A 57,671-nucleotide genomic window follows, 5' to 3' on the forward strand; every position below is an offset into this window, starting at 1 on the left:
CGGAGGACTGTCACTGGTTCAGCGGTATGCGGGTGCTGCCCCGGCTCGCCCGCGTACAGGGCGACACCGGGGACCCCGGCGAGGAACCGGCGCGGCGCGGCGTGCGCGGGGCGCGGGGCGGCCGGGGGGAGCGCGGGCGGGACGGCGCCGCGCAGCGGGCGCTGAGGATCGAGACGGCGGAGACCCTGCCGCGCGGGCTGGCCCTGATCGACGCCCCGGACGTCGACTCGCTGGTCGCCGAGAACCGGGTGCTGGCGGCCGAGCTGATCTGCGCCGCCGACGTCTGGATCATGGTCACCACCGCGTCCCGGTACGCGGACGCGGTGCCGTGGAACATGCTGCGCGTCGCCAAGCAGTACGACGTCACCCTGGTCACCGTGCTCGACCGGGTGCCGCACCAGGTGGTGAACGAGGTGTCCCGCCAGTACGCGGCCCTGCTCACCAAGGCCGGACTCGGCGAGGTGCCCCGGTTCACCGTGCCGGAGCTGCCCGAGTCGGCCTCCGGGGGCGGACTGCTGCCGGGAACTGCGGTGGCCCCGCTGCGGGAGTGGCTGACCCGGCTCGCCGAGGACCCCGCCGCCCGCGGGTACGCGGTGGCCCGCACCGCGCGGGGCGTGCTGGACTCGCTGCGGACCCGGATGCCGGAGCTGGCCGGCGCGGCCGCCGCGCAGTACGCCGCCGCGCTGCGGCTCACCAACGCCGTCGAGAAGGCGTACGACAGCGAACACGTGCGGGTCCGCGGGCGGATCCAGGCCGGCGCGGCGCTCGCCGGGGACGCGTTGAAGCGGTGGCGGGCCTACCCGCTGGACTGCGAACCCGACGAACTGCTCGACGCGCTCTGCGACAGCCTGACCGAACTGCTGCTGTGCGCCGTGACCGCCGCCGACGAACGCACCGACGAGACCTGGCGCCGCGAACCCGCCGCCGAGGCGTCCGGCCTGCTCGACGACGAGGCGTCCGGCGGCGAGAGCGCCGAGCACCGCATCGGGATGGCCGTGCGGCGCTGGCGGCGGGAGATCGAGGAGTACGCCGAGGACGAGGTCCGCGAGCTGGAACGCTCCGGCGCGCCCGACCCGGAGGCCGTGGCCGCGCTGGCCGCCACCGCGCTGCTGGGCGGCCGACGGGCCCGTTCCTCCGGCGAACGGCTCGCCGAACGGATCGGTCCGCACGGGGCGCTGCGCCTGCGGGACCGGGGATCGCGGCTGCTCACCTCGCTGGTCGACCGGGTGATCGCGGCCGAACGGGAACGCCGGCTCTCCCCGCTGGAGGCGCTGGACGTGCACGCCGAGCCGCAGGCCGAACTGATCGCCGCGCTGTCCGTACTGCAGAAGGAGAGGTGACCGGTGACCGCCGTCACTGACGAGGACCACACGGACCGCCCCGAGCAGCCCGATCCCCGACCGGGGGACGGGCCCGACGAGACGGGCAGCGGCCGGGACGCCCGGGGGAGCGGGCCCGACGGACCGGCCCGGCACACCGCGGACGGCCCCGCCGGCCCCCCTGCCGACGGCACGACCACCGCCCCGCCCGGCCATGGCGCCCCGCCCGGCCACGGCGCCCCGCCCGGCCACGGCGCCACGGCGGACGCTCCGCGCGCGGAGCGGGCCGTCCACGACCGCGACACGGAGCGGCGGTCGGGCGGCACGGAGCGGCGGCCCGGCGATGACGGGTGGCGGCCCGGCGATTCCGAGCGGCGGCCCGGTGACCCCGACCCGGCGGCCGGGGAGGGGGAGGAGGAGTCCGGGGTCGCGGGCGGGGCCCACGTGCGGCGCGTCCGGGTGGACGGTGCGGGCGAGGACCGCGCCCGGGTCCGGTCCGGTGGGAGCACGCGGGCCGACGAACGGATCGGGCTGCGCCGGGGCGCCGCCGCCCCCGGTTTCCCCGGCCCGGGCGGCTCGCTGGTGCGCCGCGCCGGGCTCGCCACCGCGAAGCCCCTCGCCGCGCGCCACGTGTCCGCCCCCTCCGCCTCCACCCCGCAGCCCGCCGCCGAGTCGGTCTACGGGAACCACCTGCGCGCCCGGCTGGAGGCGCTGCGCGAGCTGATCGGGATGAGCAGGGCACGCGTCGACAGCAGGACCCTCGCCGAGGCCGGCCAGGTCCTCGACCGCGCGGCCGAACGCGGCTCGCTCTCCGGCCGGCACACCGTCGTCGCCATCGCCGGAGCCAGCGGCAGCGGCAAGTCGCAGCTCTTCAACGCCCTGGCCGGAGTGGCCATCTCCGAGACCGGGGTGCGCCGGCCCACCACCGCCGCGGCCCTGACCTGCAGTTGGAGCGACGGCGCCGCCCCGCTGATCGACCGCCTCGGGATCCCGGGCCGGCTGCGGCGCCGCCCGCTGCAGAACCCCGAGGACGAGGAGCGGCTGCGCGGCCTGGTCCTGGTCGACCTGCCCGACCACGACTCGGCCGCCGTCCAGCACCGTGAACAGGTGGACCGGCTGCTCGCCCTGGTGGACGCGGTGATCTGGGTCGTCGACCCGGAGAAGTACGCCGACGCGGTGCTGCACGAGCGGTACCTGCGGCCGATGGCCGGGCACGCCGAGGTCACCTTCGTCGTGCTCAACCAGATCGACCGGCTGTCCGGCGACGCCGCCGACCAGGTCCTCGACGACCTGCGCCGGCTGCTCGACGAGGACGGCATCGCGCTCAGCGAGCACGGCGAGCCCGGTGCGACCGTGCTGGCGCTGTCCGCCCTCACCGGGGACGGCGTGGACGACCTGAAGGACGCGCTCGGCCGGTTCGTCCGCGAACGCGGGGCGGCCGCCCGGCGCATCGCGGCCGACGTGGACGCCGCCGCGGCCCGGCTGCGCCCCGCCTACACCACGGGCGCACGGGCCGGCCTCAGCGAGGAGGCGCGCGACGAGTTCGCCGACGGCCTGGCCGCCGCGGTCGGATCCCGGGCCGCCGGGGAGGCCGCCGAACGCGCCTGGATGCGCGGCGCCAACCGGGCCTGCGGCACGCCGTGGCTGCGGCTGTGGCGCTGGTACCAGGGGCGGCGGGCCCCGCTCACCACCCGGCGGCTCGCCGTCGGCCGGCCCGCCGACGACGAGGCCACCGCGCGCCAGCTGGTGGAGCAGGCCGTGCGGAGGGTGACCGAGCGCGCCTGCCAGGGCATGCCCGGGCCCTGGGCGCAGGCGGTGCGTGAGGCCGCGCTGCGCGGCGCCGAGGGGCTGCCGGAGGAACTCGACGAGCTGTCCCGGCGGGCGGCCCTGCCCGGCAGGCCGCCGCGGCCCTTCTGGTGGCCGGCGGCGGTCCTGGTGCAGGCGGCGATGACGCTGGTGCAGGTGATCGGCGGCGTCTGGCTGGCCGGGCAGATCGTCGGGGTGCTGGAGGCCGACCTGGGCCTGCCGGTGCTGCTGATGGTGATCGGCATCGTCGGCGGACCGGCGGTGGAGTGGGCGTGCCGGGCGGCGGCGCGGGCGCCCGCGCGGCGGTACGGCCTGGAGGCCGAACTGCGGCTGCGGGAGGCCGCCGAGGAGTGCGGCCGGATCCGCGTGCTGGAGCCCGTCGTCGAGGAGGTGGCCCGCCACCGCGAGGTGCGCGAGCAGTACGGCATGGTCAGCGGTGCCGTCCCGGTCGGTTCCGGCGGTCTGGGGGGTCCCGGCGGTCTGGGGGGTCCCGGCGGTCTCGGGGGCACCCGTTCACCCGCACGGGCGGGGCAGTTGTCCACAACCCCGCTCTGAGTCCACAGCCCGCCACGGGCCCGCCCGAACGGCCCCACCCTGGGAGCAGGCCGTACGGGACGGGCCCGTCGGCGTACTCACGGATGCCCGTGGTGAAGGGACGAGCGATGAACGAGACGGTGATCTGCGCGGTCGGCAACGTGGCGACGCAGCCGGTGCACAGGGAGGACGAACGGGGCCAGGTCGCCCGGTTCCGGCTGGCCGCCACCCCCCGCTACTGGGACCGCGAGAAGGCCATGTGGGTGGACGGGCACACCAACTTCTTCACGGTGTGGACCCGCCGCTCCCTGGCGGCGAACGTGGCGGCCTCGGTGTCGGTGGGGGACCCGGTGGTGGTCCACGGCAGGCTGAAGGTGCGCGCCGACACACGGGACGGCCAGTCCCGGACCGACGTCGACATCGAGGCGGCCACCGTCGGCCACGACCTGGCGCGCGGCACGTCGGCCTTCCGGCGGACCGTCAGGGGCGAGGCGGGCGGCGTGCCGGGTGACGGCGGGGCGGTCCGGCAGACGTACGAGGCGGCCGTGCGGGCAGGCCAGGGGGCGCCGCCCGGGCCCCCGGCGGATCCGTGGGGCGTGCAAGCGTCTGCGGGTGCTCCCTTGTTGACGTGATGTCACATGAAGTCGTCCGGATCGGCCCCGGTTGGTGGCGTTTCGGGCGGTAACAATTACGAGTCGGAAACCGTCCGGGACCCGGCTCGCCACCGGGCCGGACGGCCGCCTTCCCTAGGATGCCGGAGTGGGTCATGGGTCGATGGCGCCGTGTACGGCTCCCGAGGGCCCGCGTCAGTAGGCCGTGACCGGAGGGGAGTTCCGTGATTCCGTCGTTCCACGCGAGGTCCGCGCGTCGGTCCGGTGCGGTTCGTGCCGCCGTGGTGTCGCTGGTGTCCGGCCTGGTGGCCGCGGCCGGGGCGACCGGCGCGTCCGCCGCCACCGGGGAGGTGGGCGGCCTCGTGGCGCCGCAGTGGAACGCGGGCGGCGCCACCGCCGTCGCCGACGACCTGAGCGCCTTCGGCACCGCGGTGATCCGCGGGGCGGACGGCGAACGGGAGGTGCCGGCCGGGCTCTTCGAGCTCTCCGTGGACGGCGGCGGGACCCTGCAGACCTACGGCGTGGACATCGAACGCACCACCCAGCCCGGGGTCGTCTACCAGGAGAGCGACTGGAGCGGCACCTCGCTGGCCGGCAACCGCGACGCCGGGCGGATCGTCTGGGTGCTGCGCCACTCCTACCCCCAGGTGGACGACCTGACCGAACTGGCCGCGCGGGCCGGGGCCAAGGGACTCACCGAGCAGGACGCGGCCGCCGGCACCCAGGTCGCCGTCTGGCGGCTCTCCGACGGGTCCGACGTCACCGCCACCGACCCGCAGGCCGAGCGGCTGGCCGACTACCTGGTGAAGCACGCCCGGGCCCAGGACGAGCCGCGCGCCTCCCTCAGGCTGGAGCCGCCCGCCGCGGCCGGGCGCCCCGGCACCCGAATAGGCCCGATCACCGTCCGCACCGGCGCCGACGACGTGACGGTGCTGCCGCCCGCCGACACCAGCCCGGCGTGGATCACCGACAAGAACGGCAAGGCCGTCGAGACGGTGGACGACGGCGGCCGGCTGTACGTCGACATCCCGCACGACGCCGACGACGGCGCCGCCACGCTCACGGTGGAGGCCACCACCACCGTCCCCGTCGGGCGGGCGCTCACCTCCGACAGCCGCAGCCAGACCCAGGTGGTCGCCGCCTCCAGCGAGACCACGGTGCGGGCCACCGCCACCACCGTGTGGCGGCAGGACGGCGCCGTGCCGGGGCTGTGGGCGCGGGAGCGCTGCGAGGCGTCCGGCTCCGACCGGACGTCCGGCCTCGACGTGACCCTGCTCAACCGGGGGGACGAGGACTTCACCTACCGGGTGGCCGGCACCGACTACCTGCTCGCCCCGGGGGAGCGGCGCACGGTCTCGCAGCCGCTCGCGGAGGACGAGGCGTACACCGTCGGCGTCGAGGCCGCCTCCGGCTCGAAGGAGAACCGGCCCGTGGTGTTCAGCGGGGTGCTGGACTGCCTCACGGACAGCGCCGCGGCCGCCCTGCGGACGCAGACGGCCCACCAGCCGCCGAGCCCGCTGCCCTCCGTCTCGCCGCCGTCCCCCGGGGGCGAGGACCTCGCCACCACCGGTGGAGGCGGCGGCGCCGAACTCGCCGCCTCGATCGGCGCGGGCCTGGTCGTCGTCGGCGCCGCGGTGCTCAGCGTGGCCAGGCAGCGCCGCCGGGACGCCCACCAGGAGTGAGTCGCCCATCACGTTCCGCTGCGCCCCGGGGACCGGTCGTTTTCGTCCTGGGGTGGCGGTACGGCAAGATGGGGTGTATCTGCCCACCGCGAGTTTCAAGCTGCCGGACGGTTTCTCTTGGCTGAGTTCATTTACACCATGCGCAAGGCGCGCAAGGCGCACGGCGACAAGGTGATCCTCGACGACGTCACCCTTTCCTTCCTCCCCGGGGCGAAGATCGGCGTCGTCGGCCCGAACGGCGCCGGAAAGTCGACCGTCCTGAAGATCATGGCCGGTCTGGAGCAGCCGTCGAACGGTGACGCGTTCCTGACGCCCGGCTACACGGTCGGCATCCTGCTGCAGGAGCCCCCGCTCAGCGAGGACAAGACGGTCCTGGAGAACGTCCAGGAGGGCGTCGCCGAGGTCAAGGGCAAGCTCGACCGGTTCAACGAGATCGCCGAGCTGATGGCGACCGACTACTCCGACGAGCTCATGGAGGAGATGGGCAAGCTCCAGGACGACCTGGACCACGCCAACGCGTGGGACCTGGACGCCCAGCTGGAGCAGGCCATGGACGCGCTGGGCTGCCCGCCCGGCGACTGGCCGGTCAGCAACCTCTCCGGTGGTGAGCGGCGCCGCGTCGCGCTGTGCAAGCTGCTGCTCGAGGCGCCCGACCTGCTGCTCCTCGACGAGCCCACCAACCACCTCGACGCCGAGTCGGTCAACTGGCTGGAGCAGCACCTCGCCCAGTACGCCGGAACCGTCGTCGCCGTGACCCACGACCGGTACTTCCTGGACAACGTCGCGGGCTGGATCTGCGAGGTCGACCGCGGTCGCCTGCACGGCTACGAGGGCAACTACTCCAAGTACCTCGAGACCAAGGCCACGCGTCTGAAGGTCGAGGGGCAGAAGGACGCCAAGCGCGCCAAGCGCCTCAAGGAGGAGCTGGAGTGGGTCCGCTCCAACGCCAAGGGGCGGCAGGCCAAGTCCAAGGCGCGTCTGGCCCGCTACGAGGAGATGGCCGCCGAGGCCGACAAGATGCGGAAGCTGGACTTCGAGGAGATCCAGATCCCGCCGGGCCCGCGTCTGGGCAACGTGGTCGTCGAGGTGCAGAACCTCCGCAAGGCCTTCGGTGAGAAGGTCCTGATCGACGACCTGTCCTTCACGCTGCCGCGCAACGGCATCGTGGGCATCATCGGTCCGAACGGCGCGGGCAAGACCACGCTGTTCAAGATGATCCAGGGCATCGAGGAGCCGGACTCCGGCAACATCAAGGTCGGCGAGACGGTCAAGATCAGCTACGTCGACCAGAGCCGCGCCAACATCGACGCCAAGAAGACGCTGTGGGAGGTCGTCTCCGACGGTCTCGACTACATCAACGTCGGCCAGGTCGAGATGCCCTCCCGCGCCTACGTCTCGGCGTTCGGCTTCAAGGGCCCGGACCAGCAGAAGCCGGCCGGTGTGCTCTCCGGCGGTGAGCGCAACCGCCTGAACCTGGCGCTCACCCTGAAGCAGGGCGGCAACCTGCTGCTCCTCGACGAGCCGACCAACGACCTCGACGTCGAGACCCTGTCCTCGCTGGAGAACGCGCTGCTCGAGTTCCCGGGCTGCGCCGTGGTCGTCTCCCACGACCGGTGGTTCCTGGACCGCGTGGCGACGCACATCCTCGCCTACGAGGGCGAGTCCAAGTGGTTCTGGTTCGAGGGCAACTTCGAGTCCTACGAGAAGAACAAGATCGAGCGGCTCGGCCCGGACGCGGCGCGTCCGCACCGCGCCACCTACAAGAAGCTGACCCGGGACTGATCGACGCGTGCGCCACCTCTACCGCTGCCCCCTGCGCTGGAGCGACATGGACGCGTACGGGCACGTCAACAACGTCGTGTTCCTGCGCTACCTGGAGGAAGCCCGGGTGGACATGCTGTTCCACCCGGAGCAGGACCATGCCTTCGCGCGGGGCACGGTGGTGGCGCGCCACGAGATCGACTACAGGCGTCAGCTGGTCCACCGGCACGCGCCGGTGGACGTCGAGGTGTGGGTGACGAAGGTCCGCGCGGCCTCCTTCACCCTCGCCTACGAGGTCAAGGACACCGGGTCCGGCGACGAGCCGGACCTGGTGTACGCCAGGGCGTCGACGGTGATGGCGCCCTTCGACTTCACGCTCCAGCAACCGCGGCGTCTGACCGAGGGCGAGCGGTACTTCCTGCAGAAGTACCAGGACGACGAGGCCGCCGGCCGATGAGCAAGCTCCGCTTCGCCGACGCGGGCGAGGCCGCGGACCTCTGCGGCTTCCTCACCCGGCTCCTGCACTACGACCGCGCCGCCGCCGTCCGGCTCCAGGGCGCGGGCCGGGCGCTGGCCGTCTACGGCAGCCCCGCCTCCTTCGACGTGCTCGCGGTGCGGGCCGTCCGGCTCGCGGAGCCCGCCGACTCCCTCGACGTCACGGTCTCCGCGGGCGAACTGCTGGAGTCCGTCGACGAGGACGCCGCCGAGGCCGTCGTGCCCTCCGCGGTCACCGGGCCGGCCTGGGCCGGGCTGCTGCCGCCGCGCGGCGGCTGGCAGGCCGAGGGCGCGCTGCCCGGGGAGGCGCTGCGGGGGCTGGTGGCCGCCGCGGTCGCCGAGTTCCGCCGACGGGTCGAGGAGATCCCCCCGGAGGCGCGGACCCGCGCCGCGCTCGACAGCACCGGGCGTCAGATCTGGTCCCGGACCGTCGACGGCACCGGGCTGCCCGTCCGGGCCGTGCACGCCGCGCAGTCCCTGGGCTTCCTGCACCCCGGTCCCGGCCCGCAGATCCTGTCCTGCGGGTCCTGGCTGAGGCTGCGCACCCCCTACGGCTCCGTCGCCGTCCGCCGCGCCGGCCGCCTCGGCGGACTGGGCGTCGGCGTCGCCTGACCGGCGCCGCGGAGCCTCCTCACCCCTCGGCCCCCGTCGCCCTCCGAGGCGCGTCACCCCCCACGCGCGTCACCCCGACGTGCGTCACACCTCGTCGGGGGTGTTCACCATGGAGGCCGCGGCGTACGTCAGGTAGCTCCACAGCGTGTGCTCGTGCTCCTCGGAGAGGCCGAGGTCGTCGACGGCCGCCCGCATGTGCCGCAGCCAGGCGTCGTGCGCCGCGCGGTCGACCTTGAACGGGGCGTGCCGCATGCGCAGCCGCGGGTGGCCGCGCTGCTCGCTGTACGTCGTGGGTCCGCCCCAGTACTGGATCAGGAAGAGCCGCAGACGCTCCTCGGCCGGGCCCAGGTCCTCCTCCGGGTACATGGCCCGGAGCGCCGGGTCCTCGGCGACCCCTTCGTAGAAGCGGCGGACCAGGCGGGTGAACGTCTCCTCGCCCCCGACCTGCTCGTAGAAGGTCTCCGTCTGCAGTGTGCCTCGCCGAATCTCTTTCACGTCTCCATCGTCTCAGACGGCGGCACCCGGTCCTCAAGACCTGTGGACGGGCCAGAGGTCCTGCGGACCGGGTGCCGGTCGGGTCGTGCTCGGTTGCGGCTCGGTCGTTGCCCGGTCGTGGCTCGACCGGCACGGTCCGCTCGGCCGGGGGTCAGCCGCGGCGGACGGTGATCGTCGTCCAGGCGCCGACGTGCACGCGGTCGCCGTCCCGCAGCGGGACCGGGACGAACGGCTGGATCGGTTCCTCGGCGCCGTTCACCGTGGTGCCGTTGGTGGAGTTCTGGTCGATGACCGCCCAGCTTCCGTCCGCCTGCTGCACCAGCATCGCGTGCTGGTGCGAGACGCCCGGGTCCTCCGGCGGCACCGACAGGTCGATGTCCGGGGTGTCGCCGGTGGAGTGGCGGCGGCGGCCGATGGTCACCTGCGGACCGGTGAGGGTCCGCTGCTGCTCCGGGGAGTACGCGGGGAGGTTGAGCCCGGCGGCCTCGGGGCCGGAGCGTTGCATCATCGCCATGAAGTAGGCGCGGTCCGGGCCGATGGTCGCCGTCCAGGTCTCCTGGCGGGGCGCGCCGGGCTGCGGGTAGCCGTAACCGCCGCCGGGGCCCGGGGCGCCGGGAGCGCCGGGTCCGCCGGGTGTGCCCGGGGACGCGGGCCACGGTGCCAGGCCCGGGGGCGTGCCGGGGGCGCCGCCGCGGTCACCGGGGGCGCCGCCGGGGGCACCCGGGCCACCCGGGCCGCCGAAGCCGCCGGGGCCGGCCGGGCCGGGGTAACCGCCGGGGCCGTTCGGGCCGCCGAAGCCCTCGTGCACGCCGGGGCCGCCGGGAGCACCCTGGCCACCGGGGTTGCCGGGTCCGCCGGGGAAGCCGCCGCGCTCGCCGGGGGCACCCGGGCCACCCGGGCCACCCGGGCCGCCGGGGCCACCGGGAGCACCCTGGCCACCCGGGTTGCCCGGGCCGCCGGGGAAGCCGCCTCGCTCGCCCGGGTTGCCGGGGCCGCCCGGGCCACCGAAGCCGCCGTGGTCGTCGGGACGACCGGGGCCGGCAGGGCTGTTGAAGCCGCCGGGGCCACCGGGGCCACCGGGGCCGCCCGGTCCGCCGAAACCGCCTCGGTCGCCCGGTCCGCCAGGTCCACCGGGACCGCCGGGTCCGGGGAAGCCGCCGCCTTCGCCGGGACCGCCCGGGCCACCGAAGCCGCCGCGTTCGCCGGGACCGCCCGGACCGCCGGGACCACCGGGACCGCCGAAGCCGCCTCGGTCACCCTGACCGCCCGGGGCACCAGGGCCGCCCGGACCGCCCTGGCCGCCGGGGAAGCCGCCGCGCTCACCGGGACCGCCGGGCCCGCCCGGGCTGCCGGGGAAGCCGCCGCGCTCACCGGGACCGCCGGGCCCGCCCGGGCTGCCGGGGAAGCCGCCGCGTTCACCGGGACCGTCGGGCCCGCCCGGACCGCCCGGGCCGCCGGGGAAGCCACCGCGCTCGCCCGCACCGCCCGGACCGCCGAAGCCCCCCGGGCCACCGGGGCCCCCGGGCGCACCCGGGCCCGGCGAGGTCGGCGGAGGGAGGGTCCAGTCGTCGCCGGCCGGGGCGCCGGGGCGGCCGCCGCCCTCGAAGAAGGCCGGCGGCGGCCCGCCCGCGTGCCCCTGCTGGAAGGAGGCGGGCGCCCCGCCCTGCCCGCCGCCGAGCGGCTCGGCGGGACGATTCAGCTGCGAGGGCCGGGAGGCCTGGTACTCCGACGGGTCGGGCTGGTACGACCGCCCGCCGGGCGGCGGGGGCACCGGGCCTCCGCCGGGACCGCCCGGACCGCCGAAGGACGGGGGCGGCGGCGTGTAGGAGGTCGCCGAGTTGGTGAGGAAGTTCCACCGGCACTCCTCGCAGAAGGGCGCCAGCCCCTCACGCGGCGTGCGGCACTGCGGGCAGAGCTCCGGGGCCCGGCCGCCCTGGCCGCCGGGGGGCGGGAAGCCGTAGCCCCCGGAGGGCGGCGGGGGAGGCGGCGGGGGCACGGCACCCGCCATGCGGTGACCGCAGACCTCGCACCAGTCGTCGGAACCCGACTGGTGTCCGTTCGGGCAGGTCGGCATGTCGGCGCTTCCCCCTCTCCCTTCCGGCCGTTCGTCGGGCCGGCTCGTTCACTGCTCGTTCGGTCGCCGTGTGACGCGCACGGTCTTGGTGGACCGTGTCTCGAGCGTCATCTCGTCGGCTTCCGCGACCTTCGTCTTCAGTCGCACAGTACCTGCCGCTTCGTCGACCACGTCCACCACCTTCGAAAGGAGTTTCGCCGTATCGGCGTTTCCGGACAGCCCGGCCAGCTGCACGGCACGGCCCAGCTTGGCGGTCGCCGCGTCCATGTCACCCGCCTTGCGGGCCTCCAGGCCCTGCTGGATCGCCTCGGCCAGCTCCGCCTGCCCCGTGTAGTGGGCGACCTGCGGATCGAGGGAGGTGGAGGCGGCCAGGTCGTCGGTCCACACGGCCCGCACCAGGCCCTGGGCGCCCAGGGCGTCGGCGCCGCCGTCGGCGTGGGGCACCACCAGTGAGACCCGGGCGGCGAGCATCTCCCGGCCGATGTCGGCGGGCGGGACTTCCACACAGACGTGGTAGTCCCGCGACTCGTCGCCCCATGACCCGGTCGGGTAGTCACCGGCCCGCGGCCCGGCCTCGGTGCGACGGTCCGTCAGGTCCTCGACCGAGGGCGCGACCTGCTTGACGAAGCGGACGCGCGCGCCCGCCGGGGTCCACAGGCGCAGCGCCACGTCGGCGACGCCCTTGCCCATCGCCGTCTCCATCATCGAGGTGAAGTCGGCGGCCAGGTGCTCCGGGTCGGCCACGATGTCGGCCGTGCCCAGCAGGGCCGAGGCGATCTGGGTGACCTCCTTGACCTCCCAGTCGGTGCCCACGCCGCGCGCGTCGCAGGTGAAGCGGCCGGCGCAGTGCTCCAGGGCGGCCGTCAGCCGTTCGGGCGTCTCGTGCTCGTTGCGGCCGTCGGTGAGCAGGACGCCGTGCCGGATGGTGGCGTCCGCGGAGGACAGCAGGCGGTCCGCGAGCCGGAGCCAGGCGCCGATGGCGGTGCCGCCGCCCGCGGTCAGGCGGCGCAGCGCCTGCTGGGCCTGGGCGCGGGTCTCCGGGCCGGCCGCGGCGAGCCGGCCGTCCCCCGGGTAGACCTCCCGGGCGACGTGGGTGCCGGCGACGACCGCGAACCGGACGCCGTCCCGGAGGGTGTCGATCGCCGCGGCGGTCGCCTCGCGGGCGCCGCGCATCTTGGCCGGCGGGTAGTCCATGGAGCCGGAGCAGTCCACCATGATCACCACGGCGGCGTCCGGCCCCCCGCCGGAACCGCCGGACCCGGCGGGGCCGCTCAGCGTGGCGCCGCCGCTCGCCGTCACGGTGACGACCGCGTTGACCTCGCGCGCCCCCTCCGGCAGGTACGCGTTCTGGTAGACGTCCACGGAGAACCGCGGCACGTCCGGTTTCGAGAGAATCGCCATGCGTCCTTCGCCCCCTCGCGCGCCCGCGGCTCCCTCGGCCTGACGCGCCTCAGCCGGATCCTGCCCCCTGGGCGGGGCCCGGGAACGGCACCACCGCCACTGTTACGTTGTCGTGGCCCCCTCCGTCGAGGGCGTGGCCGACCAGGACGCGGGCGCTGTGCAGCGGGCGGGTGGCGGCGTCGGCCGGGACGACCTCGGCCATCTGCTCCGCGGTCTCCGCGTAGTTCCACAGGCCGTCCGTGCAGACCACCACCACGCCGGGGCGGTCCGGCTTGAACGAGGCGGTGTGCGGATCGAGTTCGTAGGCGTCCGCGCCCAGCCAGCCGGTGATGGCGTGGGCGCGCTCGTCCGCGTAGGCCTGGGCCTCGCTCATCAGCCCGGCGGCGACCATCTGGGCGGCCCAGGAGTCGTCCTCGGTGAGCCGGGCGGGGGCGGAGCGGTCGTCGGGCACCCAGTAGACGCGGCTGTCGCCGACCCAGCCGACGACCAGCAGGCCGTCGGCGACCAGGGCGGCGACCAGGGTGCAGGCCGGCGCGTTCTCCTGCGGCGCGTGTTCGCGGGGCCGGGCGGGGTCGCCGGCCAGCGCGTCGACGGCGCGGGCGGCGGCCTGGATCGCCTCGTGCATGGCGGTCTGCGGGTGGACGCCGCGGGGCAGCGCCTCGGTGAGCGCGTCGGCGGCGGTCCGGGAGGCGGCCGCGGAGGCCTCGTCCGGGCGGGTCGCGGACGACACGCCGTCGCAGACCACGGCCACCGAGACGGGTGTGCCGTCGGGAAGGGCGGCCTGGGCGAGGGCGAAGGCGTCCTCGTTGCGGTGGTGGCGCAGTCCGCGGTCGCTGACCGCGGCGACGGGCCCCGACTCCAGTTCCATGTGGTCCCGTTCGCGCGGCTGGGCGTGGCCGCAGTTCTCGCAGTATCCGTCGCCGTCGACCCGTCCGGCCCGGCAGGCCACGCAGGCCTTCCCGGCGCCCGCCGGGGTGGCGTCGGCGCCGGCCGGGTCCACCGCGGCGGACCGCGGGTCGGCGGCGCGCGGGGAGGGCGGGGCGGGCGGCTGAAGGTGGAAACCGTCCGTCGTGTCCGCGCCCGCGGCCTCGCGGGCGGTGGGCGGGGCGGACGGCGTGTCGTCGCGCGTCTGCAGGGCGACCGTCGGCGTGTCGGACAACGGGGCGGCCGCCGCCGACAGGTGCAGGCCACAGGCGCCGCAGTAGAGGTCGGCCGGCTCCACCGGCTCGGTGCAGCCGGGGCAGGCGGACAGGCGGTGCGTGTCGGCAGTCATCGGCGGCACCACTACACCCACGTCCGGGGACGGTAACGGTTGGCGCGTTCCACCAGGTCGATCCTCTCCTCGCCGCCGTCCGCGAGACGGGCCAGCGTGCGGTACGAACGTTCCAGGCCGAGGCGGAGTCCCCGCTCGTCCAGTACTTCGCCGAGCACCCCGCGTCCGGAGGCCACCGGTACGGAACCCCGGCCTCCGGAGAGTACCCAGTCGAGCGCGCAGCCCAGCACCTCCGCGGACAGCCGCTCGCGCCGCACGGCGTCCAGTCCGTATCCGCCCAGCGCCTCCACCTGCGCGGCGGCGGCGGTCAGATCGTCGAGGAACGGCGTGTCGGCGCCCACCACGGTACGCCCCCGCAGCCGTGCCCGGACGGCGGCGACCCGGGCCGCGGTGTAGTGGATGGACGCCTCCGGCACCGACTCCAGGGCGGCGACCGCGCCCTCCCGGTCGCCGGCGGCGAGCCGCACGCGGGCCAGCCCGAAGGCGGCGCTCACATAGCTCGGGTCGGTCGTCCACACCAGCCGGTAGTACTCGGCGGCGTTGTCCAACTGCCCCAGCACCTCGGCGCACAGACCCAGCGCCAGCTTGGGCGCGGGCTCGCCCGGGAAGGCGTCGTAGAGCGCGTCGAAGGCGAGCGCGGAGGCCACGTACTCGCCGGTGACCAGGGAGGTCACGCCCCGGTACCAGACGACCCGCCAGTCGTCGGGCTCCTCGGCGGCCAGACTCCTCAGCTCCTCGACGGCGGCCCCCGCCTCGCCCGCCTCCAGCCGTGCGCGCACCAGCCGCAGCCGGGACTCCGGCGAGGCGGCGGGGGCCCCGGACAGCGCGACGAGCAGTTCCTGGGGCGCCGCCGTCATCAGCGCGGCCAGGAAACCGGCGTTGGGGTCGTCGGGGTCCACCCGCGGCACCGGCAGGGCCAGCGCGGCGGCCGCGGCGTCCACGGGTTTCACCGTTCCGGGTGACACCGGAGGGGTGTGCGGAGCGCCCGCGGCGGGCATGGGGGAGGACCCGCGCTGGGCGGGGAACACCGGTGGCGCGGTTCCGGGCGGGGCGGCGGGCGGCGACGCGAGGGCCGGCCCGTACGGCGACGCGAGGGCCGGCCCGTGCGGCGACGCGACGACCGGCCCGTGCGGCGGGGCCGCCGGCAGCACGGACGGCACGGACTGCGCGTACGGCGGGGCCACGGACGGCGCGGACCGCGCGAGCGGCGGCACGGCGGGCAGGGTGACGGGCGGCGCGGTGTCCGCGGTGGGGGCGCCGGACGCCGCGGCCCGCCGGGCGAACAGCCGGCCAGGAGGGTTCCGCCGGGCCCCGAGCCGGGACACCTCAGGCTCCGTGTCGTCGAACAACCTCGCGTCCGTGACCCGCAGTTCGGGGCCGAAGAGGGTGGACAGGGCGGGCCGCGGGCGGCCGGTGCCCAGCGCGACCACCTCGCGCAGCACGCCGGTGAGCTGTTCCGCCATCTCCTGCGCCGAGGCGAACCGCCGCGCCGGGTCGGGGTCGGTGGCCCGGACCAGCAGCCGGTAGAAGGACTCGTACCGCCGGAACACCTCGATCTCGTCCGGGTCCGGCAGCGAGTCCGCGTGGACGGTGGTGTAGCCGTGGAAGTCGATGGTGAGCACGGCCAGGGTGCGGGCCACCGTGTACAGGTCGGAGGCGACCGACGGGCCGACCGTGGCGACCTCGGGGGCCTGGTAGCCGACCGTGCCGTAGATGGCCGACTCGTAGTCGTCCATGCGGCGGACCGCGCCCATGTCGATCAGCTTCAGCTGGTCCTCGGTCTGTATCGCGTTGTCGACCTTGAAGTCGCAGTACAGCAGGTTGCGGCTGTGCAGGTGGCCCAGGGCCTCCAGCGCCTCGATGCCGTACGCGCAGGCCTGCTCGACCGGCAGCGGGTCGCGGCGGCCGTCCGGGGTGCGGCGTCCGTTGGCGATGTCCTTCAGCGACTTGCCGCCGACGTACTCCATGACGATGTAGCCGTCGAGGGAGCCGGTCCGCTGGTCCAGGTGCTCGACGAAGTTGTAGATCCGCACGATGTTGGCGTGCTCGATCTCGGCCAGGAACCGACGCTCGGAGATGGCGGCGGCCATCGCGTCCTGGTCGCCGGTGTCCAGCAGGCCCTTGAGGACCACCCACCGGTCGGACACCGCGCGGTCCACCGCCAGGTAGATCCAGCCCAGTCCGCCGTGCGCCAGGCAGCCCGCGACCTCGTACTGGCCGTGCACCACGTCCCCGCCGCGCAGTTTGGGCACGAAGGAGTAGGGGTGGCCGCACTTGGTGCAGAAGCCCTCGGTGCGGCCGGGGCGGTCGCCACGGGCCCGGCCGACCGGCGCGCCGCAGTCGGAACGGGAGCAGAACCGCTTGCGCTCCGGCACCCGCGGGTCGTCCAGCACCATGGCCCGCGGGTCGGGACGGGGCACGGCCGGGACGTCGACCAGCCCGGCGCCCAGCCGTCCCCGGTGGGAGCCGCCGGACTGCGCGCCGGAGCTGCGGACCGACACCGCGCCGACCGTGGCCGCGCCGCTCAGCGTCCCCGACAGCCGGCCGGAGACCGAGCGCCGGGACCGCGACGACGAGCGGGACGACGAGCGCGACGACGCGTGGGACGGACGCGAGGACCCCTCGGAGCCCGCCGGATCCCCCGGGCCGACCGGGCTGCCCGCGCCGGAGGAGCCCGAGCCGCCCGTGCCGCCGAAGCCCGGACCGCCCGCGCCGCCCGCGCCGTCGGAGCCCGCGCCGCCCGCGCCGCCCGCGCCGCCGAAGCCCGGACCGCCCGCGCCGCCGGAGCCCGCGCCGCCCGGGCCGGTGGGCCGGCCGGAGTTGCCCGGCGGGCGTCCCGCGACACCGGTGGGGGTGGCGCCCACCATGCCGTCCGGGGACACCACCGGCGCCAGCCCGCAGTGGTCGCAGTACAGCTCACCCCCGCCGACGTCCTCGTACGCGCCCTCGCAGCCCGGCCGCTGGCACCTCGGCTCCATCACGCCCCGTCCCTCCGCACAGCTCCCCCTCCGTCGGCGCTCACGCCTGGGCCCCCTCCGGCCGTCCCGCCCCGTCCTGCGTGGGCATCACGGGCCGCAACTGCTCCACCGCGGCCTGCTGGTAGCGCAGCACGGCCTGCTCGGCGACGCGCAGGTCGCAGGGCGCGCTCCACAGCATCCGCCGGGCGATGTCGTACCGCTCGACCAGCAGCGGGTCCTCCGCCAGCCCGTGCCGGGACACCTTCGCCCGGTAGGCGTCCAGCCGGCCGCGCAGCTCGGCGCGGATCGCCAGCGGCGCGGTGACCGCCGTCAACGACTCGCGGGCGCGCACCAGTTCGTCCTCCGCCTTGCGCTCCAGCTCGTCCAGCAGCGGCGACAGCCGGTGCCACAGGCCCTGCCGCCGGTACTCCGCCGCCGTCGACACCCGCTCCTGCAGCACCGTCGGCGGGCCGCTCACCGCGGGCACCTCGGTGGCCGCGATCTTCGCCAGCACCTCGCCGCGCGCCAGCCGGGCCTCGGCCAGCGTGCGGTCCGCGCGGCTCAGCACGTCGCGCAGCCGCACGAGCCGGGACTCGGCGTCCTGGCGGACCGTCAGAACCGCCTCGATCTCGCGGCGGGCGTCCTCCAGTTCGCGCGCGTACCGGTCGTAGGCGGTGGTGTCCGGGCGGCCCGCGCCGGGCGCCGAACTCCCCTCGGCGGGCGTCCAGAAGGACAGCGGGTCGGAGATGACCCGCTCGCGCAGCCGGGTCAGGGCGCCGGTGATCCGCTCCAGGTCGTCCCCGGCCGGGTGTTCGCCGGGCCGCACGCCCACCGAGCGGGCGAGGTCCCGGGTGCGGCGCAGCTCGGCGGAGAGCATGTCGATCCGGGCCGGCAGCGCCGACCAGACCGCGTCGGCGGCCACCACCACGTCCAGCGCGGCGGCGTACAGCTCGTTCATCCGGTCGACGAGCGCGGACAGCGTGTAGCGGCGGCTGAGGCGCACCGAGGACGTCCCGGCGAGCCCGCCGCTCTCCGCGGCGGCGGTCCCCGCGACCGTGACGCTGGGGCCCCGCAGCAGTTCGGTGAGGGCCACCAGGTCCTCGCGCCCGGCCCAGCGGCGGCGGGCCCGCAGGTCGCGGGCGGATCGCAGGGTGTCCGTGTAGGCGTCGAAGAAGGTCCACAGCAGGCTGATCGAGGCCTCCGTGGCCCGCCACCGCTGCTGGGTGGCGCCGGTCAGCCCGGCCCCTTCGAGGAGTCTGCGCCCCGCGTGGTCCTGCAGCGCGAGGAGCGAGGACTCGATGGCCTCGTGCTCCGCGCCGAGCCGCGCCAGCGCACGGTCCACCTCGTCCCGGTCCATCACCGGACCCAAGGCGTGTCCCGTGTCGCCCATCGATCACCTCTCAGTGCGCAGTCGGTGCGTGCGGTCGGTCGGCGCGGGCTCACGGCCTCGCCGGTGGGACCCTGCCCAGGGCGGGCCGGGGTCAGTCGCGGTAGACGGCGGGCGGGGGGTCGGCCGGCTTCGGCATGGTCGACGCCAGCCACCGGTCGTAGGCCCGCTTCCAGCCGCCGTCCGCGACGTAGTCGCGCAGCACGGCGTTGACCCGGCGGACCAGGTCGTCGGCGTCCTCGGCCATGGCCACGCCGTAGTACTCCTCGGTGAACTCCTCCCCCTTCAGCGCCACCGACGGGTCCTGCGCGGCCTGGCTGGCGGCCAGGGCGCTGTCGGTGACCACCGCGTCCACCTCGCCGAGCTGGAGCCGCACCAGGCAGTCGAGCTGGTTGGGCACCGTGGTGGCGATGTCCGCCTCGGCGACCGCCGGCACGCCGTTCCTCCGGTCCTCCTCGAGCCGGCTGTGCGCGGTGGATCCCGCCGCGCTGCAGATCCTCAGGCCCGCCAGGCTGCGGTCGTAGCCGGTGACCGACGACCGCGCCGGGGCGAGTACCTGCTGGCCGGTGGTGAAGTAGGGGGCGGAGAACGACACCTCCTCCAGCCGGTCGCAGGTGATGGTCATGGTGCGGACCACCATGTCGACGCGGCCCTCCCGCACGGCCGGGATGCGCTGGTTGGTGGGGATCGCGTGGAAGCGGATGTTGGGGGACTGCCCGTCCGCCCGCGGGCCGAGGATCTCGTCGGCCGTCCGGCGGGCCAGGTCGATGTCGAAGCCGGAGAGCTCCACCTGGTCCTCGGCGCTGTTGGGGTCGCGGTAGCCCCAGCCGTAGCTGTTCTGGTCGACGCCGACCCGCAGGTAGCCGCGTTCCTTGATCGCCCGGATCGTCGGGCCGCTCTCGGCGGTGGACGGGGAGAGGCTCTGCGCCTCGGGGCGCTCGCAGTCGTCGTCGGCCGCGGCGGGACGGGCGGCCGGGGTGGCCGGGGCGGTCCGGGAGGCCGGGACGTGAGGGGCGGCGTGCCGGCCGTCCGCCGTGCCGGACGGTGCGCCCGCCGCGTCCCGGTCGTGGCGCCCGGCGTCGTGCGGCCGGGGCAGCAGCAGGGCGCCGGCCGCGGTGAGCGCGCAGAGACCGGCCAGGGCGCCCACGACGCGCCGGCCGCGGCTCGGCCGCCGCCGGTCCAGGTCCTCGTCGTGCCGTCGTCGCATCGCCGTTCCCCCGTTCACCGGTACTCCGAAAGCCTGCGGCCGATCCCCAGCAGCGCCGCCACGGCGGCCAGGGCCGCCAGCGCGGCCGCCCCGGCGGGCAGGCCGGTGAGCGCGGCCCGTCCGTCGGCCGCGGCGCGCTCGAACTCCCTCTCCTCGTGCTCCAGCGCCTGCCGGAGGGACCGGTCGACGTTGTCGAAGCAGACTCGGGTGGGTGACTTGTCGTCCGGTCCGATGATCCGGTCGAGGGCCTCCTGGTAGTCGCCCGCGTCGTCTGCCTCGCGGGCCTCCCGGTGACGCTCGCGCCACTCCAGCATGCTGCTCCGCGCCGTCTCGACCGGCCGGTCGACCTGCGGGTCCCGCGCCACCCCGGCCGCCGCGTCCAGGGCGCGGGACAGGCCCGTCATCGACTCCTGGAAGGCCACCTCGAACTTGTCGCGGAAACTGCCGTCCGGCATCTGCGTGGTCTCCGCGCCCCGGTTGACCAGGGTCAGGTTCTCCGCGCCGCGGGCCTGGAGGGAGGCGGTCCGGGCGTCGTTCAGCAGGGCCAGGGACTCCACGCCGTGCTCGTACGAGTCGTCCAGTCCGGCCCGGGCCAGGGAGTGCCCGACCGGCAGCCACAGCAGCACCAGGGCCGTGGCCGCGGTCGCCGTCACCAGGCCGGGGCTCAGCACCCGGTTGGTGCGGCGGTACTCCCGGCGCTGCGCCCACCCGAGCGCGGCGAGCGCGGTGACGCCGAGGCCCAGGGCGAACCAGGGGTAGGGGGCGGCGTCCGCGTAGTCCTCGCGCAGGCGGCCCTGTTCCTGCTCGTACAGGTTCTCGGCGGCCGGCAGCATCTCCTGCCGCATCAGGTCGTCCGCGTACCGCAGGTAGGCGCCGGCCAGCGGGTAGCCCATCCGGTTGTTGGCGCGGGCCCGCTCGACGAGTCCCTTGTACCGCGGCAGGAGTTCGTTGAGGCGGGCGACGGTCCGGCCGGAGGCGGAGTCGGGGTCGGAGCTGGCGGCGGCGGTGGCCAGGCCCGACGCGGCGGTACGGATGTCCTCCTCGTACCGCCTGCGGCTGTCCGGCGTCTCGTTGCCGCCCGCCAGCAGTCCGCCGGACGCCGCGGTGTTGGCCCCGGCCAGGGACCGGTGAACCTCGGCGGCGGCCGAACTCAGCGGCCCGCTGTGGCGCAGCACGGCGTCGGCGGCCGAACTGCGGGCCGTCGTCTGCCAGGTGGTCACGCCGCCGAACGCCACGACCAGCAGCGCGAGGACGGCGCCGATGATCCGCAGCCGGCCCGGCTCGGTGGTCGCGGCGGCCCGCACCCGGGCGGCCGTCTCCACGAGCGCGGGCGCGCGACGCGGCGGCGCGGCCGCCGGCGCGGGGGGCGCCGGGGGCGGTGGCGGTGGCGCGACGGGCGGCGGCGCGGCGCCGGGCGCCTGTGGATGTGTCATGAGACCTCCCCCGGGGTCATCGTGTCGCCGCAAGTATCGCCGTGACGGCGCGATTACGCACGGGCGTTGCGGGATCCCGCCGTCCGCACCGGTCCGCGCCGGTCCGCACCCGTCGGCGTCCGCCTGCGCCCGGCCGCCCCGGCCCGCAGCCGTCGGCCTGCGCCCGCAGCGCGTCCGTCCGGAGCGCGTCCGTCCGGAGCGCGTCCGTCCGCAGCGCGTCCGCCCGCAACGCGTCCGCCTCCGCCCGGAACACGCCGGGCGCGCGGACCGCGGTTCCCGCGCCGGGGTGCGACCGCCGGTCACCGCGAAGGAGGCGCGGACCGCGGACCGCCGGTCACCGTGAAGGGAAGTGCGGACCGCGGACCGCCGGTCACCGTGAAGGGAAGTGCGGACCGCGGACCGCCGGTCACCGTGAAGGGAAGTGCGGACCGCCGGTCACCGTGCAGGCAGGGCGGACCGCCGGTCACCGCCGAGGAGGCGCGGGCCGCCGGGCCGTGGTGAACCGCAGCGTCCGGCCCGGGCGGGCCTGGGCGGCGCGGTCGAGGTCGTCGGCGAGGACCACGGCGATCACCGGGTAGCCGCCGGTGACCGGGTGGTCGGCGAGGAAGAGGACCGGGCGGCCGCCGGGCGGCACCTGGAGGGATCCCGGGACCACGCCCTCGCTGGGCAGTTCGCCCCCGACCGCCCGCTCCAGCGCGGGACCGTCCAGCCGCATCCCCACCCGGTCCGAGGCCGCGCCCACCGTCCAGGCGGCGGACAGCAACTCCCGTACGGCGCCCGGGGTGAACCAGTCGTCCCGGGGGCCCGGCCGCACCCGCAGCACCACCTCGCCGGACTCCGGCGCGGCCACCGGCGCCAGGTCGACCCGCGGCGGTTCAGCGGGCGGCGGTCCCGCGGGCAGGACGTCCCCGACCGCGAGCGGCGCCGGACCGAGCCCCGCCAGCACGTCGCGGGAACGGGACCCCAGCACCTCGGGCACGGCGATCCCGCCGCGTACCGCGAGGTAGCTCCGCAGTCCCGCCGCCGGGGCTCCGAGGGTGAGCTGCCTGCCCGCCGCCAGGTGCACCACCGAGTCGACCGCGCCCACGCTCAGCGGACACGCCGCCCCGGTCACGGCGACGGTCACCGGCCGCAGCGCCCGCACCGAGAGGCCGCCGAAGGTGACCTCCACCGCCGCGGCGCCCTCCTCGTTGCCCACCAGCCGGTTGGCGAGCCGCAGCGCCCCGCGGTCGGCGGCGCCGGAGCGGCCCACGCCCACCGCGGCGAGCCCGGGCCGCCCCAGGTCCTGCACGGTGGCCAGCGGACCCGTCGCCAGCACCCGCAGCGCCGCCGTCACGACCGCCCCACCTCCTCGAACCGCACCCGCGCCCCCGGCCGCAGCAGGGCGGGAGGGTCGCGGTCCTCCCGCCACACCGCCAGGTCCGTCCGCCCGATCACCTGCCAGCCGCCCGGCGAGCTGCGCGGGTACACGCCGCTGAACTCCCCGGCCAGGCCCACCGCGCCGGCCGGCACCCGGGTCCGCGACTCGGCCCGCCGCGGCACCCGCAACTCCGGCGGTCCGCCGGTCAGATAGGCGAATCCGGGCGCGAAACCGCCGAAGGCGACGGTCCATTCGCAGCCGGTGTGCAGGCGCACCACCTCGCGGGCCGGGAGTCCGGTCAACTCGGCCACCTCCGGGAGGTCCTCACCGTCGTAGCGGACCGGAACGCGCACCAGGGGCCCGGGTCCGTCCTGGCGGGCGGACATGTCCGCGCCCCGCACCGCCCGTTCCACGGCGGACAGGTCCGTTCCCGGGGCCAGCCGCAGCAGGACCGTCCGGGCCGCCGGGACCAGGTCGGTCACGCCCCGGGGCGGACGCCGCTCCAGGGACCGGTAGAGGCCCAGCGCCTCGTCCAGCGTGGCGACCTCCACCAGCAGGCCCTGGTCGCCGCACGGCAGGAACCGCACCCTCAGCCCTCCCCGCCCGCGGTGAAGGCGCGCAGGGCGACGCCCGCCGCGGCGAGTCGTGCCCGCACCGCGCGGGCCACCGTCACCGCGCCGGGGCTGTCGCCGTGGACGCACAGCGAGTCCGCCTCGATCCGCAGCGGCGTGCCGTCCACCGCCGGCACCGGCTCGCCGCGCGCGATCCGTACGCAGCGGTCGGCGATCTCCGCCGGGTCGTGCAGCACCGCCCCCGGCTCGCGCCGGGGGACGAGGGTGCCCTCCGGGGTGTACGCCCGGTCGGCGAACGCCTCGCGGAACACCCGCAGTCCCGCCTCCTCCGCCAGCGCCAGCCACCGCGACCCGGGCAGCCCCAGCACCGCGCCCGCCGGGTCCCAGTCCCGCACGGCCTCGACCACCGCCGCGGCCTGCGCCTCGTGGTGGACGATCGCGTTGTACAGGGCCCCGTGCGGCTTCACGTACCGCACCGTGGTGCCCGAGGCGCGGGCCAGGCCGTCCAGGGCGCCGATCTGGTACAGCACCTCGTCCGCCAGGTGCCGCGGCTCCACGTCGACGAAGCGCCGCCCGAACCCGGCCAGGTCCCGGTACCCGACCTGCGCGCCCACCGCGACGCCCTCGGCGGCGGCCCGCGCGCACGCCCGGCGGATCACCGTCGGATCGCCCGCGTGGAAACCGCAGGCCACGTTGGCGCTGGTCACGACGGTGAGCAGCGCGTCGTCGTCCCCGAGTTCCCACCGCCCGAAGCCCTCGGCGAGGTCGGCGTTGAGATCGATGCGCACAGGGAGCGCCCCTTTCGGACTGCGGTCGGCCGCGCCCACGTTCGCACGCCCCGGGGCGCCGCTCAACAAGGCGCCCGCCGTGATTCCGCGGCCGACTGTTCACTCAGTACATGTACGTGGTGCAGGTCCCGGCGGGAGTGCCGCGGCACGTCCTGAGCCACCGCGCGGGGGAGGGGCAACGCCCGAGGGGCGGAGCACCGGAGACGAGACTCCGGGGCTCCGCCCCTCGGGCGTCGGGGTGCCGCTCCGCCCGCTCGGGCGGGGCGGCGTCGTCGGCGCTACAGCGTCTTCGGCGGGATCGGCGACGCGGCCATCGACTGCGGCGAGTTGCTGCTGGCGAAGGCGGACGGCGCGGCCATCGCCGCCGTCGGGTCGGCGGCGGCGGGCTCGGCGGTGGCCTGCTCCGGCACGCCGATCATCCGGATGCCGGCCGCGTCCAGCGCCCGCTTCATCCGCCAGCGCAGCTCCCGCTCCACGCTCAGGGCCTTGCCCGGCATGGTCTTCGCGGTGACCCGGACCACCATGGAGTCCAGCAGCACGTCCTCCAGGCCCAGGACCTCGACCGGGCCCCAGAGGATCTCGTTCCAGGGCTCCTCCTTGGCGATCCGCTCCGCGACCTCGGTGAGCACCGACCGGACCTTGTCCAGGTCCTCCTCGGGCCGCACGGTCACGTTCACCCCGGCGGTGGCCCAGCCCTGGGAGGCGTTGCCGATCCGCTTGATCTCACCGTTGCGGACGTACCAGATCTCGCCGTTCTCGCCGCGCAGCTTGGTGACCCGCAGGCCCACCTCGATGACCTCTCCGGTGGCCACGCCCGCGTCGATGGTGTCGCCGACGCCGTACTGGTCCTCGAGGATCATGAAGACGCCGGAGAGGAAGTCGGTGACCAGGTTCCGGGCGCCGAAACCGATCGCCACACCGGCCACACCGGCCGAGGCGAGCAGCGGCGCCAGATTGATCTGGAACGCGCCGAGCACCATCAGGAAGGCGGTGCCGAGGATCACGAACGACGCCACCGAGCGCAGCACCGAGCCGATCGCCTGCGAGCGCTGACGCCGGCGCTCGGCGTTGACCAGCAGGCCGCCCAGGGAGCTGCCCTCGCTGGCGGAGGTGTTGCGGTTCATCCGGTCGATCAGCCGGGTGATCGCCCGGCGCACCAGCATCCGCAGCACCAGCGCGATCACGACGATCATGATGATCCGCAGACCGACGGCGAGCCAGGAGGCCCAGTTCTCCTGGAACCAGCCGGCCGCCTCGGTCGCCCGCTGCTGGGCCTCCTCGAGGGACGGGACGGTCGGCCTCGGATCCGGCGAGGTGCCGGTCGAGGGCGACGAGGACGGGTCCGGGCCGGCGGCCGGGAGGGCGACGGACAGGGACACGGGGGATACCTCCAGGTGCGTGGCTGCCCCGGCGGGACGGGCACGGCGACGGAGCGGGGGCCGAGGAGCAGCCTCACCACACTAACGGGGCAAACCGGGTTGCTTCGCCGCTTCGGGGGGAAGAGAGACGGGCCTCACCAGAGGATGAGGAAGAGATAAGCGGTGACCCCGCGCGCCGTGACGAGGCGGGTGCCGGCGGGACGGAAGGGGCGGACGGGGCGGCGTTGTGGCCAACACCACGGGCCCTCGGGACCACCCCGTTGTTCCCACGTGGTGGCGCCGCGACCAGGGCAGAGGGGAAACTGACTGCAGATCGTCCCGGCGCGAGCCACGCGCCGCCGGCGTACAAGGAGGCACCGTGCCGCATGTCCTGGTCCTCAACGCGTCGTACGAGCCGCTCGGCGTCGTACCGCTCCGCCGCGCGCTCGTCCTCGTCCTCGAGAACAAGGCCGTCTGCCTCGAGGAGTCCGGCGCCCACCTGCACAGCGCGACCCTGTCCCTGCCCGCACCCAGCGTGGTACGGCTCAAGCGCTTCGTCCGGGTGCCCTACCGGGGGCCCGTGCCGCTGACCCGCCGGGCCCTGTTCGCCCGCGACGGCGGCCGCTGCATGTACTGCGGCGGCGTCGCCACCAGCGTCGACCACGTCATCCCGCGCAGCCGCGGCGGGCAGCACGTCTGGGACAACGTGGTGGCCTCCTGCCGGCGCTGCAACCACACCAAGGCCGACCGGCACCTCGGCGAGCTGGGCTGGAGGCTGCGGCACAAACCGGCCCCGCCCACCGGTCTGGCCTGGCGCATCATCGGCACCGGCCACCGGGACCCGCGCTGGCTGCCGTACCTGCGGCCGTACGGCGCGGACGAGGCCCTGGCCCGGATCGACGGCGTATCCGCCTGACTCGGTCCGGGCCTCCGTCGTCACCGGGCGCCTCCACCGGAGCACGGTCGCGCGGCCTGCGGCCGGCACCCGTTCGGCGGATTGCGATGTCTGGTGCGGGCCTCGTTGGGTAGCCACTGTCAGGGCGTGCTCGACCTCATCGAGGAGGAACCGTGGCCGGACCGGTACCGGGGGAGCCGCTGGCGCGGCTGGCGGAGCTGTACGGGGTGGCGACCGAGTACCGGCCCGCGCCGGACCGCGTGGTCACCGTGCCGGCGGAGGCGGTGACCGCAGCGCTCGCCGCGCTGGGCGTGGACACGGCCGACCCGGCCGCCGCCCTGGCGGCGCGGGAGGCGGAGACGGCACGGCGCCTGCTGCCCCCCACCGTGGTGCTCACGCCGCGCGGGCTGCCCGCCCTGCCCGAGGGGACCGTGGTCCGCGTGGTCACGGAGGAGGGGGAGGCCCGCCACGGCCTGGACGGCCTCCCGTACGGCGTCCACCGGCTCACCGTGACGGCGCCCGACGGCCGCACCGGCGAGTCCCACCTGATCGTCGCCCCCGACCGCGCGCCCGGCGTCGAGGGCCGGCACCGCGGACTGATGGTCCAGCTCTACTCGCTGCTCTCCCACCGCTCCTGGGGCATGGGCGACCTCGGTGACCTGGCCGACCTGGCCGGCTGGGCGGGCCGCGCCCTGGGCGTCGGATTCGTCCAGCTCAACCCGCTCCACGCGAGCGTCCCCGGACCGCCGGTGGACCCCTCGCCCTACCGGCCCTCCTCCCGCCGCTTCCCGGACCCCGTGTACCTGCGCGTCGAGGAGATCCCCGAGTACGCCCACGTCACCGAGGAGGACCGCACCCGCCTGCGGGCCCTGGCCGAACAGGCCGCCCGGCTGCGCGAGGGCGTGCTGGCCAAGGAGGCGCTGATCGACCGCGACGCCGTCTGGGACCTCAAGCGCCGCGCCCTCGAACTGCTGCGCACGGTGCCCCTCGCGCCCGGCCGCCGCGCCGCCTACTCCGGCTTCCTGGCCCGCGAGGGCCGCGCCCTGGACGACCACGCCACCTGGAACGCCCTCGCCGAGGTGCACGGCCCCGACTGGCACCGCTGGCCCGAGCGGCTGCGCGACCCCAGGTCCCCGGAGACGGCCAGGGCCCGGCGCGAACTCGCCGACCGCGTCGACCTCCACCGGTGGCTGACCTGGCTCGCCGACGACCAGCTCGCCGGCGCCCAGCGCGCCGCGCGCGAGGCCGGGATGGGCGTGGGCCTGATCCACGACCTCGCCGTCGGCGTCCACCCCGGCGGCGCCGACACCTGGGCGCTGCGCGACTGCTTCGCCACCGGCATGTCGGTGGGCGCCCCGCCCGACGCGTTCAACGCCCGCGGCCAGGACTGGGGCCTGCCGCCCTGGCGGCCCGACCGGCTCGCCGAGACCGGGTACGCCCCGCTGCGCGACCTGCTGCGCGCCTGCTTCCGACACGCCGGGGCGCTCCGCGTCGACCACGTGATGGGCCTCTTCCGCCTCTGGTGGGTCCCCCAGGGCCGCCCGCCCACGGAGGGCACCTACGTCCACTACGACGCCGAGGCCATGCTGGCGGTGCTCGCCCTGGAGGCGCACCGGGCCGGCGCCGCCGTCATCGGCGAGGACCTCGGCACGGTGGAACCCGGCGTCCGCGAGGCGCTGCGGGAGCGGGGCGTCCTGGGCACCTCGGTGCTCTGGTTCGAGCGCGGCTGGGAGAGCGACGGCCGCCCCCTCGCCCCGGAGAGCTGGCGCTCCGACTGCCTGGCCACCGTCACCACCCACGACCTGCCGCCCACCGCCTCCCGGATCGCCCACGACCACGTCGACCTGCGGGCACGGCTGGGCCTGCTCACCCGCCCGGTGGAGCGCGAGCGGGAGGAGGCGGCGGCCGAACTCGGCGAGTGGCTGGCCGAACTGGACCGGCGCGGACTGCTGGACGGCACCCGCGAGGAGGACGTGATCCTGGCCCTGCACCGCTTCCTGTGGCGGACCCCGGCCCGCCTGGTCGGCGTCTGGCTCCCCGACGGGGTGGGCGACCGGCGGCCCCAGAACGTGCCCGGGACCTCCGACGAGTACCCCAACTGGCGGCTGCCGGTCGCCGACGGCGAGTGCCGCCCCGTCACCCTGGAGGAGCTCTCCTCCTCCCCCCGGCTGCACGCGCTGCTGGCGGGCCTGGAGGAGCCGCCCCGTCAGGACCCGTGAGGCTGACACGCGCGGCCGTACGGCACCCCGGCCGCGCGGGCCCGCGCCGGGTTGGGTACCTTGGGCGCCGTGGACAAGAAGAACGCCCTGCGCACCGGCGCCCTGGCCGCCGGCACGACGCTGATGATGCTGCTCATGTCGTCCCCCGCGTTCGCGCTGGTGCGCGACGACGGCGACGACCCCGGGACCGGCCTGAGCGTCGTCGAGACGTTGGGTCTCTTCGTGGTCGCCCCGCTCGTGCTGTTCGCGGCGATCGCCGGCGCGGTGATGGTCCTGGACAAGTCCAAGGAAGAGCACCGGGTGACGTCGACCAACATCCGGACCAAGAACTCCTGACCCGGTCGGCCGTCCGGATCCCCGGCCGGCACACCGGCAGATCGACGAGGGTGCCGCCCTCGCGCCACGGCGGACGTCCTGGCGCGCGGACGGCACCCTCGTCGTGCGTTCACCCCGAAGGGCTGGTGCGGGGTGCCGGTCCGGCCTCCGGCGGGCGGGACTCCTCGGTGAGGTAGCGCTGGACCGTCGGCGCGAGCCAGGCCACGATCTCGTCGCGGCTCATCGCCGTGACCGCCGGGACCTCGACCAGGTACCGCAGCACCGCCATGCCGAGGACCTGCGACGCCACCAGGGCCGTGCGGCGCGGCACCTCGGCCGGGTCGGCGCAGAACCGGGCCACCGCCGGACCCAGTTGCCCCGCCAGCAGGGCCTGCTGCCGCCCCCCGTCCAGCCCCGAGGCGAGCCCCACGCGGATCATCGCGGCCAGGGTGCCGTCCTCCTCCCAGCGGTGGAGGAAGTGCCGCACCAGAGCCTCGCCGGCCCCTTCGAGGGGCACGTCGGCGAAGTCCGGCATCCGCAGATCGATCTCCGACGCGGCCCGGTACAGCCCCTCCTTGTTGCCGTAGTAGCGCATCACCATGGCCGGGTCGATGCCCGCGTCCCGGGCGATGGCGCGGATGGTGGCGCGCTCGTAGCCGTCCGCCGCGAACCGGGCGACGGCCGCCTCGAGGATCGCCGCGCGGGTCGCGTCCGAACGGCGCGGGGGCGGTGGGGCGGGGGCCGCCGGGGGACTCTGCGGACTGTTCTCGGTCATGTCAACAAACGTAGGCCAACGAGTGTTGACCGTCCAGACCTGCGCCTCTAGCGTTGTCAACAAGCGTTGGCCAACAGGTGTTGACCTACCAGGTCGCCCCTGTGCCACCGATTCGGGAGGCCACCATGACCGCCATGCACGGCACCACCGAACGCGACCACGACGACCCGGCCCGCTCCGTGGCCGTCGTCGGCGCCGGCCCCACCGGGCTGCTGCTGGCCGGGGACCTGGCCGAGGCGGGCGTCCCCGTCACGCTCGTCGAGAAGCGGCCGCACGGGATCAGCAACCTCTCCCGCGCCCTGGTGGTGCACGCCCGCACCCTGGAGCAGCTCGACGCGCGAGGGCTCGCCGACGAGCTCGCCGCGATCGGCCGCCCGCTGCGCGACCTCCGGCTCTTCGGCGGCCTCACCCTGGGGCTGGGCCCGCTGCCCACCCGCTTCCCGTACGTGCTGGTCGTCCCGCAGTACGAGGTGGAGCGCCTGCTGGAGCGGCGGGCCGTCGAGGCGGGGGTGCGCTTCGCCCACGACACCGAGGTGACCGGCCTGCGCCAGGACGACCACGGGGTGACGCTCGAGGTCGCCACCCACCGGGGCACCGAGGAGCTGCGCGCCGCCTACGCGGTCGGGACCGACGGCGCGCACAGCGCCGTCCGCCGCCTGGTGGGACTGCCGTTCCCGGGCCGCTCGGTGATCCGCTCCCTGGTCCTCGCCGACGTCCGGCTCGCCGAGGACCTCGGCTCGGCGCTCACCGCCGACGCCGGGCCGGACGGCTTCGCGCTGCTCGCCCCCTTCGGCGACGGCTACCACCGGATGACCGGCTGGCGGCGGGGGAACGACCGCCCGGACAGCGACCCGGTCGGCCTCGAGGAGGTCCGGGAGATCGTCCGCGGGGCGCTCGGCAGCGACTTCGGGATGCACGACCCGCGCTGGATGTCCCGCTTCCACAGCGACGAACGCCAGGTGCCCGCCTACCGGGTCGGCCGGGTCCTCCTGGCGGGCGACGCCGCGCACGTGCACTCCCCGGCGGGCGGGCAGGGCATGAACACCGGCCTGCAGGACGCCGCCAACCTCGGCTGGAAGCTGGCCGCCGTGCTCGGCGGGCACGCGGACGAGGCGCTGCTCGACACGTACCACGCGGAACGGCACCCGGTCGGGCGGATGGTCCTGCTCGCCAGCGGCGCCCTGATCCGCGGAGCGCTGGCCCACGGCCCGGCGAGCCGCGCCCTGCGGGCCGCCGTGCTGGCCACGGCCGACCGGGTGGGCCCGCTCCGGCGGCGCGGCACCGCCATGGTCAGCGGCGTCGGCATCCGCTACCGCCGGCCGCGCGGCGCCCACCGCTCCGTCGGCGCCCGGGTGCCGGACGTGCCGCTGGCGAGCGGGGGCCGGCTCTACGAGGCCCTGCGCGGCGGCCGGTTCGTCCTGCTGGCGCCGCCCGGCCTCGAGGTCGCGCCGCGGGGCGCGCGCCTGGCGGTCGAGCGGTGGGCCGCCCCGCGCGACACGGCGGTCCTGGTGCGCCCCGACGGCCATGTCGCCTGGGCCGCGGAGGCGGCCACCGCCGAGCGGGTGCGGGAGGCGCTGGACATCCACGTGGGGTGACGCGCGCTCGCGGCGAGGGTCCGGGCCCCCGTCACCGCCGAACGAGCGGGCGGGCCCTTCGCGTGCGCGGGGCCTTGCGGTGCTCGGGCCCTTCGCGTGCGCGGCGCCCTCCGGTGCTCGGGCCCTTGGCGCGGGCGGCGGGGCGGGGTTCGTCAGTGTTCCGTGGCGGCCAGCAACCGCCGCAGCAGCGCGGCGAGTTCGGCCGCCCCGTCCTCGTCCAGCGCCGCCCTCACCGCCTCGTTCTGGACCGCCAGACCTGCCGTCACCGCCTCGTTCACCAGGGCCAGCCCCCGCTCGGTGAGCGAGACCCGCAGCGCCCGCCGGTCGTCGGGGTCGGGCGAGCGGCTGAGCAGCCCCGCCCTCTCCAGCTTGTCGAGCCGGCCCGTCATGCCTCCGGTGGTGAGCATCAGCGTGCCCGAGAGCTCCCGGGGCGCCAGCGTGTACGGCTCCCCGGCCCGCCGGAGCGTGGCCAGCACGTCGAACTCCCCGCGGGAGATGCCGTACGCCGCGTACGCCTTCTCGGTCCGTTCGCCCATCGCGCGGGACAGCTGGTAGATCCGCCCGAAGATCTCCATCCCCGGCGTCCGGAGATCGGGCCGCTCCCGGTTCCACTGCTCGATGATGGCGTCGACGGCATCTCCGCGCCCGGGCTCACGAGTACTCATGTGCCGAGTATCGGCGTCGGAACGGTTTCTGACCAAAAAGCAGCTCGCAAGTAAGTAGCTTACGGCTAAGCTACTTCCCGGCAAGGGGTAGTCCTGACGGGATCGGGCGGGGAATGCGGCATGCGTGAGGGCAGGGGCAGGGGCAGGGGCAGGGGCGGAGCCGGAGGCGGGACGACGGGGCGCCGGGTGCCGGGGGAGCGGCGGCTGACCGCCTCCGCGGTGGTGAACGGCGTCGGCTCCGGGATGTACATCCCGTTCAGCCTGGTGTTCTTCCACCACGTCACGGGGCTCTCCTACACGGTGGTGGGGGCCGTGCTGACCCTGGCGGGCCTCGGCGGGATGGGGCTGGTCCCGTTCATCGGCACGGCGGTGGACCGCTACGGGGCGCGGCGGATGCTGATGGTCTTCCACGCCGTCCGGTTCACCGGCTTCCTGGCCTACCCGCTGGCCGACTCGCTCGGCGCGTTCGCGGGCGTCGCGCTGCTGACGGTGACCGCCGAGCGCGCCTACGTCGGCGTCCAGACGGTGCTGGTGGGCGAGGTGGCGCGGGGCGCCGACCGGGACCGGCTGCAGGCCGCCCTGCGGGCCGTGGGCAACGCCGGGCTCGGCGCGGGAACGCTGATCGCCTCCCTGGTCGTCGGCCTGGTGGGCCCCGGCGGATACACCTGGACGGCGCTGGCCAACGCGGCGTCCTACGCCGTCGCGGCGTACCTGCTGAGCGCGGTGCGACCGGTGCGGGCGGAGGAGACCGGCGCGGAGGCGGAACAGGGCGCGGCACCGGGCTACCGGCGCATCCTGCGGGACCGTCCGTTCCTGGTGCTCACCGGCGCCAACTTCTTCAACGTCCTCAGCTACACGGCGCTGTCGGTGCTGTTCCCGCTCTTCGTGGTCTCGCTGGGCGGCCCCGACGCGCTCACCGGCGTCTCCTTCGCCGTCAACACGGTGCTCTGCGCGACGGCCGGGACGTACGTAGGGCGCCTGGTGCGGCGCAGCGGGGCGCGGCGGACCCGGGCGGCGGCGCTGGGCTCGCTGCTGTTCGCGGCGGGGTTCCTGGCGCAGTTCGCGCTGGCGGTGGCCCGGCCGGACTCGTCGGCGGTGCTGGTGACGGCGCTGATCGCGGGGGTGGTGGTCTACACGACGGGCGAACTGGTGCACAGTCCGGCCGCGGACATGCTCGCGGTCTCCGCCGCGCCGCCCGCGGTGCGGGGACGGTACATGGCCGTGTACCAGCTCTCCTGGTCGCTGGGGAAGGCGCTGGCCCCCGTCCTGTTCACCACGCTGCTGGCGGTGGACGGGCGGGTGCCGTGGGTCTTCCTGATCGGGACCTCGCTGGTGGCGGCGGGGCTGCTGGTGGCGGTGGAGCGCCGACTGCCCGAGACGGCGGTGCGGGTCGATGCGGTCGAGCCTGTTGGTGCTGTTGGTGCTGTTGGTGCTGTCGGTGCTGTCGGTGCTGTCGACGCGGCCGATGCGGTCGATCCCGGTGGTCCGGTCGGTCCGGTCGGTCCGGTCGCCGGACCGGCGCAGGCGAAGGCGGCGAAGGCGTGACGGGGGCGGCGGGCACGGTCGCGGCCACCGGGCTGGCCCAGGTGTTCTGGGGCAGCACCTACCTGGTGACCACGGAGTTCCTTCCGCCGGACCGGCCGCTGTTCACGGCGCTGGTGCGGGCGCTCCCCGCCGGGCTCCTGCTGCTGGCGGTCACCCGGGTGCTGCCCCGGGGCGACTGGTGGTGGCGGGCGTCGGTACTGGGGGCGCTGAACATCGGCGCGTTCTTCCCGCTGCTGTTCCTCGCCGCCTACCGGATGCCGGGCGGGATGGCCGCGGTCGCCGGGTCGGTGGGCCCGCTGCTGGTGGCCGGTCTCGGAGCGGTGCTGCTGTCCGAACGGGTGCGGGCCCGGACGGTGGTGACGGGGCTGGTGGCGGTGGCCGGGGTGACGCTGGTGATGGTCCCCGGCCTCGGCTCGGTGGACGCGGTGGGCGTCGCCGCGGCGTTCGGGTCCGCCGGGGCGATGTCGCTGGGCACGGTGCTGGGCAAGCGGTGGGGGAGGCCGGCGGGGGCCGGCCCGCTGGCCCTGACGGGATGGCAGCTGACGGCGGGCGGGCTGGTGATCGCGCCCCTCGCGGTGGCCGTCGAGGGCGCGCCGCCGGCGATCGACGCGGCGGGGGTCGCCGGGTACGGGTACCTCGCGCTCGTCAACACGGCGCTGGCGTACTGGCTGTGGTTCCGCGGGACGGGGCGGATGACCGCGACCGGCGTCACGTTCCTGGTGCCGCTGTCGCCGCTGACGGCGACGGTGCTGGGGTGGGGGTTCCTCGGCGAATCCCTCACGGCGGTGCAGGTCGCCGGCATGGCGGTGGCGCTCGCGGCGACGGTGGCGGGCCAGTGGTCTCCCCGGGCCGCCGCGGGAGCCCGCCTCGTCACCGGGGGCCCGGCGGAGTCCGGTGCCCGCGCCGTACGGAGGTGAGGGCCTGCGCCCGCCGGTGCCGGTCGGTGGCACGCCCGCGGGTGCGACCCTTCCGCGGGCGCCCGGTCCCCGCGCGGGCCACACCGCGCCGGCACCGCCCCACTTCGGCCCGGGCTCTTGGGCCCACCCCACTCCGGCCCGCGCACTCCGGCCCGCTCATTTCGGCTTACGCAGTTGGGTCCGTGCGCTCCGGCCTGGGCATTTCGGCTTACGCAGTTGGGTCCGTGCGCTCCGGCCTGGGCATTTCGACCCGCGCATCTCGGCCCGTGCACTCCGGCCTGCTCACTTCGGCCCACGCAGTTGGGTCCGCGCACTCAGGCGTGCCCACTCCGGCCCGTGCACTCCGGCTCACCCACTTCGGCCCATGCAGTTGGGCCCGCTCGGTCCCGCCCTCGCGGTGATACCCCGGCAGTCCCGCCCTCGCGGTGATACCCGCACAGCGGTGCCCGCTCGGTGATGTCCGTGCGGTCACGATGCCTAGCGGCGGTGTCCGCGTGACGATGCCCGGCAGCGAGGCCCGGGCACGGTCGCCCCCAGGCAGCCGCGCCTTGCGCAGGCAGGCCCACGCGCAGCCACACCTGGGGCAGACACACTGTGCAGCCACGCCCCGTGCAGCGAGGGCCCGGGCGGGGTCGCCCCCGCCCCCGCGCCCCCGCCCCCCGCGCAGCCACGCCCCGCGCAGCCAGGCCCGCGCAGCCGCGCCAGGGCAGCCACGCCCGCGCAGCCACGCCCCGTGCAGCGAGGGCCCGGGCAGGGCCGCCCCCGCCCCCCGCATCCGCGCCCCCCCCCGCAGCGAGGGCCCGCGCACGGTCGCCCCCGGGCGGTCGCGCCCGGTGGAACCGCCGACCGCTAGCCGCTGGTGGGGCGTTCGGCGCGGAAGAGGTGGCCGGTGCGGGGGCGTTCGCGCCAGAGCCGCAGGCCCACGTCGACCAGCTCGACCCGCTCCAGGTCCTCCACCGCGTCCAGCGGATGCCACGCCGCCATGTCCGTGGAGCCGCCGACCTCGTTGCGCAGCGTGCCCCCGGTGATCCGGGCCTCGTACACCACCCGCAGCCCGTGGAAGTCGGCCCGCGCGCCCAGCCGCCGGGGGTACGACCGGCGGACCGAGTCGACGCCGAGGAGCGACACCGGCTCGACCGTGTGGCCGGTCTCCTCCTCCACCTCCCGCACCACCGTGTCGTACGGGTCCTCACCGTGGTCCATGCCGCCCCCCGGCAGCGTCCACCGCTTCGTCCCGTCCCCCGCGACCCACCGCGCCAGCAGCACCTGGTCGTCCCGCACGCAGACGGCGTAGGCCGCCACCCTCAACTCCTCATGCATACCCAGACGTTACGGCAGGGCTCCGACCCCGGCGGTGCGAACGGGGCCGACGCCGCGCCGGGAGGCGCCGGCCGGAAGCGCCGTCACACCCGACACGCCAGTCACACGGCGTGGCGGTTTTACGCCATGGCAGCAATACGCCTCGGGCAACTCTCCCCAAACTCCGGACTCATAGGCAAAGCTGAGCGGTCATCCGGACCTTTTTCCGGACGTCGGCGATCCCGGGCGTTTCCGCCCGCGTGATACGCCCTCCTCACTTTCCTTCACTCGCAAGGGAAACCGATGACCTCTCATCCCGAGCGCACCCAGATATCGGGCGCGAGACGTGCGGCACGGATAGCCGTCGCCGCGGGTCTGGTGGCGGCGCTCTCCGCGGCCGGGCCGATACCCCTGGCCTTCGCCGCCGAGGCCGCTCCGGCCGCCGACCAGCCCGCGGCGGGCAAGTCCGCCCACGGCAAGCTGGGTTCGGAAGACGCCGAACTCCTCGCCCAGGCCCAGGCCGACGGCGAGAAGAACGTCACCATGATGGTGATCACCGAGCCCGGGCAGACCGAGAAGGTCGCCGAGCAGCTCGAAGCGGTCAAGGGCGCTTCCGTGGGCAAGTCCTACGACAAGCTCGGCTACGTCCGGGCCACGCTCCCCACCGGCAAGGCTGAGGCGGCCATCGCGGCCGCGGCCAAGCTCTCCTCCGTCCAGGGCATCGACCTGGACAAGGAGATCAAGCTGGACGACCCGCGCCCGGACGCCGGCAAGAAGAGCTCCGGCGCCGAGGCGACCGGCAGCTACCCCGCCCCGGACGCGAGCACCCCGGCGAAGAACCCGTACAACCCGTCCCACGAGACGGGCGCCGTCGACTTCGTGAAGAAGAACCCGAAGGCGGACGGCCGCGGCGTCACCATCGGCATCCTGGACTCCGGTGTGGACCTGAGCCACCCGGCGCTCCAGAAGACCACCACCGGCGAGCGCAAGATCGTCGACTGGGTGACCGCCACCGACCCGATCGTGGACAGCGACGCCACCTGGCGAGCGATGGTCAACCCGGTCTCGGGCCCGTCCTTCACCTACGGCGGCCGCACCTGGACCGCTCCCGCGGGCGACTACAGCGTCCAGATGTTCAGCGAGTCCTCCACCGCCGGCGGCGACGCCGCGGGCGACGCCAACCGCGACGGCGACACCACCGACCGGTGGGGCCTGCTGTACGACGCGGACGCCGGCACCGTCACCGTGGACCTGAACAACAACGGCGACTTCACGGACGACACCGTGATGAAGCCGTACAAGGAGGACCACCAGGTCGGCTGGTTCGGCACCGACAACCCGGACACGGCCGTCGCCGAGCGCCAGCCGTTCGTGGTGGAGATCCGCAAGGACGTGCCCATGGACCCCTACGGGGGCACCTGGATCGGTCAGAAGCGCGACTTCGTCAACATCGGCGTCATCGAGTCCACCCACGGCACGCACGTGGCCGGCATCACCGCCGCCAACGGCCTGTTCGGCGGCAAGATGGACGGCGCCGCCCCCGGCGCCAAGCTGGTCTCCTCCCGCGCCTGCACCTGGACCGGCGGCTGCACGGCCGTCGCCCTCACCGAGGGCATGATGGACCTGGTCGTCAACCGCGGCGTCGACATCGTCAACATGTCGATCGGCGGCCTCCCGGCGCTGAACAACGGCGACAACGACCGCTCGCGCCTCTACACCCGCCTCATCGACGAGTACGGCGTCCAGCTGGTGATCTCCGCGGGCAACTCCGGCCCCGGCGTCAACACCATCGGCGACCCCGCCCTCTCCGACAAGGTCATCTCGGTCGGCGCCACCATCTCCAAGGAGACCTGGGCCGCCAACTACGGCTCGGCCGTGGAGAAGTCCTACGCGATGATGCCGTTCTCCTCGCGCGGTCCGCGTGAGGACGGCGGCTTCACGCCGACCATCTCCGCCCCGGGTGCGGCGATCAACGCCAGCCAGACCTGGACCCCCGGCGGCCCGGTCGCCGAGGCGGGCTACGCGCTGCCGCCCGGCTACTCCATGCTGCAGGGCACCTCGATGGCCTCCCCGCAGGCCGCCGGCGCCTCCGCGCTGCTGATCAGCGCCGCCAAGCAGAAGCGGATCGACCTCACCCCGGCGAAGCTGCGCACCGCGCTGACCTCGACGGCGAACCAGATCCCCGGCGTCCAGGCCTACGAGCAGGGCTCCGGCCTGATCGACATCGTCGACGCCTGGGAGTCCATCAAGGACAACGCCAAGGCCCACGACTACACGGTCAAGGCCCCGGTCGACACCAACATCGACTGGGCGCTGGCCGAGCCGGGCTTCGGCACCGGCCTGTACGACCGTGAGGGCGGCGTCAAGGTCGGCGAGCGCAAGGTGTACGACATCGTCGTCACCCGCACCTCCGGCTCCAAGGCGAGCGTGCTGCACAAGCTGTCGCTGAAGAACAACCACGGCCGCACCTTCGACATCGTGGGCAGCGGGCTGGTCCTCCTTCCGCTGAACAAGCCGGTCACCGTCAAGGTCGCCGCGAAGCCCGGCTCGCTGGGCATGCACAGCGCGATCCTCGAGGTGAACGACCCGTTCACCGAGGGCGTCGACAAGCAGATCATGACCTCCGTGATCGCCGCCTCCGAGCTGAAGCACTCCTTCTCGGCCGAGGGCTCCGTCCAGCGGAACAGCCACAAGTCCTACTTCGTGACCGTTCCCGAGGGCGCCACCTCGCTCGAGGTCGCGCTCGGCGGCCTCGCCGAGGGCAGCCAGACCCGCTTCATCTCGATCCACCCGTACGGCGTCCCGTCCGACCCGACGTCGACCGTCAACTGCTACCCGAACTACGCGGGCGGCGACGGCGGCTGCAAGCCGGGGGCCCGCTTCTACGCGCCCACCCCGGGCGTCTGGGAGATCGAGGTCGAGTCGCGGCGCACCTCGCCGCTGCTGAACAACCCGTACGAGCTGGACGTCACCATGCTCGGCGCCACGTTCGAGCCGGAGACCCTGGAGATCCCCGAGGCCAAGGTCGGCGAGCCCGCCGCGGCCGAGTGGACGGTCGAGAACAAGTTCGCCGCCTTCGAGGGCAAGCTGGTCGGCGGGTCGCTCGGTTCCTCCAAGACGGACCGCCCGACCATCGCCAACCACGAGGTGCAGACCTTCACCGTCGAGGTGCCCGCGGGCGCCGAGGCGCTGAACGTCGCCATCGGCAACGTCTCGGACACCGCCGCGGACCTCGACCTGGTGGTCAAGAACGCGGCCGGCACCCAGGTCGGCGCCTCGGCGGACGGTGACTCCGAGGAGTCCGTGTCCGTCAAGAACCCGGCGGCCGGCACCTACACCGTCGAGGTCGACGGCTACTCGGTCCCGAGCGGATCGACCGCCTACGACTACCTCGACGTGTTCTTCTCCGAGGCGCTCGGCACCGTCGCGGTGGACGACACCGCGGTCAAGCTCGCCGAGGGCGGCACGGCGTCCTTCTCGGGCACCGTCACCGTCGGCGCGCAGGCCCCCGAGGGACGCGAGTTCTTCGGCGAGGTCCAGCTCGTCAACGCCAACGGCACCCCCGCGGGCGTCGGCAGCGTGAAGATCGGCACGGTCGTCGAGTAGTCCTCGACCGATGACCAGGAGGGGCGGGCGTCCGGCAACGGGCGCCCGCCCTGCTTTACCCCCGGCCTCGGCTCCGGCCCGGGCCCACCGGTCCACGGCGGCCCACCGGTCCACGGCGGATCACTGGGCCACGGTCAGCGCCCACCGGACGCCGGACGGCGCCTCCACCCGCACCGATCCCTCGACGGGCATGCTCAGGTCGAAGCGGTGGAGGGTCTCGGTGACCTCGTGGCCGACGCACCGCTGGGGAAGGGCGAGGCCGACCGGCTCGACATGCACGGTGAGCGTCCCCTCGCCCAGGCTGAGGGGAACTTGAGGCGGCCCGCCCGGTGCCCGGGTGCCTCCGGCAGGGCGCCGGTGTCACCGGCAGGGGCGGTCGTCCGGCTCGGGGTGCGGGGCGTCCAGTTCCTCGAGTTCGGTGGTGAGGCGGTCGCCGGTGGCCCACCAGGCGGCGCCGGGGGTGAGGGCGACCAGGGCGCGGGTGCCGGGGCGGAGCTCCGCGCCGGCGGACTCCGGGAGCACGGCCACGGCGGTGGGCGCGTCGGCGGCCTCCTGCTCGGGAGCCCAGTACCGCTCGGCCTCCAGCACCACCCGCACCGAGCCCTCGGTCAGCGGCCGCACGCTCACCACCGTCCCCTGGACCGCCAGGCTCGCGCAGGCGACGCGGGGCCGGTCGGCGGTGGATTCCGGCGCGGCGGCCTTCTCGTCGCTCCGCCCCGGCGCGCCCTCCGGCGCGGACTTGGCCCCGTCCATCGAGAAGCTCGCGTCGGACCCGGCTCCGCCCAGCGCGCCGACGTACATCACGCCGGTGAACACCGCCGCCGCCGCGGTGAGCCCGGCGGCCCACAGCCCGGCCGCGCGACGCCCCGCCCGGCGGCGCACCCGCGCCGGGGCCGCGGCGACCGGCCGGGGTTCCGGCGCCGGGACCGGCACGGGCTCCGCGGCCAGCGTGTCGCCGATCTCCCGCAGCGCGCCGCGCAGGAGCCGCACGTCCTCCAGCGCCGCCTCGTGCGCGGCCCGCGCCGCGGGATCCGCGTCCGGCGGCAGGGGCTCCCCGGCGAGCACCGCCAGCAGCGGGTCGTCCTCGTATCCGGCGGGCATCCTCACACCACCTCGTCGTCGTGCAGACGGGCGCGCAGGGCGCGCACCGCACTGTGCAGCCGGCTCTTCACCGTGCCCTCCGGCACCCCCAGTTCCGCCGCGATGTCCCGGACCGCCAGGTCCGCGTAGAACCGCAGGGTCAGCACCTGCCGCTGGGTGTCGGACAACTCGTCCAGACCGTGCGCCACGGCGAGCGCCAGCACGCTGGACTCCTCCCCGGACGGCTGCTCGGCGGGCCGCAGCGACGCCAGCCGCTCCCCGACCCGCTCCTGACGGCGGCGGGCGCGGTGCCAGTCCATCGCCCAGTTGGACGCCACCACCGCCGCCCACGCGGACACGTCCCGCGGGGCCTCCTTGCCGGCCGCGGCCCGCTCCAGCAGCCGCAGCCGCACGTGCTGGACCCCGTCCGGCAGATCCGCCTGCGGCACCCCGCCGAGCGCCAGCACCGCGCGCACCCGCCGCTCCTGCTCGGGCTCGAGCGGGTCGGCGGGGTCCGCCCCCGCCCTGCCCGAGAACCGCACCCGTCCGCGCAGCACGCCGCCCCTCCCGTCACACCCCGTCCCCCCTACGACGCCGGACGGCGCGGAAACGTTCGCCGCGGCCGGAAAATGGCGTTCGTCACATCGCCGTCCGCCCTCCGCAGGGCTTCCGCCTCCGGGCCCCGATCGCAGGATTCGTGTACGGGGCGGCGGGTAGGCACCGCAGGATCGCCGCCGGTCACACCCCGCGGTCCGTGTCCGGCCGGCGAGAGGGCGGGCAAAGGATTGGACAGGCCACCCGGTGGCCGCCGCATGATGGAAACCGGACATCGCGCACCACACCACGCGCGGTCCGCACACAGACACGTAAGGGAGTCGTACCGTGAGGGTCGGAATCGTCGGAGCCACCGGACAGGTCGGCACGGTCATGCGCAGGATCCTCGCGGAGCGGAACTTCCCCGTCACCGAGCTGCGCCTGTTCGCCTCCGCCCGGTCCGCGGGCCGTGACCTGGACGGCGTCACGGTCGAGGACGCCGCCACCGCCGACTACTCCGGCCTGGACATCGTCCTGTTCTCCGCGGGCGGCGCCACCTCCCGGGCGCTGGCCGAGAAGGTCGCCTCCCAGGGCGCCGTGGTGATCGACAACTCCTCCGCCTGGCGCATGGACCCCGAGGTCCCGCTGGTCGTCTCCGAGGTCAACCCGCACGCGGTCGCGAACCGCCCCAAGGGCATCATCGCCAACCCGAACTGCACCACGATGGCCGCCATGCCCGTGCTGAAGGTGCTGCACGCCGAGGCCGGGCTGGAGGCCCTGGTCGCCACCACCTACCAGGCCGTCTCCGGCTCCGGCGTGAACGGTGTCGCCGAGCTCCACGGCCAGGTCCGCAAGGTCGTCGACCAGGCCGACAAGCTCGCCCACGACGGCTCCGCGGTGGAGTTCCCCGAGCCGGACGTCTACAAGCGGCCCATCGCCTTCAACGTGCTCCCCTTCGCCGGCAACCTCGTCGAGGACGGCCTCAACGAGACCGACGAGGAGCAGAAGCTCCGCAACGAGTCCCGCAAGATCCTCGAGATCCCCGCGCTGAAGGTGTCCGGCACCTGCGTGCGCGTCCCGGTCTTCACCGGCCACTCCCTCCAGGTGAACGCCCGCTTCGCCCGGCCGCTCAGCCCCGAGCGCGCCGTCGAGCTGCTGGAGAACGCCCCCGGCGTGGTCGTCACCGACATCCCCACCCCGCTCCAGGCGGCCGGCCAGGACCCGTCGTACGTGGGCCGCGTCCGCCGCGACGAGACGGTGGAGAACGGCCTCGCGCTGTTCGTCTCCAACGACAACCTCCGCAAGGGCGCCGCGCTCAACGCCGTCCAGATCGCCGAGCTGGTCGCCGAGGAGCTCTCCGCGAAGTAGCCGGCAGCCTTCCCGTCCCGCGAGGCGGTCACCCGCACGGGTGACCGCCTCGCGGCGTTCGCCCTGGCCCGTCCACAGGAACCGCGTCCGTTTCGGTCCGCTTCCGTGCGGTTCTCCACAGGCGGAACTACCTGATCGCGCGGAGCCCGGACCCCGTGGAAGGATGGCGCAACCTACGCATAACGAGGAGATGACCGCGTGCCTGGCACCAATCTGACCCGCGAAGAGGCACAGCAGCGGGCCGAGCTGCTCACCGTTGACTCGTACGAGATCGAACTCGACATCTCCGGCGCTCCGGAGGGGGAGACGACCTACCGGTCCGTCACCACGGTGCGCTTCCGGTCCGCGCGCGACGCGGACTCCTTCATCGACCTGGTCGCGCCCACCGTCCAGGAGGTCACCCTCAACGGCGACGCGCTGGACCCGGCCGAGGTGTTCCAGGACTCGCGGATCGCGCTGCCCGGCCTGCTGGAGGGCCCGAACGTGCTGCGCGTGGTCGCGGACTGCGCCTACACCAACACCGGCGAGGGCCTCCACCGCTTCGTGGACCCGGTCGACGACCAGACCTACCTCTACACGCAGTTCGAGGTACCGGACGCGCGCCGCGTCTTCGCCTCCTTCGAGCAGCCCGACCTGAAGGCCACCTTCCAGTTCACCGTGAAGGCCCCCGCCGGGTGGAGCGTGATCTCCAACTCGCCCACCCCGGAGCCCAAGGACGGCGTCTGGGCCTTCGAGCCGACCCCCCGGGTCTCGTCCTACATCACGGCACTGATCGCCGGCCCGTACCACTCGGTGCACAGCACCTACGAGAAGGACGGCCGGACGGTCCCGCTCGGCATCTACTGCCGCCCGTCGCTCGCCGAGCACCTCGACGCCGACCACATCTTCGAGGTCACCCGCCTCGGCTTCGCGTGGTTCGAGGAGAAGTTCGACCACCCGTACCCGTTCGCCAAGTACGACCAGCTCTTCGTGCCCGAGTTCAACGCCGGCGCCATGGAGAACGCGGGCGCGGTCACCATCCGCGACCAGTACGTCTTCCGCTCCAAGGTCACCGACGCCGCCTACGAGCGCCGCGCCGAGACCATCCTCCACGAGCTGGCCCACATGTGGTTCGGCGACCTGGTCACCATGGAGTGGTGGAACGACCTCTGGCTGAACGAGTCGTTCGCGACGTACACCTCGGTCGCCTGCCAGGCCGCCGCCCCCGGCTCCCGCTGGCCGCACGCCTGGACGACGTTCGCCAACTCCGAGAAGACCTGGGCGTACCGGCAGGACCAGCTGCCGTCCACCCACCCGATCATGGCGGACATCCGCGACCTCGAAGACGTCATGGTCAACTTCGACGGCATCACCTACGCCAAGGGCGCCAGCGTCCTGAAGCAGCTGGTGGCGTACGTCGGCGAGGACGAGTTCTTCCGCGGCGTGCAGGCCTACTTCAAGCGGCACGCCTTCGGCAACACGCGGTTGGCCGACCTGCTGGGCGCCCTGGAGGAGACCTCCGGCCGGGACCTGAAGAACTGGTCGACGAAGTGGCTGGAGACGGCCGGCATCAACATCCTCCGCCCGGAGGTCGAGACCGACGAGGCCGGAGTCATCACCTCCTTCGCGGTCCGCCAGGAGGCCCCCGCGCTGCCCGCCGGCGCCAAGGGCGAGGCGCTGCTGCGCCCGCACCGCATCGCGATCGGCTTCTACTCCCTCGACGCGGCCGGCGGCAAGCTGGTGCGCACCGAGCGCCTGGAGCTGGACGTCGACGGCGAGCTCACCGCCGTCCCGCAGCTGGCCGGCAAGGCCCGCCCGGACGTGGTCCTGCTCAACGACGACGACCTGTCGTACGCCAAGGTCCGCCTGGACGAGCGGTCGCTGGCCTTCGTCACCGAGCACCTCGGCGACTTCGAGTCCTCCCTGCCGCGCGCCCTGTGCTGGGCCTCCGCCTGGGACATGACCCGCGACGGCGAGCTCGCCACCCGCGACTACCTGGAGCTGGTGCTCTCCGGCATCGGCAAGGAGTCCGACATCGGCGTGGTGCAGTCGCTGCACCGGCAGCTGAAGCTGGCGCTGGAGACGTACGCGGCCCCGGCCGACCGGGACGCGCTGCTGGCCCGCTGGACGGACGCCACGCTGGCGCACCTGCGGTCCGCCGAGCCGGGCAGCGACCACCAGCTCGCCTGGGCCCGCGCCTTCGCCGACGCCGCCCGCACGCCGGAGCAGCTCGACCTGCTGGAGGCGCTGCTCGACGGCTCGCAGAGCGTCGACGGCCTCGCGGTCGACGCGGAGCTGCGGTGGGCGCTGGTCCAGCGGCTGGCGGCCACCGGCCGGTTCGACGAGGCGGAGATCGCCGCCGAGTACGAGCGCGACCGCACGGCGGCCGGCGAGCGGCACGCGGCCACGGCCCGTGCGGCCCGGCCGACGGAGCAGGCCAAGGCCGAGGCGTGGGCGGCCGTCGTGGAGTCCGACAAGCTGCCGAACGCGGTCCAGGAGGCCGTGATCATGGGCTTCGTCCAGAGCGAGCAGCGGGAGCTGCTGGCGCCGTACACGGCGAAGTACTTCGAGGCGCTGAAGGGCGTCTGGGAGTCCCGCTCCTTCGAGCTCGCCTCGCAGATCGCGGTGGGCCTCTACCCGGGCATCCAGGTCTCCGAGGACACCCTCGCCCGCACGGACGAGTGGCTGGGCTCCGCCGAGCCGAACGCGGCCCTGCGCCGCGTGGTCACCGAGTCCCGCGCGGGCGTCGAGCGCGCCCTGCGCGCCCAGGCCGCCGACGAGGCAGCCGCCGCCTCCCGGTGACCCCCGGGGGCGCCCCTCCCACGGGGCGCCCCCGACCCCGGGCCGGTTGGCCCGCGCCCCGGCCCGGGGCCGGTGGGGCCGCGGCCCCGGTCCCGGCCCGGTGGGGTCGCGGCCCTGGCGCCGCTCGGCCGGTTCCCGCGGCGCGCGCGTCGCGCGCCTCGCGGGCCGTCGCGCGGCGCGGGGCGGAGCCACCGGTGCGGGGCGGTGGCATCCGTGCGGGGCCCGCGCGGCGGGGGTCCGCGCGGGCCGCGTGGCCGGGATCAGGCCGCCGCGTCGCACTCCTGCGCACGGAGCGCACGCGCCAGGTCGTCCCGCGCCTCCAGCACCAGGCGTCGCAGCGCCGGGGCGGCGTCCTCGTGCGCCGACAGCCACGCGTCGGTCGCCTCCAGCGTCCCCGGCGAGTCCTGCAGCCACGGGTACAGACCCGACACCAGGTGCTGCCCGATCTGGATGGACCGCTCGGCCCACACCCGCTCGATCATCGCGAAGTACTTCTCCGCGTACGGCGCGAGCAGCCCCCGCTGCGAGGGCTGCGCGAACCCCCCGATCGTGGCCTCCACCAGCGCGTTGGACAGCGCGTCGGACTCCACGACCGCCGCCCAGGCCTGCGCCTTGACCGCCTCCGACGGCCGCGCCGCCAGGCACAGCGTCTGCCGCCGCTCGCCGGAGGCCGTGTTGTCCCGGGCCCGCTCCCCGGCCAGCACCGACTCGTCGGCCAGACCGTGCGCGGCGAGCGGCTCCAGGAAGTCCCAGCGCAGCTCCTGGTCGATCTCCAGGCCGTCGATCTTCTCGGTGCCGTCCAGCAGCCCCCGCAGCAGCGCGAACTCGCCCTCGCCGGAGGCCACGGACGCGAGGAACCGGGCCCAGGCGAGCTGGTGCTCGCTGCCCGCCTCCGCCGCCCGCAGCTCCCGCAGCGCGCAGTCGGCCAGCAGCCGCTCACCCTCCGGCCGCCACACCGGCGCCGCGTACCGCACCAGCGCGGTCCGCACCCAGGCGTGCAGCATCTGCAGGACGCCGATCTCCGTCTCGACCCCGCCGAACCGGTCCACCAGCGCCGCGAACTCGCGGGCCGGCAGCAGGCCGTCCCGCGTCATGTTCCACAGCGCCGACCAGCACAGCGCCCGCGCCAGCGGGTCCGTGAGCGAGCCCAGGTGCTCGCGCAGGGTGGCCAGCGAGGTCTCGTCGAAGCGGGCCTTGCAGTAGGTGAGGTCGTCGTCGTTGACCAGCACCAGGTCCGGGGCGTCGGCGCCCGCCAGCTCGCCGATCACCGTCCGTGCCCCGGCCACGTCGACCTCCGCCCGCGCGTAGCGGACCAGTTCGCCGCCGTCGACGCGGTAGAGGCCGATCGCGACCCGGTGCGGCCGCAGCGTCGGGTGCGACTCGGCGGCCTCCTGGACCACCGCCAGCTCCTCGACCGTGCCGTCGCCGCCCAGCAGCACCTGCGGGGTGAGCGCGTTCACGCCCGCGGTCTGCAGCCAGGCCTTCGCCCACGAGGTCATGTCCCGGCCGCTGGTCTCGCCGAGCACCGTGAGCAGGTCGCCCAGCCGGGTGTTGCCGTAGGCGTGGCGCTTGAAGTAGCGGCGGGCGCCCTCGAGGAAGGCGTCCCGGCCCGCGTAGGCCACCAGCTGCTTGAGCACGCTGGCGCCCTTGGCGTAGGTGATGCCGTCGAAGTTGAGCTTGGCGTCCTCCAGGTCCCGGATGTCCGCGGTGATCGGATGGGTGGAGGGCAGCTGGTCGGCGCGGTAGGCCCACGCCTTGCGCATGTTGGCGAAGCTGATCCAGCCGTCGGTGAACCGGGTGGCCTCGACCAGGGAGAAGGTCCCCATGAAGTCCGCGAAGGACTCCTTGAGCCACAGGTCGTCCCACCACTCCATGGTCACCAGGTCGCCGAACCACATGTGGGCCATCTCGTGGAGGATGGTGGTGGCCCGCCGCTCGTAGGAGGTCCGGGTGACCTTGCCGCGGTAGATGTACTCCTCGCGGAAGGTCACCATGCCCGGGTTCTCCATGGCCCCGAGGTTGTACTCGGGCACGAAGGCCTGGTCGTACTTCCCGAACGGATACGGGTAGTCGAAGTGCTCGTGGAAGAAGTCCAGGCCCTGCTTGGTGATCAGGAAGATGTCGTCGGCGTCGAAGTACGGGGCCAGGCCCTTGCGGCACATCGCGCCCAGCGGGATCTCCAGCCGCGTGCCGTCGGGCAGTTCACGGCTGTAGCTGTCGGTGACGTAGTGGTAGGGGCCGGCCACGATCGCCGTGATGTACGTGGAGATCGGCTTGGTCTCCGCGAACCGCCAGACGCCGTCGGTGAGTTCGCCCGCGCCGTTGCTCCACACCGTCCAGCCCTCGGGGGCGCGGACCTCGAACCGGAAGGGCGCCTTGAGGTCGGGCTGCTCGAAGTTGGCGAAGACGCGCCGGGAGTCGGCGGGCTCGTACTGGGTGTAGAGGTAGACCTCGCCGTCCTCGGGGTCGACGAAGCGGTGCATGCCCTCGCCGGTGCGCGAGTAGGCGCACCGCGCGTCCACGATCAGCTCGTTCTCGGCGGCCAGGTCCTCGAGCTGGACGCGCGAACCGTCGAAGACGGCGCCCGGGTCCAGGTCGCGCCCGTTCAGGGAGACCGCGGTGACGCTCGGCGCGATCAGGTCCGCGAAGCTGCTCGCACCCGGTTCGGCGCAGCGGAAGCGGATGGTGGTGACGGAGCGGAACGTCCGCGGGCCGTCGCCCTCGGCCTCGCCGAGGGCCGAGCGCAGGTCCAGCGACACCTCGTAGGCGTCGACGGACAGCAGCGCGGCCCGCTCGCGGGCCTCCTCGCGGGACAGGTTCTCACCGGGCAAGGGTCGTCTCCTCCGGGTCTGGCCATGGTGGTGATCAGGGGGTGTCCTGACCGGTCACGATCCTCGCACGGGGCACTCGGGAGGGTCATGCGGGAATCCGGGGCCGCGGCGGCGTGTTGGCGTCTCCGAGGAAGCACGCACGCAGGACCGCGGTGAACGCCGCGTGAACGCCGCAGTGAAGACCCCACAGAACACCGTCACTCGCACCTGAGGAGCGCCATGTCCGAGACCACCGCCAAGACTCCGGTGGACTTCTGGTTCGACCCGCTGTGCCCCTGGGCCTGGATGACCTCCCGCTGGATGCTGGAGGTCGAGAAGGTCCGGGACGTCGAGGTGCGCTGGCACGTGATGAGCCTGGCCGTGCTCAACGAGGACAAGCTGGACGAACTCCCGGCGGAGTACCGGGAGCTGCTCGCCGAGAAGGCATGGGGCCCGGTCCGCGTCGTGACGGCCGCCTGGCAGAAGCACGGCCAGGACGTGCTCGGCCCGCTCTACACCGCGCTCGGCACCCGCTTCCACAACCAGGACGAGGGCGTGACCCGCGAGACCGTGGCGGCCGCGCTGGCCGACGCGGGCCTGCCGGCCGAGCTGATCGAGTACCACGACCAGGAGGACTTCGCCTTCGACGCCGAGCTGCGCGCCTCGCACAAGGAAGGCATCGACAAGGTCGGCCAGGAGGTCGGCACCCCGGTGATCGCGGTTCCCGGCGCGGACGGCGAGCAGATCGCCTTCTTCGGCCCGGTCGTCACCCCCGCCCCGCAGGGCGAGGAGGCGGCCCGGCTGTGGGACGGCACCCTGGCGGTGGCCTCGGTACCGGGCTTCTACGAGATCAAGCGCACCCGCACCAAGGGCCCGGACTTCTCCAACCTGGTCTGACCCCCGCCACGTCCGACCCCGCCACGTCCGACCCGGCCCGACATGGTCCGCCCGGCCTGGTCCGTGGCGACCTGGTCCGGCCCACCCCTGTCCGACGGCCGCGCGCCGGAGGACCGGCCGTCCTGCCGTACGTGTGAGAAGACGACCGCGGCAGGACGGCCCGCCGTTTCCTGCGCCCCACCTTATTGCACATCGTTCGCAGAATGAGGGCGCGCGCAGCGGAAGGCCCCGGCTCCTCGGGAGCCGGGGCCTTCCTCGCGGGCCGGTGGTCCGGTCAGCGGCGCTCGAGCAGCTTCCAGGCGGTGGGCAGCACGCCCATGGCCAGCGCCGCCTTCAGCACGTCGCCCAGCAGGAACGGGGTGAGGCCGGCCGCCACGGTCGCGCCCGCCGAGAGGTCCAGCGCGAAGGACAGGTACGGCAGGCCCACCGCGTAGATCACCGCGGAGCCCAGCAGCATGGTCCCCGCCATCCGCAGCGGGGTGCGGTCGGCGCCGCGGCGGGCCAGCGCGCCCACCATCGCCGAGGCCACGACCATGCCGAAGACGTAGCCGAGGGACGGCGCGGCGACACCGGAGACGCCCTCGGCGAACCACGGCACGCCCGCCATGCCGGCCAGCAGGTAGAGCACCATCGAGAGCAGACCGCGCCCGGCGCCGAGCGCGCTGCCGACGAGGAGCACGGCGAAGGTCTGGCCGGTCACCGGGACCGGGGAGCCCGGGATCGGCACGGCGATCTGGGCGGCCACGCCGGTCAGCACGGCGCCGCCGAGGACCAGGGCGGCGTCCCGGACGCGGGAGGCGGGCAGCAGATCGGCGAGGACCCGCCCGGAGCGGGCGGGGGCGGCGGCGGTGCTCATAGGTCTCTCCGCGAGGTGGTGGGTCGGGCTCGGGCCGGTTCGGCAAGCGCCGGCGCGACACCGGACTTGTTCGAACACGACGACGCTATCCCAGAGCGTTCGACGGCTTCACCGTCCGTGCTCGACAAAGGCCGGAACGACGTCGTCGTCGGCATCGCACAAATTACCCGTCCCCGAGCAGGACGAAGAGTGACGCTGCTCACCTCGGGGGCTTGTGGGAACCCGCCAAACGACCCCGAACGGTAAACGGAGTCTCACCCTCCGAATTGTGGTCGTTCGCATTCCGGTCCGACGCCCTGGGCCGGGCCGGCATCGGCCAGACTCGCTGCATGTCACGCACCACCCCCGAGGCCTCGGCGTCCCCGGACGGCACGCCGTCCGCCACGTCGTCGGCGGTCACCCCGTCCGATCCGTCCGCGCCCGCGCCCGAGTCCGGCTCCCTGGGCCACGGGCTCAAGCAGCGTCACCTGTCGATGATCGCCCTCGGCGGCGTCATCGGCGCCGGCCTGTTCGTCGGATCCGGCGCCGGCATCGCCGCCGCCGGCCCGTCGATCGTGATCGCCTACGCGATCTCCGGCCTGCTGGTCATGCTGGTCATGCGGATGCTGGGCGAGCTCTCCGCCGCGTACCCCTCCTCCGGCTCCTTCTCCTCGCACGCGGAGCGTGCGATAGGCCCCTGGGCGGGCTTCACCTCCGGCTGGGCGTTCTGGGTCATGCTCACCACCGCCGTCGGCCTGGAGGGCATCGGAGCGGCGAAGATCGTGACCGGCTGGCTGCCGGGCACTCCGGAGTGGCTCTGGGTCGCGCTCTTCATGGTGATCTTCACCGGCACCAACCTGGCCGCCGTGAAGAACTTCGGCGAGTTCGAGTTCTGGTTCGCCGCGCTCAAGGTGGTCGCCATCGTCGCCTTCCTGGTGCTGGGCGTGCTCGCCGTCGCCGGGCTGCTGCCGGGCAGCGACGGCGCGAACACCGCGGCCCTGTCCGAGATCATGCCCGGCGGGGTGCAGGGCCTGATCATCGGCCTGCTGGCCTCCGTCTTCGCCTACGGCGGCATCGAGTCCGTGACCGTCGCCGCCGCCGAGTCCGAGGACCCGGTGCGCGGCGTCGCGAGCGCCGTGCGCACGGCGATGTGGCGGATCGGCCTCTTCTACATCGGCTCCATGGCCGTGATCGTGCTCCTGGTGCCGTGGAACTCGCCCGACCTGGTGGAGAAGGGCCCCTACGTGGCCACGCTGGACACCCTCGGCATCCCCGGCGCCGGCCAGATCATGAACGTGGTCATCCTGATCGCGCTGCTGTCCGCGATGAACGCCAACATCTACACCGCCTCCCGCCTGGTCTACTCCCTGGTCCGCCGCGGCCAGGGACCCAAGGCGCTCGGACGGGTCCGCCGCGGGGTGCCGCGCCCGGCGGTGCTGGCCTCCTCCGGCTTCGGCTTCCTCTGCGTGCTGCTCAGCTACTGGCGGCCGGACGACGTGTTCCCCTGGCTGCTGAACATGATCGGCGCGGTCATCCTGGTGGTCTGGCTGTTCGTCGCCGCCTCGCAGCTGGTGCTGCGCCGCCGGCTCGAGCGCGAGGAGCCCGGCCGGCTCACCGTCCGCATGTGGGCCTTCCCGTGGCTCACCTGGGTCGCCGCGGCGGGCATCGTCACGATCTTCGTACTGATGCTGCTGGAGCCCGGCACCCGCGTCCAGGTCCTCTCCACCGGTGCGCTGACGCTGATCCTGGCCGCGGCGGGGTATGCGTGGCAGCGGCGGAACCGGCGCACCGCGCCCTGACCCGACGCGCTGTATCGCGCACCTGTTCGCCGGAACATGGTGGAACGGTCAGCATTCGTCGACGGCCCTGTAACAGGCGTCGGCTGCTGCTCCGTACGGGGGAAGCAAGGGGGCATGACGCACGACTTCCCCGTGGACCCCTTGCTTCCCTCCCTCCCTCAGGCCCTCGGCTCCGTCCGAGCAGGGGGGAGCCCCGTCGCCGCCTCCTCCGGGGCACGCCTGCTCGTCACGGTCGCGGAGCTGCGCGCCCACGGCGTGACGCCCGCCCAGGCCGCGGAGCGGTGCCGGCCGGGCGGGCCCTGGCAGCGGCTGCTGCCCGGCGTCTACCTGCTCCGCCAGGGGGCGCCCACCGGGGAGGAACGCCTGCACGCGGCCCTGCTCTACGCCTCCCGCCGCGAACCGGCCGCCGGCGCGGCGGACGCGCGGCGGGAGGCCACCGTGGTCCCCGCCCAGCCGCGGCGCGACGACCCGCTCCACGCCGACACCGTGGTCACCGGTGCGGCCGCGCTCGCCCTGCGCGACTTCGCCTCCGTGCCCGCGCTCGCCCTGCTCGACGCCGTCGAGGTGCTGGTCCCGCGCAACCGCCGGGTCCGCTCCGCCGGGTACGCGCGGGTGCTGCGCACCGCCCGGATGCCCGTCCCGGACCTGGCCGCCGGGGTACCGGTCGCCCCGGTCGAGCGGGCGGTCGCCGACGCGGTGGCGCACCTGCCGGAGGAGTCCGACCCGCTCGTCGTCCGGCGCCTGTTCGCCGAGGCGGTCCAGGACGGCCACTGCGAGCCGTCCGCGCTCCTGCGGGAGCTGCGCCGGGTCCGGGTGACGGGGCGGCCCCGGGTGGCCGAGGCGATGGAGGTCCTGGTGGCCGAGGGGCGCGCGGCGGCGGAGGAGCGGCTGTACCGGATGGCCTGGGAGCACCGGCTGCCCGACCCGGTGTGGAACGTCGAGCTCCGGCTGCCGGAGGGGCCGTCGCTGGGCGCGGTGGACGCGTACTGGCCGGAGCGGGGGGTGGCGGTGGAGCTCGACGCGCCGGGGGACGCGGGCAAGCGGGACCGCCTCGAGCGGCTCGGGATCACCGTGATCCGCGTGCCCCGCGTCCGCCTCACCACCCCGCACGGCATGGAGCACCAGGCCGCCCTGATCCGCACCGCGCTGACCGCGGCCCCCCAGGACGTCCCCCCCACCCTCCTGGCCCTCCCCCGCTGACCCCCACCACCGCTCCCGCCCGCCCCCGGTCGGCCGGCAACGCGAAGCCCCCGCCGCCGCCCGCGCCCCCTCCGCCCTCGCGGCGGCCCCGGGCCGTCCCCCGGCGGCAACGGGAAGACCCCCCGCCGCCCGGTGGGGCGACGAGGGGTCCCGTGGAGGGGCGGTGGAGGTTACGCCTTGGTGAGGTCCGTGGTGGGGGAGTCCTCGGCCGGGGCGGCCGGCGCCGGGGGCTTCCGGCGCCCGCGGATCAGCGCGATGCCGACCACGATCGCCGCCACCAGCAGCGTCAGCAGCATGATCTCCTGGTTGCCGTACTCCGTGTCGAACAGCATGTAGCCGATCACGAAGACGATGAACGCGATGCACGCCCAGGTCAGGTACGGGAACAGCCACATCTTCACGACCAGCTTCTCCGGCGCCTCACGCATGACGATCTTGCGCATCCGCAGCTGCGACGCGCAGATCACCAGCCACACGAACAGCGCCACGGCGCCCGAGGAACTCAGCAGGAAGTGGAAGACCTTGTCCGGGGAGACGTAGTTGAAGAAGACCGCCACGAAGCCGAAGGCCACCGAGGCGAGGATCGCGACCCGCGGCACACCGCTGCGGGTGGTGGTGGCGAAGGACTTCGGCGCGTCGCCCCGCAGGCCCAGCGAGAAGGCCATCCGGGAGGCCGTGTAGAGCCCGGAGTTCAGGCAGGACAGGACCGACGTCAGGATGATGAAGTTCATGATCTGCCCGGCGTACGGGATGCCGAGCGACTCCAGGGCGGCCACGTACGAGCCGTCCTCGGCGATCTTCTCGGAGTCCCACGGCAGCAGCGTGACGACCACCAGGATCGAGCCCAGGTAGAAGACGCCGATGCGCCAGATGATGCTGTTGGTGGCCTGGGTGACCGCCTTCTGCGGGTCCTCGGCCTCACCGGCGGCCAGGGTCGGGATCTCGGAGCCCATGAACGAGAAGACGACCATCAGGACGCCGATCATGATGGCGCCGGCGCCGTTCGGCAGAAACCCGCCGTGCTCGGTCAGGTTGGACCAGGAAGCCTGCTCCGCGTCGACGCCCGGCAGCACGCCGAAGACCGCCAGCAGGCCGATCGCGATGAACGCGCCGATCGCGACGACCTTGATGCCCGCGAACCAGAACTCGAACTCGCCGTAGTTGCCGACCGAGGCCAGGTTGGTGGCGGTGAGCACGACCATCACGATCAGCGCCCAGGCCCACTGCGGCACGGCCGGGATCCAGCCCTCCAGGATCACCGCGCCCGCGGTCGCCTCGACCGCGAGCACGACGACCCAGAAGAACCAGTAGAGCCAGCCGATGGAGAACCCGGCCCAGCGGCCCAGCGCGCGGTCGGCGTGCGCGGAGAAGGAGCCCGAGGTGGGGTTGGCGACCGACATCTCGCCGAGCATCCGCATCACGAAGACGACGAGCGCGCCCACCAGGGCGTAGGACAGCAGGATGCCGGGGCCGGCGGCCGCGATGCCACTGCTGGAACCCACGAAGAGCCCGGCGCCGATGACACCGCCGATGGCGATCATCGTCAGATGCCGGTTCTTGAGGCCTGCCTGAAGGCCGGAGCCCTCATGTCCTCCAGAAGTCATGAAGCCGTTCCTTTGCGCGGGTGTGCGTGGGGGTTCCCGTCCGCCCTCGTGAGGCACCGGGGGAGTCGCCGGAGCGACGGTTCAGTGAATCGGAGGAGAAGCCTCCATGGAACCTTGGGTTCCGGATTTTTATCGCGCCTTTGCCTCTGCTCCTATGGCGGACGTCACAGTTTGCACGAAATTGAGGTTCTCCCCGGCCGATGCCCCCCGTGCGTGTCCCGCGCACGCGCTCGTGTCACACTCGGACCATGCGCGTCTACCTCGGCTCCGACCACGCCGGTTACGAACTGAAGAACCACCTCGTCGAGTGGCTCAAGGCCGCCGGCCACGAGCCGGTGGACTGCGGCCCGCACATCTACGACGCCCAGGACGACTACCCGCCGTTCTGCCTCCGCGCCGCGGAGCGCACGGCCGCGGACGAGGGCTCCCTCGGCGTGGTGATCGGCGGCTCGGGCAACGGCGAGCAGATCGCCGCCAACAAGGTCGCCGGCGTGCGCGCCGCGCTGGCCTGGAGCGAGCAGACCGCCGCCCTCGGCCGCGAGCACAACAACGCGAACGTGGTGGCCGTCGGCGCCCGCATGCACACGGAGGAGGAGGCGACCAAGTTCGTCGAGATCTTCCTGAGCACGCCGTTCTCCGGCGACGAGCGCCACATCCGCCGCATCGAGATGCTGGCCGACTACGAGAAGACCGGCGACCTCCCGCCGATCCCGGCGCACCACCCCCAGCAGTAGGACCGGCCGCGGGCGACCGCGGCCGCACCACGCCCCAGGACCTCGCCGGCCCCCGTACGACCGTACGGGGGCCGCGCCGTGGAGCGGGGCAGAACGGAGAACGACCCGTGCCGGAAGGGCACACCATCCACCGGCTCGCCCAGGACTGCGCCGAGCGCTTCCTGCACGCCCCGGTGCGCGTCAGCAGCCCGCAGGGCAAGTTCGCCGACGGCGCCGCCCTGCTCGACGGCGCCCGGATGACCGCCGCCGAGGCGCACGGCAAGCACCTCTTCCTCCGCTTCCGGGACGCCGACTGGGTCCACATCCACCTCGGGCTGTTCGGCAAGGTCGCCTTCGGCGCCGCCCCGCCGCCCCCGCCCACCGACACCGTCCGCCTGCGCCTGCTCGGACCCTCGGCCGTCATGGACCTGCGCGGCCCCACCGCCTGCGCGCTGATCACCCCCGGCGAGAAGCAGGCGATACACGACCGCCTCGGCCCCGACCCGCTCCGCCGGGACGCCGACCCCGGCGCCGCCTGGCACCGGATCTCCCGCAGCCGCACCACCGTCGCCGCCCTGCTGATGGACCAGAAGGTCGTCGCCGGCGTGGGCAACGTCTACCGCGCCGAGGTCCTCTTCCGGCACGGCGTCGACCCCTACCTGCCCGGCCGGGAGCTCACCCGCGACCGGTGGGACGCGATCTGGGCCGACCTGGTGGAGCTGATGCGCGAGGGCGTCCGGAACAACCGGATCGACACCGTGCGCCCCGAGCACACCCCCGACGCCATGGGACGCGCGCCCCGCGTCGACGACCACGGCGGCGAGGTCTACGTCTACCGCCGCACCGGCCAGGCCTGCCACGTCTGCGGGGAGGCCGTGCGCACCGCCGAGCTGGCCGCGCGCAACCTCTTCTGGTGCCCCGGCTGCCAGCCCGCGAACGCACCCGGCGCGTGAGCGGCCGCGGCACCAGGGACCTTGGGCCCGAATCGGGCCCCGGACGGGGGACAAGTGGGACCTCCCGTGCCAGGGAGGGGGTCCGCTGGATAGGGTCCCAAGCGATGGCAGCAGGACGAGAGGGGCGGTCGGCCGCCGACACGTTCACGGCCCGGATGAAGAAGCAGGTCCACCGGGCCCGCATCGGCCTGCGCAAGGCCGCCGTCGACTACTTCCGCGGCGACGGGTCCGACTGGATCGCCTTCGCCGCCCTGCTGCTCACCATTCCCCTGATCGCGAGCCTGACCCTCGCCAACGCCGTCTGGTTCACCCCGGCGGCGCTGGTGCTGCCCATCGTGGTGGGCGGGCTGCTGCTGCGGCCCGCCAGTCTGCTCGCCCTCTACGCGGCCGCGGCCACCGCGCTGATCGTGGAGGCGCTGGCCCTGCGGCCCTACCCGGACGGGTTCGCCCGGGTCACGCCGGGCGTCGTGCTGGTGGTGGCCGCGTGCGGGTTCGTCGGCCTGATGGTGGCCCAGTTCCGCAGCCGGGTGGGCGTCCCCTGGCGGCGCGGCGGCACCATGCTCTTCGACCTGCGCGAGCGGATCCGGGCGCAGAGCGCGCTGCCGGACCTGCCGGAGGGCTGGCACCGGGAGATGGCGCTGCGGCCGGCCGGCGGCCAGTCGTTCTCCGGCGACTTCGTGGTCGCGGCCCGCACCAACGAGGGCCGCACCCTCGAGGTGGTCCTCACCGACGTCTCCGGCAAGGGCATGGACGCCGGGTCCCGGGCGCTGCTGCTCTCCGGCGCGTTCGGCGGCCTGCTGGGCTCCCTGCCGCCGCACGACTTCCTCCCGGCGGCCAACGGCTACCTGCTCCGGCAGGACTGGGAGGAGGGCTTCGCCACCTCCATCCACCTCGTCCTCGACCTGGAGACCGGCGACTACGAGCTCTACTCGGCGGGCCACCCGCCGGGCCTCCAGCTGTGCGCCGGCACCGGCCGCTGGGAGGAGAAGACGGCCGAGGGCCCGCTGCTCGGGGTCTACGACGGCGCCTCCTTCGACCCCTGCAAGGGCTCGCTGCGCCCCGGCGACGTGCTGATGCTCTTCACCGACGGACTGGTCGAGACGGCCGAACGGGACCTGGTGGAGGGCATCGACCGCCTCACCGGAGAGGCCGACCGCTATGTGGTCGGCGGCTTCCACGGCGCCGCCTGGCACCTCATCGAGGCGGTCGCCAAGGACGTCAACGACGACCGGGCGCTCCTCCTCATCTCCCGCACCGGCTGACCCGCCGGGTCTCCCGCACCGGCCGACCGCCTGGTCTCCCGCACCGGCCGACCGCCGGGTCTCCCGCACCGGCCGGCCCGCCGGGCGACCGGTCGTCCTCCCCGCACGACACGACCGGGCCCCGCCGCGCGTCTCCTGCGCGGCGGGGCCCGGTCGCGGTGCCTCTGTCGGAATCGCCTCCGTCGGGGCGGCGTCTCAGACGCCGGCCGGGACCTTCCCGCGGTTCTCCGCGCCCTCGGCGGGCGCGCCGGTCTTCGCGGCCTTCGCCGCGTTCTCGTCCGGGCGGAAGAAGCGGTCCAGGTTCGGCTCCAGCACGACCTTCAGCGCCTTGAGCACCGGAGGCGTGCACAGCAGGGTCACCACGGTTCCCGCGGCCACGGTGCACAGCAGGGCGCCCAGCGGGCCCTCGGCCCAGCCCTGGTCGAACCAGCCGAGCCAGATGCCGCCCTTCACCAGGAAGCCGTGCAGCAGGTAGCCGGAGATGGTGCCCGCGCCGAGCGCGGTGAACCACAGCCGCCGTCCGGGCACCCAGGCGAAGAAGCACGCCGTGAGCACCACGGCGCAGCCGAACATGCCGAGCGTCATCAGCGGGCCGATCCACCAGGCGCCGCCCAGCTCCTGGGCCGCGTCGCGGTGGTAGAACCACGCGGTCGTCATGTTGCCCTTGGCCCACCAGCCGACCGCCAGCGCGGCGGCGAAGACCGGGACGGCCAGGATGCGCATCCGACGGGTGCGCACCAGCTTGAAGTGCTCCGGCTTCAGGCACAGGCCCAGCACGAAGTAGGGCAGGAACTGCAGGGCGCGCTGCATGTCGAGGTCGTTGCCGATCTTCGGCGAGACGGTCGCCAGCATGGCGATCGCCAGGGCGACGGCCAGCGG

44 protein-coding genes (2 of these 44 running past the window's edge) are annotated in these 57,671 nt (G+C 74.7%); 22 read left to right on the forward strand and 22 right to left on the reverse strand.

From position 1 onward, the window contains the following. The 7 genes from ABZ836_RS08850 to ABZ836_RS08880 all read left to right on the forward strand — a co-directional run. Positions 1–1,340: the 3' portion of a dynamin family protein gene (locus ABZ836_RS08850; RefSeq protein ID WP_361140781.1), read on the forward strand. Its footprint begins 313 nt before the window's first position; 1,340 of the gene's 1,653 nt are visible here — the last part of the coding sequence; its start codon lies beyond the left edge, outside the window; its stop codon occupies positions 1,338–1,340. Between the two features lie 3 nt (positions 1,341–1,343). Continuing rightward, on the forward strand, positions 1,344–3,680 hold the full coding sequence (locus tag ABZ836_RS08855; RefSeq protein ID WP_361140783.1) for a GTPase: 2,337 nt from the start codon (positions 1,344–1,346) through the stop codon (positions 3,678–3,680). A 107-nt stretch (positions 3,681–3,787) separates the two neighbouring features. Next, a complete protein-coding gene (locus tag ABZ836_RS08860; RefSeq protein ID WP_356135725.1) occupies positions 3,788–4,291 on the forward strand; it encodes a single-stranded DNA-binding protein in 504 nt (167 codons plus the stop codon). 260 nt (positions 4,292–4,551) lie between these two features. Continuing rightward, complete coding sequence (locus ABZ836_RS08865) at positions 4,552–5,952, forward strand: thioester domain-containing protein (RefSeq protein WP_361140785.1); 1,401 nt, start codon at positions 4,552–4,554, stop codon at positions 5,950–5,952. 117 nt (positions 5,953–6,069) lie between these two features. Beyond that, positions 6,070–7,734 (forward strand): energy-dependent translational throttle protein EttA, encoded by a 1,665-nt coding sequence (gene ettA, locus ABZ836_RS08870; RefSeq protein ID WP_356135768.1) that lies wholly within the window; start codon positions 6,070–6,072, stop codon positions 7,732–7,734. A 7-nt stretch (positions 7,735–7,741) separates the two neighbouring features. After that, entirely contained in the window at positions 7,742–8,170 is a 429-nt protein-coding gene (locus ABZ836_RS08875) for a thioesterase family protein (protein ID WP_361140787.1), read from the forward strand. Continuing rightward, on the forward strand, positions 8,167–8,820 hold the full coding sequence (locus tag ABZ836_RS08880) for a hypothetical protein (RefSeq protein WP_361140789.1): 654 nt from the start codon (positions 8,167–8,169) through the stop codon (positions 8,818–8,820). Before ABZ836_RS08875 ends, ABZ836_RS08880 begins: the two co-directional genes overlap by 4 nt. An 84-nt stretch (positions 8,821–8,904) precedes the next feature. On the opposite strand, the gene ABZ836_RS08885 is transcribed toward ABZ836_RS08880, so the two are convergent. The 12 genes from ABZ836_RS08885 to ABZ836_RS08940 form a co-directional block, all read right to left on the reverse strand. After that, positions 8,905–9,315 (reverse strand): globin, encoded by a 411-nt coding sequence (locus ABZ836_RS08885; RefSeq protein ID WP_356135774.1) that lies wholly within the window; start codon positions 9,313–9,315, stop codon positions 8,905–8,907. A 151-nt stretch (positions 9,316–9,466) separates the two neighbouring features. Next, on the reverse strand, positions 9,467–11,389 hold the full coding sequence (locus tag ABZ836_RS08890) for an FHA domain-containing protein (protein ID WP_361140791.1): 1,923 nt from the start codon (positions 11,387–11,389) through the stop codon (positions 9,467–9,469). 48 nt (positions 11,390–11,437) lie between these two features. Then, entirely contained in the window at positions 11,438–12,790 is a 1,353-nt protein-coding gene (locus ABZ836_RS08895; RefSeq protein ID WP_361140793.1) for a VWA domain-containing protein, read from the reverse strand. Positions 12,791–12,839: 49 nt separating this feature from the next. Then, positions 12,840–14,063, reverse strand: coding sequence for a PP2C family serine/threonine-protein phosphatase (locus tag ABZ836_RS08900; protein WP_361140795.1), 1,224 nt, complete (start codon positions 14,061–14,063; stop codon positions 12,840–12,842). Between the two features lie 11 nt (positions 14,064–14,074). After that, positions 14,075–17,041 (reverse strand): tetratricopeptide repeat protein, encoded by a 2,967-nt coding sequence (locus tag ABZ836_RS08905; RefSeq protein ID WP_361140878.1) that lies wholly within the window; start codon positions 17,039–17,041, stop codon positions 14,075–14,077. A gap of 40 nt (positions 17,042–17,081) precedes the next feature. Beyond that, on the reverse strand, positions 17,082–18,410 hold the full coding sequence (locus ABZ836_RS08910; RefSeq protein WP_356136475.1) for a hypothetical protein: 1,329 nt from the start codon (positions 18,408–18,410) through the stop codon (positions 17,082–17,084). 91 nt (positions 18,411–18,501) lie between these two features. Then, complete coding sequence (locus ABZ836_RS08915) at positions 18,502–19,614, reverse strand: glutamate ABC transporter substrate-binding protein (RefSeq protein WP_361140797.1); 1,113 nt, start codon at positions 19,612–19,614, stop codon at positions 18,502–18,504. Positions 19,615–19,628: 14 nt separating this feature from the next. Beyond that, the gene (locus ABZ836_RS08920; RefSeq protein WP_361140799.1) at positions 19,629–21,047 is read right to left on the reverse strand and encodes a hypothetical protein; all 1,419 of its coding nucleotides are present in this window, start codon (positions 21,045–21,047) and stop codon (positions 19,629–19,631) included. Between the two features lie 463 nt (positions 21,048–21,510). Then, the gene (locus ABZ836_RS08925) at positions 21,511–22,383 is read right to left on the reverse strand and encodes a biotin-dependent carboxyltransferase family protein (protein ID WP_361140801.1); all 873 of its coding nucleotides are present in this window, start codon (positions 22,381–22,383) and stop codon (positions 21,511–21,513) included. Next, positions 22,380–22,994 (reverse strand): allophanate hydrolase subunit 1, encoded by a 615-nt coding sequence (locus ABZ836_RS08930; protein ID WP_361140803.1) that lies wholly within the window; start codon positions 22,992–22,994, stop codon positions 22,380–22,382. Before ABZ836_RS08930 ends, ABZ836_RS08925 begins: the two co-directional genes overlap by 4 nt. A gap of 2 nt (positions 22,995–22,996) precedes the next feature. Beyond that, on the reverse strand, positions 22,997–23,767 hold the full coding sequence (locus ABZ836_RS08935; RefSeq protein ID WP_356136465.1) for a 5-oxoprolinase subunit PxpA: 771 nt from the start codon (positions 23,765–23,767) through the stop codon (positions 22,997–22,999). Positions 23,768–24,045: 278 nt separating this feature from the next. Next, complete coding sequence (locus ABZ836_RS08940) at positions 24,046–25,146, reverse strand: mechanosensitive ion channel family protein (RefSeq protein ID WP_361140805.1); 1,101 nt, start codon at positions 25,144–25,146, stop codon at positions 24,046–24,048. A gap of 358 nt (positions 25,147–25,504) precedes the next feature. On the opposite strand from ABZ836_RS08940, the gene ABZ836_RS08945 reads away from it, so the two are divergent. From ABZ836_RS08945 to ABZ836_RS08955, 3 genes are all read left to right on the forward strand, one after another. Beyond that, positions 25,505–26,041: an HNH endonuclease gene (locus ABZ836_RS08945; RefSeq protein WP_108955294.1), complete on the forward strand. Its 537-nt coding sequence runs from the start codon at positions 25,505–25,507 to the stop codon at positions 26,039–26,041. A gap of 152 nt (positions 26,042–26,193) precedes the next feature. Next, positions 26,194–28,239, forward strand: coding sequence for a 4-alpha-glucanotransferase (gene malQ, locus ABZ836_RS08950; protein WP_361140807.1), 2,046 nt, complete (start codon positions 26,194–26,196; stop codon positions 28,237–28,239). 69 nt (positions 28,240–28,308) lie between these two features. Further along, complete coding sequence (locus ABZ836_RS08955) at positions 28,309–28,575, forward strand: hypothetical protein (protein WP_356136459.1); 267 nt, start codon at positions 28,309–28,311, stop codon at positions 28,573–28,575. 109 nt (positions 28,576–28,684) lie between these two features. Here ABZ836_RS08955 and ABZ836_RS08960 read toward each other — a convergent pair whose 3' ends face one another. Beyond that, positions 28,685–29,329, reverse strand: a complete 645-nt coding sequence (locus tag ABZ836_RS08960) for a TetR family transcriptional regulator (RefSeq protein WP_361140809.1) — start codon at positions 29,327–29,329, stop codon at positions 28,685–28,687. A 134-nt stretch (positions 29,330–29,463) separates the two neighbouring features. On the opposite strand from ABZ836_RS08960, the gene ABZ836_RS08965 reads away from it, so the two are divergent. Then, a complete protein-coding gene (locus ABZ836_RS08965) occupies positions 29,464–30,924 on the forward strand; it encodes an FAD-dependent monooxygenase (protein WP_361140880.1) in 1,461 nt (486 codons plus the stop codon). A gap of 152 nt (positions 30,925–31,076) precedes the next feature. On the opposite strand, the gene ABZ836_RS08970 is transcribed toward ABZ836_RS08965, so the two are convergent. Next, on the reverse strand, positions 31,077–31,589 hold the full coding sequence (locus ABZ836_RS08970; protein WP_361140811.1) for a MarR family transcriptional regulator: 513 nt from the start codon (positions 31,587–31,589) through the stop codon (positions 31,077–31,079). 120 nt (positions 31,590–31,709) lie between these two features. Here ABZ836_RS08970 and ABZ836_RS08975 point away from each other — a divergent pair, with 120 nt between their 5' ends. Both ABZ836_RS08975 and ABZ836_RS08980 read left to right on the forward strand, forming a co-directional pair. Continuing rightward, on the forward strand, positions 31,710–33,134 hold the full coding sequence (locus tag ABZ836_RS08975) for an MFS transporter (protein WP_361140813.1): 1,425 nt from the start codon (positions 31,710–31,712) through the stop codon (positions 33,132–33,134). Further along, positions 33,131–34,051: an EamA family transporter gene (locus ABZ836_RS08980; protein WP_361140815.1), complete on the forward strand. Its 921-nt coding sequence runs from the start codon at positions 33,131–33,133 to the stop codon at positions 34,049–34,051. Before ABZ836_RS08975 ends, ABZ836_RS08980 begins: the two co-directional genes overlap by 4 nt. Positions 34,052–34,900: 849 nt before the next feature. Here ABZ836_RS08980 and ABZ836_RS08985 read toward each other — a convergent pair. Further along, complete coding sequence (locus ABZ836_RS08985; RefSeq protein ID WP_361140817.1) at positions 34,901–35,371, reverse strand: NUDIX hydrolase; 471 nt, start codon at positions 35,369–35,371, stop codon at positions 34,901–34,903. A gap of 282 nt (positions 35,372–35,653) precedes the next feature. On the opposite strand from ABZ836_RS08985, the gene ABZ836_RS08990 reads away from it, so the two are divergent. Then, positions 35,654–38,956, forward strand: coding sequence for a S8 family serine peptidase (locus tag ABZ836_RS08990; RefSeq protein WP_361140819.1), 3,303 nt, complete (start codon positions 35,654–35,656; stop codon positions 38,954–38,956). 120 nt (positions 38,957–39,076) lie between these two features. Here the strand turns inward: ABZ836_RS08990 and ABZ836_RS08995 are convergent, their stop codons facing one another. The 3 genes from ABZ836_RS08995 to ABZ836_RS09005 form a co-directional block, all read right to left on the reverse strand. Further along, positions 39,077–39,235 carry a hypothetical protein gene (locus tag ABZ836_RS08995; protein ID WP_361140821.1) on the reverse strand — a complete coding sequence of 53 codons (159 nt, stop codon included), beginning with the start codon at positions 39,233–39,235 and terminating at the stop codon, positions 39,077–39,079. 81 nt (positions 39,236–39,316) lie between these two features. Further along, a complete protein-coding gene (locus ABZ836_RS09000; protein WP_361140823.1) occupies positions 39,317–40,057 on the reverse strand; it encodes a hypothetical protein in 741 nt (246 codons plus the stop codon). A gap of 2 nt (positions 40,058–40,059) precedes the next feature. Further along, positions 40,060–40,593 (reverse strand): sigma-70 family RNA polymerase sigma factor, encoded by a 534-nt coding sequence (locus ABZ836_RS09005; protein ID WP_356136443.1) that lies wholly within the window; start codon positions 40,591–40,593, stop codon positions 40,060–40,062. A gap of 325 nt (positions 40,594–40,918) precedes the next feature. On the opposite strand from ABZ836_RS09005, the gene ABZ836_RS09010 reads away from it, so the two are divergent. Both ABZ836_RS09010 and pepN (ABZ836_RS09015) read left to right on the forward strand, forming a co-directional pair. Continuing rightward, on the forward strand, positions 40,919–41,938 hold the full coding sequence (locus ABZ836_RS09010; protein ID WP_361140825.1) for an aspartate-semialdehyde dehydrogenase: 1,020 nt from the start codon (positions 40,919–40,921) through the stop codon (positions 41,936–41,938). 198 nt (positions 41,939–42,136) lie between these two features. Then, positions 42,137–44,719 (forward strand): aminopeptidase N, encoded by a 2,583-nt coding sequence (pepN, locus tag ABZ836_RS09015; protein WP_361140827.1) that lies wholly within the window; start codon positions 42,137–42,139, stop codon positions 44,717–44,719. A gap of 260 nt (positions 44,720–44,979) precedes the next feature. Here pepN (ABZ836_RS09015) and pepN (ABZ836_RS09020) read toward each other — a convergent pair whose 3' ends face one another. Further along, positions 44,980–47,550, reverse strand: coding sequence for an aminopeptidase N (gene pepN, locus ABZ836_RS09020; protein WP_361140829.1), 2,571 nt, complete (start codon positions 47,548–47,550; stop codon positions 44,980–44,982). Between the two features lie 219 nt (positions 47,551–47,769). On the opposite strand from pepN (ABZ836_RS09020), the gene ABZ836_RS09025 reads away from it, so the two are divergent. After that, positions 47,770–48,426, forward strand: coding sequence for a DsbA family protein (locus ABZ836_RS09025; RefSeq protein ID WP_361140831.1), 657 nt, complete (start codon positions 47,770–47,772; stop codon positions 48,424–48,426). 274 nt (positions 48,427–48,700) lie between these two features. Here ABZ836_RS09025 and ABZ836_RS09030 read toward each other — a convergent pair whose 3' ends face one another. Continuing rightward, positions 48,701–49,282 carry a biotin transporter BioY gene (locus ABZ836_RS09030; RefSeq protein ID WP_356136433.1) on the reverse strand — a complete coding sequence of 194 codons (582 nt, stop codon included), beginning with the start codon at positions 49,280–49,282 and terminating at the stop codon, positions 48,701–48,703. Between the two features lie 329 nt (positions 49,283–49,611). On the opposite strand from ABZ836_RS09030, the gene ABZ836_RS09035 reads away from it, so the two are divergent. Then, on the forward strand, positions 49,612–51,060 hold the full coding sequence (locus ABZ836_RS09035) for an amino acid permease (RefSeq protein ID WP_361140834.1): 1,449 nt from the start codon (positions 49,612–49,614) through the stop codon (positions 51,058–51,060). A 114-nt stretch (positions 51,061–51,174) separates the two neighbouring features. After that, positions 51,175–52,260, forward strand: a complete 1,086-nt coding sequence (locus ABZ836_RS09040) for a hypothetical protein (RefSeq protein ID WP_356136430.1) — start codon at positions 51,175–51,177, stop codon at positions 52,258–52,260. A 170-nt stretch (positions 52,261–52,430) separates the two neighbouring features. Here ABZ836_RS09040 and ABZ836_RS09045 read toward each other — a convergent pair whose 3' ends face one another. Continuing rightward, positions 52,431–53,864 (reverse strand): amino acid permease, encoded by a 1,434-nt coding sequence (locus ABZ836_RS09045; protein WP_361140836.1) that lies wholly within the window; start codon positions 53,862–53,864, stop codon positions 52,431–52,433. 248 nt (positions 53,865–54,112) lie between these two features. Between ABZ836_RS09045 and ABZ836_RS09050 the strand changes: the two genes are divergently transcribed. From ABZ836_RS09050 to ABZ836_RS09060, 3 genes are all read left to right on the forward strand, one after another. After that, positions 54,113–54,598 carry a ribose-5-phosphate isomerase gene (locus ABZ836_RS09050; RefSeq protein ID WP_356136426.1) on the forward strand — a complete coding sequence of 162 codons (486 nt, stop codon included), beginning with the start codon at positions 54,113–54,115 and terminating at the stop codon, positions 54,596–54,598. Between the two features lie 107 nt (positions 54,599–54,705). After that, entirely contained in the window at positions 54,706–55,530 is an 825-nt protein-coding gene (locus tag ABZ836_RS09055; protein ID WP_361140838.1) for a DNA-formamidopyrimidine glycosylase family protein, read from the forward strand. A gap of 104 nt (positions 55,531–55,634) precedes the next feature. Continuing rightward, positions 55,635–56,792 (forward strand): PP2C family protein-serine/threonine phosphatase, encoded by a 1,158-nt coding sequence (locus tag ABZ836_RS09060; RefSeq protein WP_356136422.1) that lies wholly within the window; start codon positions 55,635–55,637, stop codon positions 56,790–56,792. Positions 56,793–56,987: 195 nt separating this feature from the next. On the opposite strand, the gene ABZ836_RS09065 is transcribed toward ABZ836_RS09060, so the two are convergent. After that, a protein-coding gene (locus ABZ836_RS09065; RefSeq protein WP_361140840.1) for an acyltransferase family protein crosses the window boundary here: on the reverse strand, positions 56,988–57,671 show its 3' portion. It continues 447 nt past the right edge of the window; 684 of the gene's 1,131 nt are visible here — the last part of the coding sequence; the start codon falls outside the window, past its right edge; the stop codon is at positions 56,988–56,990.

Source organism: Streptomyces sp. NPDC047130 (assembly GCF_040643475.1).
GTDB lineage: Bacteria > Actinomycetota > Actinomycetes > Streptomycetales > Streptomycetaceae > Streptomyces.

What these genes read in the sequence shown, in the direction of transcription:
- ABZ836_RS09030 (WP_356136433.1), bottom strand. Translation starts at nt 49,282, where the DNA reads ATGAGCACCGCCGCCGCCCCCGCCCGCTCCGGGCGGGTCCTCGCCGAT.
- ABZ836_RS08880 (WP_361140789.1), top strand. Translation starts at nt 8,167, where the DNA reads ATGAGCAAGCTCCGCTTCGCCGACGCGGGCGAGGCCGCGGACCTCTGC.
- ABZ836_RS09025 (WP_361140831.1), top strand. Translation starts at nt 47,770, where the DNA reads ATGTCCGAGACCACCGCCAAGACTCCGGTGGACTTCTGGTTCGACCCG.
- ABZ836_RS08960 (WP_361140809.1), bottom strand. Translation starts at nt 29,329, where the DNA reads ATGACCGAGAACAGTCCGCAGAGTCCCCCGGCGGCCCCCGCCCCACCG.
- ABZ836_RS08970 (WP_361140811.1), bottom strand. Translation starts at nt 31,589, where the DNA reads ATGAGTACTCGTGAGCCCGGGCGCGGAGATGCCGTCGACGCCATCATC.
- ABZ836_RS09040 (WP_356136430.1), top strand. Translation starts at nt 51,175, where the DNA reads ATGACGCACGACTTCCCCGTGGACCCCTTGCTTCCCTCCCTCCCTCAG.
- ABZ836_RS08920 (WP_361140799.1), bottom strand. Translation starts at nt 21,047, where the DNA reads ATGACACATCCACAGGCGCCCGGCGCCGCGCCGCCGCCCGTCGCGCCA.
- ABZ836_RS08905 (WP_361140878.1), bottom strand. Translation starts at nt 17,041, where the DNA reads ATGGAGCCGAGGTGCCAGCGGCCGGGCTGCGAGGGCGCGTACGAGGAC.
- ABZ836_RS08975 (WP_361140813.1), top strand. Translation starts at nt 31,710, where the DNA reads ATGCGTGAGGGCAGGGGCAGGGGCAGGGGCAGGGGCGGAGCCGGAGGC.
- ABZ836_RS09000 (WP_361140823.1), bottom strand. Translation starts at nt 40,057, where the DNA reads ATGCCCGCCGGATACGAGGACGACCCGCTGCTGGCGGTGCTCGCCGGG.
- ABZ836_RS08890 (WP_361140791.1), bottom strand. Translation starts at nt 11,389, where the DNA reads ATGCCGACCTGCCCGAACGGACACCAGTCGGGTTCCGACGACTGGTGC.
- ABZ836_RS08900 (WP_361140795.1), bottom strand. Translation starts at nt 14,063, where the DNA reads ATGACTGCCGACACGCACCGCCTGTCCGCCTGCCCCGGCTGCACCGAG.
- ABZ836_RS08965 (WP_361140880.1), top strand. Translation starts at nt 29,464, where the DNA reads ATGCACGGCACCACCGAACGCGACCACGACGACCCGGCCCGCTCCGTG.
- ABZ836_RS08910 (WP_356136475.1), bottom strand. Translation starts at nt 18,410, where the DNA reads ATGGGCGACACGGGACACGCCTTGGGTCCGGTGATGGACCGGGACGAG.
- ABZ836_RS08985 (WP_361140817.1), bottom strand. Translation starts at nt 35,371, where the DNA reads ATGCATGAGGAGTTGAGGGTGGCGGCCTACGCCGTCTGCGTGCGGGAC.
- ABZ836_RS08860 (WP_356135725.1), top strand. Translation starts at nt 3,788, where the DNA reads ATGAACGAGACGGTGATCTGCGCGGTCGGCAACGTGGCGACGCAGCCG.
- ABZ836_RS09050 (WP_356136426.1), top strand. Translation starts at nt 54,113, where the DNA reads ATGCGCGTCTACCTCGGCTCCGACCACGCCGGTTACGAACTGAAGAAC.
- ABZ836_RS09060 (WP_356136422.1), top strand. Translation starts at nt 55,635, where the DNA reads ATGGCAGCAGGACGAGAGGGGCGGTCGGCCGCCGACACGTTCACGGCC.
- ABZ836_RS08895 (WP_361140793.1), bottom strand. Translation starts at nt 12,790, where the DNA reads ATGGCGATTCTCTCGAAACCGGACGTGCCGCGGTTCTCCGTGGACGTC.
- ABZ836_RS08990 (WP_361140819.1), top strand. Translation starts at nt 35,654, where the DNA reads ATGACCTCTCATCCCGAGCGCACCCAGATATCGGGCGCGAGACGTGCG.
- ABZ836_RS08915 (WP_361140797.1), bottom strand. Translation starts at nt 19,614, where the DNA reads ATGCGACGACGGCACGACGAGGACCTGGACCGGCGGCGGCCGAGCCGC.
- ABZ836_RS09035 (WP_361140834.1), top strand. Translation starts at nt 49,612, where the DNA reads ATGTCACGCACCACCCCCGAGGCCTCGGCGTCCCCGGACGGCACGCCG.
- ABZ836_RS09045 (WP_361140836.1), bottom strand. Translation starts at nt 53,864, where the DNA reads ATGACTTCTGGAGGACATGAGGGCTCCGGCCTTCAGGCAGGCCTCAAG.